Source organism: Loigolactobacillus bifermentans DSM 20003 (assembly GCF_001434575.1).
GTDB classification, from domain to species: Bacteria; Bacillota; Bacilli; order Lactobacillales; family Lactobacillaceae; genus Loigolactobacillus; species Loigolactobacillus bifermentans.
Window position 1 is genome coordinate 1 of sequence record NZ_AZDA01000001.1, and the last position, 57,671, is coordinate 57,671.

Annotated in this window: 50 protein-coding genes, 1 tRNA gene, 1 pseudogene and 1 riboswitch (1 of these 53 running past the window's edge); of the genes and pseudogenes, 43 read left to right on the plus strand and 9 right to left on the minus strand. The window is 43.6% G+C overall.

Translation table 11 applies throughout. The features are described 5' to 3' along the window. Nucleotides 1-88: 88 nt before the first annotated feature. Nucleotides 89-1,273: an NAD(P)/FAD-dependent oxidoreductase gene (locus FC07_RS00005; RefSeq protein WP_057903079.1), complete on the minus strand. Its 1,185-nt coding sequence runs from the start codon at nt 1,271-1,273 to the stop codon at nt 89-91. A 205-nt stretch (nt 1,274-1,478) separates the two neighbouring features. On the opposite strand from FC07_RS00005, the gene FC07_RS00010 reads away from it, so the two are divergent. The 17 genes and pseudogenes from FC07_RS00010 (at nt 1,479) to xdhC (ending at nt 24,844) form a co-directional block, all read left to right on the plus strand. Then, entirely contained in the window at nt 1,479-2,336 is an 858-nt protein-coding gene (locus FC07_RS00010) for a helix-turn-helix domain-containing protein (RefSeq protein WP_057903080.1), read from the plus strand. 202 nt (nt 2,337-2,538) lie between these two features. Next, nucleotides 2,539-4,299 carry a pyruvate oxidase gene (gene spxB, locus FC07_RS00015; RefSeq protein ID WP_057903081.1) on the plus strand — a complete coding sequence of 587 codons (1,761 nt, stop codon included), beginning with the start codon at nt 2,539-2,541 and terminating at the stop codon, nt 4,297-4,299. 304 nt (nt 4,300-4,603) lie between these two features. After that, the gene (locus FC07_RS00020; RefSeq protein ID WP_057903082.1) at nt 4,604-5,977 is read left to right on the plus strand and encodes an RNA-guided endonuclease InsQ/TnpB family protein; all 1,374 of its coding nucleotides are present in this window, start codon (nt 4,604-4,606) and stop codon (nt 5,975-5,977) included. A gap of 266 nt (nt 5,978-6,243) precedes the next feature. Then, nucleotides 6,244-6,770, plus strand: a pseudogene (locus tag FC07_RS00025) (YfbR-like 5'-deoxynucleotidase); the annotation flags it as partial. 127 nt (nt 6,771-6,897) lie between these two features. Continuing rightward, nucleotides 6,898-8,904, plus strand: coding sequence for an excinuclease ABC subunit UvrB (gene uvrB / locus FC07_RS00030; protein ID WP_057903084.1), 2,007 nt, complete (start codon nt 6,898-6,900; stop codon nt 8,902-8,904). Nucleotides 8,905-8,920: 16 nt separating this feature from the next. After that, nucleotides 8,921-11,785 carry an excinuclease ABC subunit UvrA gene (gene uvrA / locus FC07_RS00035; RefSeq protein ID WP_057903085.1) on the plus strand — a complete coding sequence of 955 codons (2,865 nt, stop codon included), beginning with the start codon at nt 8,921-8,923 and terminating at the stop codon, nt 11,783-11,785. Nucleotides 11,786-12,042: 257 nt separating this feature from the next. Then, complete coding sequence (locus FC07_RS00040) at nt 12,043-13,281, plus strand: argininosuccinate synthase (RefSeq protein ID WP_275453065.1); 1,239 nt, start codon at nt 12,043-12,045, stop codon at nt 13,279-13,281. Further along, the gene (gene argH / locus FC07_RS00045; RefSeq protein ID WP_057903087.1) at nt 13,274-14,659 is read left to right on the plus strand and encodes an argininosuccinate lyase; all 1,386 of its coding nucleotides are present in this window, start codon (nt 13,274-13,276) and stop codon (nt 14,657-14,659) included. The genes FC07_RS00040 and argH overlap by 8 nt, the downstream gene beginning before the upstream one ends. A gap of 313 nt (nt 14,660-14,972) precedes the next feature. Then, nucleotides 14,973-15,449, plus strand: a complete 477-nt coding sequence (locus FC07_RS00050) for a FeoA family protein (RefSeq protein ID WP_057903088.1) — start codon at nt 14,973-14,975, stop codon at nt 15,447-15,449. Nucleotides 15,450-15,451: 2 nt separating this feature from the next. Continuing rightward, the gene (gene feoB / locus FC07_RS00055) at nt 15,452-17,572 is read left to right on the plus strand and encodes a ferrous iron transport protein B (protein WP_057903089.1); all 2,121 of its coding nucleotides are present in this window, start codon (nt 15,452-15,454) and stop codon (nt 17,570-17,572) included. Between the two features lie 16 nt (nt 17,573-17,588). Next, entirely contained in the window at nt 17,589-17,756 is a 168-nt protein-coding gene (locus FC07_RS15745) for a FeoB-associated Cys-rich membrane protein (RefSeq protein ID WP_155797763.1), read from the plus strand. 228 nt (nt 17,757-17,984) lie between these two features. Next, nucleotides 17,985-18,869: an RNase adapter RapZ gene (gene rapZ, locus FC07_RS00060; protein WP_057903090.1), complete on the plus strand. Its 885-nt coding sequence runs from the start codon at nt 17,985-17,987 to the stop codon at nt 18,867-18,869. Further along, nucleotides 18,866-19,870 carry a gluconeogenesis factor YvcK family protein gene (locus tag FC07_RS00065; protein WP_057903091.1) on the plus strand — a complete coding sequence of 335 codons (1,005 nt, stop codon included), beginning with the start codon at nt 18,866-18,868 and terminating at the stop codon, nt 19,868-19,870. The genes rapZ and FC07_RS00065 overlap by 4 nt, the downstream gene beginning before the upstream one ends. 9 nt (nt 19,871-19,879) lie before the next feature. After that, on the plus strand, nt 19,880-20,827 hold the full coding sequence (gene whiA / locus FC07_RS00070) for a DNA-binding protein WhiA (RefSeq protein ID WP_057903092.1): 948 nt from the start codon (nt 19,880-19,882) through the stop codon (nt 20,825-20,827). Between the two features lie 320 nt (nt 20,828-21,147). Next, complete coding sequence (gene xdhA / locus FC07_RS00075) at nt 21,148-23,454, plus strand: xanthine dehydrogenase subunit XdhA (protein WP_057903093.1); 2,307 nt, start codon at nt 21,148-21,150, stop codon at nt 23,452-23,454. A gap of 1 nt (nt 23,455) precedes the next feature. Next, a complete protein-coding gene (xdhB, locus tag FC07_RS00080; protein ID WP_057903094.1) occupies nt 23,456-24,328 on the plus strand; it encodes a xanthine dehydrogenase subunit XdhB in 873 nt (290 codons plus the stop codon). After that, nucleotides 24,329-24,844 (plus strand): xanthine dehydrogenase subunit XdhC, encoded by a 516-nt coding sequence (gene xdhC / locus FC07_RS00085; protein WP_057903095.1) that lies wholly within the window; start codon nt 24,329-24,331, stop codon nt 24,842-24,844. It abuts the gene before it with no gap. A gap of 68 nt (nt 24,845-24,912) precedes the next feature. On the opposite strand, the gene clpP is transcribed toward xdhC, so the two are convergent. Continuing rightward, nucleotides 24,913-25,494 carry an ATP-dependent Clp endopeptidase proteolytic subunit ClpP gene (gene clpP, locus FC07_RS00090; protein WP_057903096.1) on the minus strand — a complete coding sequence of 194 codons (582 nt, stop codon included), beginning with the start codon at nt 25,492-25,494 and terminating at the stop codon, nt 24,913-24,915. A 202-nt stretch (nt 25,495-25,696) separates the two neighbouring features. After that, nucleotides 25,697-25,799, plus strand: a riboswitch (TPP riboswitch). Between the two features lie 93 nt (nt 25,800-25,892). On the opposite strand from clpP, the gene thiM reads away from it, so the two are divergent. The 4 genes from thiM to cytX are packed head-to-tail and all read left to right on the plus strand — an operon-like array spanning nt 25,893 to nt 29,322. Then, nucleotides 25,893-26,690: a hydroxyethylthiazole kinase gene (gene thiM, locus FC07_RS00095; RefSeq protein WP_057903097.1), complete on the plus strand. Its 798-nt coding sequence runs from the start codon at nt 25,893-25,895 to the stop codon at nt 26,688-26,690. Beyond that, on the plus strand, nt 26,690-27,511 hold the full coding sequence (gene thiD, locus FC07_RS00100; protein ID WP_057903098.1) for a bifunctional hydroxymethylpyrimidine kinase/phosphomethylpyrimidine kinase: 822 nt from the start codon (nt 26,690-26,692) through the stop codon (nt 27,509-27,511). Before thiM ends, thiD begins: the two co-directional genes overlap by 1 nt. After that, entirely contained in the window at nt 27,501-28,163 is a 663-nt protein-coding gene (thiE, locus tag FC07_RS00105) for a thiamine phosphate synthase (RefSeq protein WP_057903099.1), read from the plus strand. Before thiD ends, thiE begins: the two co-directional genes overlap by 11 nt. Beyond that, nucleotides 28,156-29,322: a putative hydroxymethylpyrimidine transporter CytX gene (gene cytX / locus FC07_RS00110; protein ID WP_057903100.1), complete on the plus strand. Its 1,167-nt coding sequence runs from the start codon at nt 28,156-28,158 to the stop codon at nt 29,320-29,322. Before thiE ends, cytX begins: the two co-directional genes overlap by 8 nt. A 57-nt stretch (nt 29,323-29,379) precedes the next feature. Here cytX and FC07_RS00115 read toward each other — a convergent pair whose 3' ends face one another. Further along, nucleotides 29,380-30,228, minus strand: a complete 849-nt coding sequence (locus FC07_RS00115; protein ID WP_057903101.1) for an oxidoreductase — start codon at nt 30,226-30,228, stop codon at nt 29,380-29,382. Between the two features lie 107 nt (nt 30,229-30,335). After that, a tRNA-Arg gene (locus FC07_RS00120) sits at nt 30,336-30,407 on the minus strand. Between the two features lie 229 nt (nt 30,408-30,636). Here FC07_RS00120 and rpoN point away from each other — a divergent pair. From rpoN to FC07_RS00165, 9 genes are all read left to right on the plus strand, one after another. Continuing rightward, entirely contained in the window at nt 30,637-31,938 is a 1,302-nt protein-coding gene (gene rpoN, locus FC07_RS00125; protein WP_057903157.1) for an RNA polymerase factor sigma-54, read from the plus strand. Nucleotides 31,939-32,112: 174 nt separating this feature from the next. Beyond that, a complete protein-coding gene (locus tag FC07_RS00130) occupies nt 32,113-33,150 on the plus strand; it encodes a sugar-binding transcriptional regulator (protein WP_057903102.1) in 1,038 nt (345 codons plus the stop codon). Between the two features lie 37 nt (nt 33,151-33,187). Further along, on the plus strand, nt 33,188-34,204 hold the full coding sequence (gap, locus tag FC07_RS00135; RefSeq protein ID WP_057903103.1) for a type I glyceraldehyde-3-phosphate dehydrogenase: 1,017 nt from the start codon (nt 33,188-33,190) through the stop codon (nt 34,202-34,204). 162 nt (nt 34,205-34,366) lie between these two features. Continuing rightward, the gene (locus tag FC07_RS00140) at nt 34,367-35,578 is read left to right on the plus strand and encodes a phosphoglycerate kinase (RefSeq protein ID WP_057903104.1); all 1,212 of its coding nucleotides are present in this window, start codon (nt 34,367-34,369) and stop codon (nt 35,576-35,578) included. 61 nt (nt 35,579-35,639) lie between these two features. Next, nucleotides 35,640-36,395: a triose-phosphate isomerase gene (tpiA, locus tag FC07_RS00145; protein WP_057903105.1), complete on the plus strand. Its 756-nt coding sequence runs from the start codon at nt 35,640-35,642 to the stop codon at nt 36,393-36,395. Nucleotides 36,396-36,716: 321 nt separating this feature from the next. Next, nucleotides 36,717-36,953, plus strand: a complete 237-nt coding sequence (gene secG / locus FC07_RS00150) for a preprotein translocase subunit SecG (RefSeq protein ID WP_057903106.1) — start codon at nt 36,717-36,719, stop codon at nt 36,951-36,953. A gap of 99 nt (nt 36,954-37,052) precedes the next feature. Further along, the gene (gene rnr, locus FC07_RS00155) at nt 37,053-39,488 is read left to right on the plus strand and encodes a ribonuclease R (protein ID WP_155797761.1); all 2,436 of its coding nucleotides are present in this window, start codon (nt 37,053-37,055) and stop codon (nt 39,486-39,488) included. A 23-nt stretch (nt 39,489-39,511) separates the two neighbouring features. Next, complete coding sequence (gene smpB / locus FC07_RS00160; protein WP_057903107.1) at nt 39,512-39,979, plus strand: SsrA-binding protein SmpB; 468 nt, start codon at nt 39,512-39,514, stop codon at nt 39,977-39,979. 520 nt (nt 39,980-40,499) lie between these two features. After that, nucleotides 40,500-41,066 (plus strand): GNAT family N-acetyltransferase, encoded by a 567-nt coding sequence (locus tag FC07_RS00165; RefSeq protein WP_057903108.1) that lies wholly within the window; start codon nt 40,500-40,502, stop codon nt 41,064-41,066. A 44-nt stretch (nt 41,067-41,110) separates the two neighbouring features. Here the strand turns inward: FC07_RS00165 and FC07_RS00170 are convergent, their stop codons facing one another. Beyond that, a complete protein-coding gene (locus FC07_RS00170) occupies nt 41,111-41,629 on the minus strand; it encodes an LURP-one-related/scramblase family protein (RefSeq protein ID WP_057903109.1) in 519 nt (172 codons plus the stop codon). A gap of 29 nt (nt 41,630-41,658) precedes the next feature. Beyond that, nucleotides 41,659-42,531, minus strand: a complete 873-nt coding sequence (locus tag FC07_RS00175) for a Cof-type HAD-IIB family hydrolase (RefSeq protein WP_057903110.1) — start codon at nt 42,529-42,531, stop codon at nt 41,659-41,661. Between the two features lie 157 nt (nt 42,532-42,688). Here FC07_RS00175 and FC07_RS00180 point away from each other — a divergent pair, with 157 nt between their 5' ends. The 4 genes from FC07_RS00180 to FC07_RS00195 all read left to right on the plus strand — a co-directional run bounded on the left by FC07_RS00180 (nt 42,689) and on the right by FC07_RS00195 (nt 45,548). Continuing rightward, entirely contained in the window at nt 42,689-43,390 is a 702-nt protein-coding gene (locus FC07_RS00180; RefSeq protein ID WP_057903159.1) for a uracil-DNA glycosylase, read from the plus strand. Nucleotides 43,391-43,458: 68 nt separating this feature from the next. Continuing rightward, nucleotides 43,459-44,433 carry a phosphate acetyltransferase gene (pta, locus tag FC07_RS00185; RefSeq protein WP_057903111.1) on the plus strand — a complete coding sequence of 325 codons (975 nt, stop codon included), beginning with the start codon at nt 43,459-43,461 and terminating at the stop codon, nt 44,431-44,433. 124 nt (nt 44,434-44,557) lie between these two features. Next, nucleotides 44,558-45,025: a tRNA (adenosine(37)-N6)-threonylcarbamoyltransferase complex ATPase subunit type 1 TsaE gene (tsaE, locus tag FC07_RS00190; RefSeq protein ID WP_057903112.1), complete on the plus strand. Its 468-nt coding sequence runs from the start codon at nt 44,558-44,560 to the stop codon at nt 45,023-45,025. Continuing rightward, nucleotides 45,015-45,548: a GNAT family N-acetyltransferase gene (locus tag FC07_RS00195; protein ID WP_057903113.1), complete on the plus strand. Its 534-nt coding sequence runs from the start codon at nt 45,015-45,017 to the stop codon at nt 45,546-45,548. Before tsaE ends, FC07_RS00195 begins: the two co-directional genes overlap by 11 nt. 21 nt (nt 45,549-45,569) lie before the next feature. Here FC07_RS00195 and FC07_RS00200 read toward each other — a convergent pair whose 3' ends face one another. Both FC07_RS00200 and FC07_RS00205 read right to left on the minus strand, forming a co-directional pair. Then, nucleotides 45,570-46,106, minus strand: coding sequence for a 3'-5' exonuclease (locus FC07_RS00200; RefSeq protein ID WP_057903114.1), 537 nt, complete (start codon nt 46,104-46,106; stop codon nt 45,570-45,572). A gap of 24 nt (nt 46,107-46,130) precedes the next feature. After that, entirely contained in the window at nt 46,131-46,895 is a 765-nt protein-coding gene (locus FC07_RS00205; protein ID WP_057903115.1) for an exodeoxyribonuclease III, read from the minus strand. A 158-nt stretch (nt 46,896-47,053) separates the two neighbouring features. Between FC07_RS00205 and murB the strand changes: the two genes are divergently transcribed. Both murB and FC07_RS00215 read left to right on the plus strand, forming a co-directional pair. Continuing rightward, on the plus strand, nt 47,054-47,959 hold the full coding sequence (gene murB, locus FC07_RS00210; protein WP_057903116.1) for a UDP-N-acetylmuramate dehydrogenase: 906 nt from the start codon (nt 47,054-47,056) through the stop codon (nt 47,957-47,959). A gap of 54 nt (nt 47,960-48,013) precedes the next feature. Further along, nucleotides 48,014-50,143, plus strand: a complete 2,130-nt coding sequence (locus FC07_RS00215) for a cation:proton antiporter (RefSeq protein ID WP_057903117.1) — start codon at nt 48,014-48,016, stop codon at nt 50,141-50,143. A gap of 47 nt (nt 50,144-50,190) precedes the next feature. Here the strand turns inward: FC07_RS00215 and FC07_RS00220 are convergent, their stop codons facing one another. After that, the gene (locus FC07_RS00220; protein WP_057903118.1) at nt 50,191-51,198 is read right to left on the minus strand and encodes an acrylyl-CoA reductase family protein; all 1,008 of its coding nucleotides are present in this window, start codon (nt 51,196-51,198) and stop codon (nt 50,191-50,193) included. Between the two features lie 165 nt (nt 51,199-51,363). On the opposite strand from FC07_RS00220, the gene FC07_RS00225 reads away from it, so the two are divergent. From FC07_RS00225 to glmM, 7 genes are all read left to right on the plus strand, one after another. Next, nucleotides 51,364-52,455 carry an ABC transporter ATP-binding protein gene (locus tag FC07_RS00225; protein ID WP_057903119.1) on the plus strand — a complete coding sequence of 364 codons (1,092 nt, stop codon included), beginning with the start codon at nt 51,364-51,366 and terminating at the stop codon, nt 52,453-52,455. Continuing rightward, nucleotides 52,455-53,258, plus strand: coding sequence for an ABC transporter permease (locus tag FC07_RS00230; protein ID WP_057903120.1), 804 nt, complete (start codon nt 52,455-52,457; stop codon nt 53,256-53,258). The genes FC07_RS00225 and FC07_RS00230 overlap by 1 nt, the downstream gene beginning before the upstream one ends. Next, nucleotides 53,259-54,080, plus strand: coding sequence for an ABC transporter permease (locus tag FC07_RS00235; protein WP_155797759.1), 822 nt, complete (start codon nt 53,259-53,261; stop codon nt 54,078-54,080). Then, nucleotides 54,077-55,153: an ABC transporter substrate-binding protein gene (locus FC07_RS00240; protein WP_057903122.1), complete on the plus strand. Its 1,077-nt coding sequence runs from the start codon at nt 54,077-54,079 to the stop codon at nt 55,151-55,153. The genes FC07_RS00235 and FC07_RS00240 overlap by 4 nt, the downstream gene beginning before the upstream one ends. A gap of 101 nt (nt 55,154-55,254) precedes the next feature. After that, a complete protein-coding gene (cdaA, locus tag FC07_RS00245) occupies nt 55,255-56,094 on the plus strand; it encodes a diadenylate cyclase CdaA (RefSeq protein WP_057903123.1) in 840 nt (279 codons plus the stop codon). Further along, complete coding sequence (locus FC07_RS00250) at nt 56,091-57,197, plus strand: CdaR family protein (RefSeq protein WP_057903124.1); 1,107 nt, start codon at nt 56,091-56,093, stop codon at nt 57,195-57,197. The genes cdaA and FC07_RS00250 overlap by 4 nt, the downstream gene beginning before the upstream one ends. A gap of 23 nt (nt 57,198-57,220) precedes the next feature. Then, nucleotides 57,221-57,671 carry the start of a phosphoglucosamine mutase gene (gene glmM / locus FC07_RS00255; protein WP_057903125.1) on the plus strand. Its footprint extends 908 nt past the window's final position, so 451 of the gene's 1,359 nt are visible here — the first part of the coding sequence; the start codon lies at nt 57,221-57,223; the stop codon falls past the right edge of the window.

Consider the following 57,671-nt stretch of genomic DNA (forward strand, 5'->3'; position numbering starts at 1 on the left):
GCCATGATTGCTTAATTCAAAATCTAAATTGTCTAACTTTTCTATTGCACTTCACAAATCCGGTGTGGCACTTTTTGTTTAGGTTAGGTTAAAGAAAATCAAAACGACCGTGAGCAAACATGGCTTTTAAGCCAGATTGTTCAATTAAGGAACGGTCATCGATCACACGCTTTAAAGCTGATGCAAGATAGCCGTGCAGTTTATGTTCACCAAAGACTTTAGCGACCCCATCACGATCACCTAAAGCGAGCACAGTGCCTAAATCGTTAAACTCAAAATCTTTACGTGGTTCATGGTTGAGATCTGCAGCAATGTTGTTGGCTGCACAAACGCCCATTTGAAATGCGATTTGACCAGTGGCCGGGTAAGGGAAAGGTTTGCCTGGCATGCGCACAGCGGCAACGTCGCCAATCAAGAAAACTGATTTGTCGTCTTCTAAGCATAATTCATCGGTTACCATCACCCGGTTACGCCGATTTTCGAGACCAGAGGCACTGATCACAGGACTACCACTGACACCAGTGGTCCAAATAATGGTGTTAGCGGTGTAGGTTTGCTCATCCGTGATAACGGCATTGGCCTGAACTTCTTTAATGGGTGTACCAGTGCGCAAGACAATGTGATGCTTAGCTAACCAGTCTTTAACGTAGTTTGTGAGCTGATCGTCAAACATCGGCAAAATATTATCTTTTGCTTCAATACATTGGACTGAGATTTGGTCCAATGGAATGTTGTAGTGAGCGGCTAGCTTTGGCAACCGTGCTGCTAAGGCCCCTAAATATTCCAAAGCGGAGAACCAAGCACCACAGACAATAATTTTCAAATCGTCTGGATCCTGGGACTTCTGGTAGTTTTGAAATTGTTTTTCGACATGTTGTTTCACAGCTAAAGCAGTGTCTAAACTGACGATTGGCATGGCGTATTCTTTTGCACCTGGTACGCCGTAATCTTCAGAGACTAGGCCCAGCGCAACGATCAAGTAATCGTAGTGTAAAGGCGCTTCGTCTGCTAATAAAACTTGCTGATTGGGACGGTCGATTTTGGTAACGGTTGCTTGTTTAAAGTGAATGCCAGCCGGTAAGTTCGCCGGTAATGGCAAAACGACTTTGTTGGTTTTTAGCGTACCGGCAGCAATACTCGCCAGTGCTGTTGTTTCATAGTGATAATCGTTACGGTTGATCAGGGTAATATTGGCGTTTAGTTTTTTCTTTGCAAGGATCTTCGCTGCACGCAAGCCAGCGTATCCAGCGCCTAAGATGAGAATATCAGTCATCTTTGTCCACCTCCAAGTATTGTGAGCGCTTTTTTCATGATTTACATTATACCTAATGGGTTGAAATGTAAACCAATTAAATGTATATTTTTTATATATTAATGTTATAATTATCACAAAAGCAGTTCGCACATTATTGACAATTGAAGCATGAAAAAAACGGTTGAAAACCATAATTCTAATAGGAAGTAGGTTAAGGAGTAATATGAATATTGCATATTTTGTTGCCACACGTAAAAAGCTTGGCTTTTCACAAAAAGAGCTGTCAGATGGCATCTGTACCCAAGCAACATTAAGCCGTTTCGAGAAAAATGGCCAAATTCCAGCGGTTAAAACCTTGATTCAGCTGTGTAATCGATTGAATATCAGCTTAGGCGAGTTATTTCCCAAAGTTGAACCGGTTCAAAATGAGTTGAAACGCAAAATGGAAGCGATTGAATTTAACTTGATCACGGCCGAGTATCAAACGGCGTGGGAATCACTGGCGACGATCAACGAAACTGAGATCAAAGATACAACGCAACGGTTGGACTATCTATACTTAAAAGGCTTTTTGTTGATTTACACCAAGCAAGAATTAGCCGATGCCTTATTTAGTTTCAGTCAGATCATTGCTGAGGCTAACCCGCAACAGCGCTTATACCAGCTATTAGCGTTAACCGGTTCCGGGATGATCTATACCCGCCGGCAAGAATTAGAAAAAGCGGACTTTTACTTTAATCGGGTGCTGCATCAGATCTACGAGTACCCAGTGCAAACGACCACAGATGTTTGGCGGGTTCTGAATATTGTTTATCATTGTGGGGCCTTTTATGCCAGCACTGGGGATTATGAAACCAGCAATGCGCTATTAAATTACGCACTTGAAATCTGTTCCAGCAACCATGTGACGTATTATGTCGCACGAATTGCCTTTTGCTTGGCGAAAAATGCTCAGCAGCAAAAAGCTGGGAAAAAGCAGGTGTTGGAATATTTAAATGACGCCCGCGCTTTTGCGAGAATCAACCATAATCACAATAAACTTGCGGAAATTCAGGCTTTTCAAGCCGAACTTGAAGCTTAAATCCGAAAGCTCATGCATGATTCAATGATGCATGAGCTTTTTTCTTGCCGTTTTTTTGAAAAGGGTTTATAAATAAGACGTGTTGAAGCGCGAAATAAAAAAATTTGATTTTTTTGTTCAAAAACGTTTACATTTTTAAAATTAGCATTATACTGTATTTGTATATTTGATTTAACAAAAATGAATCGGAGGTATTTACGATATGACTGATACAAAGACAATCAAAGCTGCTGACGCTGCTTTTAAAGTAATTGAAGAGTGGGGTGTTGACCACGTTTATGGTTACCCTGGTGGTTCTTTTGACGATGGGATGAATGCGCTTTATAACCGTCGCGATACCATGAAATTCATTCAAGTACGCCACGAAGAAGCAGGGGCTTTGTCTGCTGCTGCGGAAGCCAAGTTAACTGGTAAATTAGGTGTTACCATTGGGTCTGCTGGCCCTGGTGCCGTTCATTTGTTAAACGGTCTTTACGATGCCAAGCACGATCATGCCCCTGTTTTGGCAATCGTTGCCCAAGTCCCACAAGGCCGGATGAACATGGACTTCTTCCAAGCCATTGATGAAGGCCCAATTTTTGATGATGTTGCTGTTTTCAACCGGACTGCAACAACTGCTAAAGGCTTACCAGCTTTGATCGATACCGCCATTCGTCAAGCTTATAAATATAACGGTGTTTCAGTTGTCATTATTCCTAAGGACTTAGGCTGGACTGATATTCCTGATACTTATATTTCAAACGCTAAAAACCACGTGGCACCAATTTGGCCACAACCAGATCCAGTGGCAATTGACAAAGCCGTTGAATTGATTGAAGCTGCTGAAGCACCTATGGTTTACTTTGGGATTGGGGCCAAACATTCTGGTCCAGAATTAAAGGCTGTCTCAGAGAAATTCAAGATGCCATTGGTTTCATCAGTCCTTGCAAAGGGGATTGTTGAAGATACTTATCCTGCTTACATCGGGTCAACAGGCCGTCCTGCCGGTAAAGCTGGGGTTGAATTAGGCTTTAACACTGATTTGATCCTTTGGGTTGGGAATGACGTACCATTCAGTATTTTCTTATTCAATCCAAAAGCAAAAGTCATTCAAATTGACATTGATAATGAAAAATTGGGCAAACGTCATGCCATCGATGTCCCAATTTTGGCAGACGCTAAGACCGCTTTGGCTGCATTAGCTGCAAAAGGCACTGAATTACAACCAACACCATTCTTTAAGGCTGCATTAGCTGATCATAAAGACTGGCGCAAATGGCAAGATTCCTTCAAGGATGACAAGTCAACACCTGTTCGCCCTGAACCAGTCTTTGATGCCATTAACAAAGCTGCCAAAGATGACGCTGTCTTCGGTGTCGATGTTGGTAACATTAACATTAACTTCATGCGTTTGATCGACTTGAAGACTACCCAAAAGTGGACGACTTCTGGTCAATACGCATCAATGGGTTATGGCTTACCAGCTGCTGTTGCAGCCCAAGTCGCTTACCCTGATCGTCAAGTCTTCAGTTTAAGTGGTGATGGTGGTTTTGCCATGATGTCACAAGAATTGTTAACTGCTGTTAAATACAACTTGCCAATCATTAACATTGTCTTCAGTAACCAAACATTAGGTTATATTGAAGCTGAACAACGCGATGATACGCATCAACCACTTTCTGGTGTTGATTTGATTGACACAGATTGGGCAACTGTTGCAGATGGGATGGGCGTTAAAGGCTTTACCATCAAGACTTATGATGACATCAAGCCTGTTTTTGAAGCTGCTTTAGCTGAAAAAGGCCCTGTTTTGATCGACGTGAAGTTAACCACAGAAATGCCATTAACAACACAACATATGTTCATCGATCCAGCATTCCAAGATGCTGACAAAGTTGCTGAATTTAAGAAGCAATACCAAGCAGAAGACTTGAAACCATTTAGCACTTACTTAAAGGCTGCTAAAGAAGGCAAGTTAGACTAGTTTTATACTTTAAAAAGGCGCAGGCTGAGGCTTGCGCCTTTTTTGCGTCAATATGGAGCGCTAATTCGTTGCAATGGCCAAGGGAAATCGTTAAAATAACGCTAATCGATTTTAACGTGAAAGGAATGATCAATATGGGAATGCATCAATATTGCGAGTAAAAATCTATTAGATACCGTCATTTATAGTCATATGACCACAAATTTAAGCGACATTCAGTTTTTTAATAACATTTGCCAAAAAAGAACATTTGTTCCTTGACGGAAAACGTGTTATAGTCGATGTAATGAAAGGAGCTGACAAAATGACCCTGAGTTCTAAGGAACAAAAGGCATTAAAGTTTTTTTGGCAGAAACGTCTTAAATTATCAACGCCTAATATTGATGCCAGAACAGGTATTGATAAAAATCAAATCGACTATTTGACAGAACAACATATTGTGCGTGAATCTCATCCGCACTATCCACGCTTATTAGTGGCGGCGCACGAAGCGAATAATGTCTATAATCAAGGCCTTTATCGTGTACGCCAAGCGTTATTTAAGCATCAATGGTTAAGTTGCCAAGACCTTTGGAAAAGTTTTAAGGCCAGTGCTGATCAGCGTGATTCGATGATTAAAAATAAGATTGGTAATGCCAATGTGACCCAACAGATTCTTAAAGTGGTTGCGCATAATATGACAGCTTGGAACCAAGCTCGCAAGGCTTATCAACGCAATTCACACCGATTCACTGGGTATCCACGTTTACCCAAATACCGGACTAAAGGCGGCTTATTCACGCTTTATATTAGTAACCAAACGGCGAAATTGCGCGCCAATGGCGTGGTGGAGATTCCATTTTTAGATCACTTTAAAATCAAGTTACAACATACTGAAACATCAAAGCTTCAAATCGTACGGATTGTTCCCAAACATCATCACTTCTTAGTAGAAGTTGTTTATCAAACATCACACAAAATCAGTTATAAACCAGACAATCACCGCTATTTAGGGATTGATCCCGGTGTTAACAATGCTTTTTCACTTATTTCAAACGTTAAAGATTTTCAACCCTTGATCATTAATGGACGGCCTTTAAAATCTGTTAATCATTTCTATAACAAACGTCGCAGTCAACTGTATTCAATTCAAGCCCAATTACATCAACCACATCAAAGTCGTCAACTCTCTCGTTTAGAATTTTACCGCTATTTAAAGATCACGCGTTTTGCCCATGAAGCCAGTAAACGTATCGTCGATATTGCGTTAAGCCATGCGCTCAATACGATCGTGATCGGTAAAAATAAGCAATGGAAAACCAATCTTAATTTAGACAAGAAAACCAATCAAAATTTTGTCGGTATCCCGCACCAAAGTATGATCAATATGATCAAATACAAGGCTAATTTAGCAGGGATCGTTGTGATCGAACAAAATGAGAGTTATACCAGTCAAACCAGCTTTTTAGATCACGAACGACCAGTCAATGCCAATGGCAATCAGGCGCGTAAACGTAAAGGCTTAAGTCCTCATAACCGGCGTCTAAAACGGGGCTTGTTTAAGTCTAACCATGATATTTTGATCAATGCAGATATCAACGGTGCCTATCAAATTTTAAGAAAAGCAGTCCCTAATGCATATGTAGAGGGGATACAGGGATCCGGATTGACCCCAGTCAAAGTCAACTTGAACTTTTAGTTTAGGTGTGGCATCAGAACATGATGTCAGAATTGACAAAACATTTCGAACAGAAAACTCGGATGCCGAGAAACGCGTAGCTTTTTGAGTGAAATCCTGTTAGTGTGAAGCATTCAATTGTGGATCATGCTTTGATTTACAGTGCGTAAATTGATGAAGTAGGTGCGTTTTAACGTTAAGAGTAGTCGTTTAATTGTGATTGATGGCCGTTTGAAAGTTGTTCAAATGACTAAAAAAGATATAATTGAGCTAGAAATGTATTATCTGAGGAGCATTCTGTGGCGGCGCATTCCTTTAAAGTCAAGCGGGAACCCAGGTCGATTGGCGGGCGCTGTACGAAAAAGCGTTGAACCATGATTATACGGAGCGCTTTATTGGCGACATTAAAACGCCGGTGAAGTATGCTACCCCAGAACTGCGGCAGATGTTAGCGGCAGTTGAAAAAAATTTAACAGAGAATTTTATTCAAAATGAGATTCCAACGGCCTTTCAAAGTGATTATCGCCGGCGCTTTGGTGAAAGGAAAGACGCCACCCTGGAAGGGCGTTTATTAGCAGTGGCGGATAAAATTGATTTACTTTATGAATCATTTGGTGAGATTCAAAAAGGAAATCCAGAGGCTGTTTATACGGATATTTACCGGGAAAGTGTGGCAACACTTTTAAACTATCGTGATCTTGCCAGCGTGCAGTATTTCCTCGCTGAAGTCTTACCAGATTTGTTAGCGGAGGATTTTACCAATCAGATTCAACTGCGTCAAATTACGCACTATCTTATGGAAGAAAAAAATTAGAATTAAAGCAATGGCGAAACTATGTTCGGTGTGTTAAACTAGTAACACCCATAAGTCAAAGGTTGGGATCAAGGTTCCAACCTTTTTCGTTGCGTCATGATTGAAATGAAAGTGAGGTTTTTTAACTGTGATTGAACGTGAAGCGCATCGTGATTTTGAATTGGTCTCACCTTATCAACCGGCTGGGGATCAGCCGCAGGCCATTCAGAAATTAACCGCAGGGATTGAGAATGGCACCAAAGCCCAGATTTTATTGGGGGCTACTGGGACCGGTAAGACGTTTACCATGAGTGAAGTCATTAAAAATGTGAATAAACCAACGTTGATCTTAGCGCATAACAAAACGTTAGCGGGCCAGTTATACGGTGAGTTTAAGCAGTTCTTTCCTCACAATGCGGTTGAATATTTTGTCAGTTATTATGATTATTATCAACCAGAAGCTTACGTCCCATCCAGTGACACTTACATTGAAAAAGATTCTAGTATTAATGATGAAATCGATAAATTACGGCATTCAGCGACCAGCTCATTGTTAGAACGCGATGATGTGATCGTGGTGGCCTCTGTTTCCAGTATTTTTGGGTTAGGCTCGCCTGACGAATATCGCGACCACGTGTTGTCTTTACGGGTTGGCCAGGAATTAGAACGTAACGAGCTGTTGCGTCAGTTGGTCAACATTCAGTTTGAACGCAATGATATTGATTTCCAACGGGGCCGCTTCCGAGTACGCGGTGATGTGGTGGAAATTTTTCCGGCATCACGGGATGAACGGGCGTTACGAATTGAATTTTTCGGTGATGAGATCGATCGGATTCGCGAGGTAGATGCCTTAACCGGTGAGATCATTGGTGATCGGGATCATGTGGCGATTTTCCCGGCAACCCACTTTATGACCAATGAAGATCAGTTGGATCAAGCCATTGATTCCATTGCGGCTGAATTGAAAGATCGGTTAAAAGTGTTGACTGATGATCATAAATTATTAGAAGCACAACGACTTGAGCAACGCACGAATTATGATATTGAAATGTTACGGGAAATGGGCTACACCTCAGGCATTGAAAACTATTCTCGTCATATGGATGGGCGGCAACCAGGCGAAGCGCCGTATACATTGTTGGATTTCTTTCCTAAAGACTTTCTGATTATGGTGGATGAATCTCACGTGACCATGCCGCAAGTGCGGGGGATGTATAATGGTGATCGGGCTCGGAAACAAATGTTAGTGGATTATGGTTTCCGGTTACCCAGTGCACTGGATAACCGGCCGCTAAAATTGTCGGAATTTGAACAGCACGTTAATCAAATCGTTTATGTGTCGGCCACGCCAGGTCCTTATGAATATGAACAAACGGATCAAGTGGCTGAGCAGATCATTCGGCCAACGGGGCTGTTGGATCCTAAAATTGAAGTGCGGCCGATCATGGGACAAATTGATGATTTGATTGGTGAGATCAATCAACGTATCGATCAACATGAACGGGTCTTTATTACCACGTTGACCAAGAAAATGGCTGAGGATCTAACGGATTATTTAAAGGAACTGGGCATTAAAGTTCGTTATTTACACAGTGATATTAAAACGTTAGAGCGAACGCGCATTATTCGTGATCTACGGTTAGGTAAGTTTGATGTCTTGATTGGGATCAATTTACTACGTGAAGGGATCGATGTTCCGGAAGTTTCGTTAATTGCGATTTTAGATGCCGATAAAGAAGGCTTCTTACGGAGCGAACGGTCCTTGATCCAGACGATTGGTCGTGCGTCACGAAATGTCAACGGGACCGTGATCATGTACGCAGATCATATCACGGATTCCATGCAAGGTGCCATGGATGAAACGCAACGTCGGCGGACGATTCAGGAACAATTTAATGAAGCGCATAACATTACGCCGCGTACGATCAAGAAAGAAATTCGTGAACTGATCTCACCGGTGAAGTCTGTGGCAGTGGACGATTCTGCCAAAAAGCCATTAAATGAACCCGATTTTGCAGATATGTCGAAGAAGGATCAAAAGGCGATGATCGGGCGTTTAGAAGAGCAAATGCGAGCTGCGGCTAAAAAACTAGATTTCGAACAAGCAGCGACCTTACGGGATACCGTTTTGGAATTAAAAGCAGCTGTTGAATAATGGGGGTTGAAACACTTTGGCAAATGATAAAATTGTGATTCATGGCGCACGGGCCCACAATCTAAAGGATATTGATGTGACCATTCCACGCGATAAGCTCGTGGTGGTCACGGGTTTATCCGGTTCCGGCAAAAGCTCGTTGGCGTTTGATACCTTGTACGCTGAGGGACAACGGCGGTATGTGGAAAGTTTATCGGCTTATGCTCGGCAATTTTTAGGCCAAATGGACAAGCCAGATGTGGATTCCATTGATGGGTTAAGTCCAGCGATTTCCATTGACCAAAAAACCACTTCTAAAAACCCGCGTTCAACGGTTGGAACGGTGACGGAAATCAATGATTATTTGCGGTTACTGTGGGCGCGGATCGGGACACCGATTTGTCCCAACGATGGGACGGAGATCAGCAGTCAAACAGTGGATCAAATGGTTAACCGCGTGTTGGCGTTACCTGAACGCACCAAGTTGCAAATTATGTCACCGATTATTCGTCAGAAAAAAGGCCAGCATAAGAAAGTATTAGCCCGGATTCAAAAAGAAGGCTATGTGCGGGTCCGAATTGATGGCGAGATTCGGGATGTTAGCGAAACCATTGAATTAGACAAAAATAAAAAACATGATATTGACATTGTCATTGATCGAATCGTGATCAAATCTGGGATTCGTTCTCGGCTGTTCGATTCATTTGAAGCCGCCTTGCGCTTGTCAGACGGTTATGCCACAGCGGATGTGATTGGTGGGGAACCAATTTTATTTTCCGAACACTATGCGTGCCCTTATTGTGGCTTTACCATTGGCGAATTGGAACCACGGCTATTTTCATTTAATGCGCCGTTTGGGGCTTGTCCTGAGTGTGATGGGTTAGGGATGAAGTTGGAAGTTGATGAGGATTTGGTGGTGCCAGACCCAAGTCTGACCTTAGCGGATGGTGCGTTAGCGCCTTGGAATCCAATTTCATCACAGTATTATCCTGAATTATTAGCCCAAGCTGCCAAGCATTTTAAAATTGATCTGGATACGCCATTTAAGGATTTGCCGACTGAACAGCAACAGTTGATTTTGCACGGTGCAGGTACCGAAACGTTCCACTTCCACTATGAAAATGATTTTGGTGGGGTACGTGATGTTGACGCAACCTTTGAAGGGGTCATGAACAACGTGGCCCGGCGTTATCGGGAAACCAACAGTGACTTTACCCGCACCCAAATGCGGCAATATATGACCGAATTAACCTGTCCCGTTTGTCATGGTTATCGGTTAAATGAACAGGCACTGGCAGTTAAAATTAAAGGCCAACACATTAGTGCGGTTTCTGAACTGCCCATTTCAGAATGCTTACACTTTTTTGATGCGTTAACATTAACTGAAAAGCAAACCACTATTGCCAAACCGATTTTAAAGGAAGTCCATGATCGGTTGAGTTTCTTGCAAAATGTTGGCTTAGATTATTTAAACCTAAGCCGTTCAGCAGGCACCTTGTCTGGGGGGGAAGCCCAGCGGATTCGGTTAGCGACGCAAATCGGTTCGAATTTGTCAGGGGTTTTGTACATTTTAGATGAACCTTCAATTGGCTTGCATCAGCGGGATAACAATCGTTTGATCAAGTCGTTAAAGGCCATGCGCGATTTAGGTAACACGTTAATCGTGGTGGAACACGATGAAGATACCATGCGGGCTGCCGATTACTTGTTGGATATTGGCCCAGGTGCTGGGGAAAACGGCGGGCAAGTGATGGCCGCTGGGACGCCAGCAGAAGTTGAAAAAAATCCCAATTCGTTAACTGGACAGTATTTGTCTGGTAAAAAATATATTCCGCTCCCGGCAAAGCGGCGTCAAGGCAATGGTAAAAAGTTGCGTATCACCGGGGCTGCGGAACATAACCTTAAGAAAATCACCGTTGATTTTCCATTAGGGGAATTTATTGTGGTGACAGGGGTTTCTGGGTCAGGAAAGTCGACCTTAGTCAACAGTATTTTAAAACGGGCGTTAGCGCAAAAGTTGAACCGGAACAAACAAAAGCCAGGGAAGTACACGAGCATTGCCGGCGTGAAAAATGTTGATAAACTGGTGGACATTGACCAAAGCCCGATTGGCCGCACCCCACGCAGTAACCCGGCCACGTATACCAGTGTGTTTGATGATATTCGGGACTTATTTGCCCAAACTAATGAAGCCAAAATTCACGGTTATAAGAAAAATCGCTTTAGTTTTAACGTGAAAGGCGGGCGCTGTGAGGCTTGTAAAGGTGATGGGATCATTAAAATTGAAATGAACTTTTTACCGGATGTTTATGTGCCGTGTGAAGTTTGTCATGGGACGCGTTATAACTCCGAAACCTTACAAGTCTTATACAAAGACAAGACGATTTCGGATGTTTTGAACATGACGGTTAATGAAGCCCTGAAATTCTTTGAAAACATTCCTAAGATTCGGCGCAAGTTACAGACAATTGTCGATGTTGGTTTAGGGTACATTACCTTAGGCCAACCAGCCACGACCTTGTCTGGGGGGGAAGCACAACGGATGAAGCTGGCTTCTGAACTGCACCGTCGGCAAACTGGGAAAACATTTTATATTTTGGATGAACCGACCACTGGCTTGCACGCTGACGATATTAATCGTCTGTTAGCAGTGCTCCATCGACTGGTGGATGCTGGCAATACCGTTTTGATCATTGAACATAATTTAGATGTCATTAAAACAGCCGATTATCTGATTGATCTTGGCCCAGAAGGCGGGGCTGGCGGTGGCGAAGTGGTGGCCACCGGAACGCCAGAGGTCATTGCAGAAACCCCTGGTAGTTATACTGGGCAATATTTAAAGCCGATTTTAGAGCGCGCTGGTAAACGGCCACGCTTTGAAGGCCCTAAAACTGAAAAGTAACGGCAAAACACAACTTTCGGGTTGTGTTTTTTTGGTTCAAAAAGCTAAATTAAACGTCTTTTATGCAATTTTAGCCGTATATCAAAGAAATTTATGAATAAATATATAAAATCGTTGCATTTTTTTTGAACGTGATGTATGCTGTTATCAACGTCAAAGATAAAGATTTGATGAACGGTTACCACAACAGATTTCAAGTTGGTTAAAGGGGTAGCCTGCTGATACTTAAATAAAAACACACACATGATGAGAGGTTGATTTATATGGCTAACGAAAAAATTGTTTTAGCATACTCAGGCGGTTTAGATACATCTGTTGCAATTAAATGGTTGATGGACAAAGGTTACGATGTCATTGCAGCTTGCATGAATGTTGGTGAAGTTGGGAAAGACATGGATTTCATCAAAGCAAAAGCTTTAAAGATGGGTGCGATTAAAGCCTTCAACTTAGATTGCCAAGCAGAATTTGCCACAAACTATGCATTGGTTGCGTTGCAAGCACACACCTTATATGAAGGGGAATACCCATTGGTTTCTGCTTTATCACGGCCTTTGATTTCTAAGAAATTAGTTGAAATTGCCCATCAAGAAGGCGCGACTGCCATTGCCCATGGTTGCACAGGGAAAGGGAACGACCAAGTACGGTTTGAAGTTGCCATTCGGGCGTTAGCACCTGAAATGAAAATTGAAGATCCAATTCGGGATTGGAAATGGTCACGGGAAGAAGAAATCGAATACGCTAAAAAGAATGGCATTCCAGTGCCAATCGACGTTGACAGTCCTTATTCAATTGACCAAAACCTTTGGGGCCGGGCCAACGAATGTGGCGTTTTAGAAGATCCTTGGGTCACACCACCTGCAGATGCTTATGATTTGACCAATGCGGTTGAAGATACACCAGATACACCAGCCATTGTTGAAATTGGTTTCGAAGCCGGCGTACCAGTGAGCTTAAATGGTGAAGCATTAGACTTAGTTGCCTTAATCGGTAAATTAGACAAAATTGCTGGCGAACACGGCGTTGGCCGGATCGACCATATTGAAAACCGGTTAGTCGGGATCAAGTCGCGGGAAGTTTACGAAGCACCAGCTGCCATGACGTTGATCAAAGCCCATAAAGCTTTGGAAGACTTAACCTTCGAACGGGATTTAGCACACTTTACCCCAATCGTTGAACAACAAATTACTAACACGATTTATAATGGCTTGTGGTTCTCACCATTATTTGATAGTTTATTAGCCTTCATTAAGAGTACACAAAGTGTCGTGACCGGTACGATTCGGATGAAGTTATTTAAGGGGAATGCAGTGGTTGAAGGTCGGAAGTCACCATACTCCTTGTATGATACAGAATTGGCCACTTACACATCAGCTGATAAGTTCGACCATGATTCAGCTGTTGGTTTCATTAAGCTTTGGGGCCTACCAACTCAAGTGAACGCGCAGGTACAAGCAAAAGTAAAACAAGATGCGAAAAAGGAAGTTGCTCATGACTGAAAATCACCAATTATGGGGCGGTCGTTTCACCGCTGAACCAAGTGAATATGTTCAACGTTTTGGCGCCTCGATTGGGTTCGACCAAGCAATGGCAGCCGAAGATCTAACTGGATCATTGGCCCATGTGGCGATGTTGAAAAAAACGGCGATTTTAAAAGCTGAAGAAGCAGATCAAATCACAGCGGGTTTACACACGTTGCAGCAAAAGCTCGCCAATGGCGAATTAGAATTTTCAATTGCCAATGAGGATATTCATTTAAACCTTGAAAAAATGTTAACTGATTTAATCGGGCCAGTCGCCGGTAAATTGCATACCGCTCGAAGTCGGAATGATCAAGTGGCCACTGATATGCATTTGTATTTGAAGAATCATTTAAATACAATTTTGCCATTGATCAAGCAGTTGCAGGCAACGATTGTGGCGAAGGCTGAAAAGCACATTACCACGTTAATGCCAGGCTATACGCATATGCAGCACGCGCAACCCATTTCTTACGGGCAATATTTAATGGCATATTTCCAAATGTTCCAACGGGATGCAGAACGCTTTGACTTTAACCTAAAACATACCGACTTATCACCATTGGGTGCAGCGGCGCTGGCTGGGACGACTTTTCCAACGGATCGGGCGTACACAGCAGCACAATTAGGCTTTGCGGCGCCTTATGCCAATAGTTTAGATGCGGTTAGTGATCGGGACTTTATTTTAGAGTTTCTGAGTAACTCGGCACAATTAATGATGCATTTGTCACGGTTCTGTGAAGAAATCATTGTGTGGGATAGTCAAGAATTCCATTATGTTGAATTAGATGATACTTATTCAACTGGGAGTTCGATCATGCCACAAAAGAAAAACCCAGATATGGCTGAACTGATTCGCGGTAAAACCGGTCGGGTTTATGGTGACTTAATGGGCTTGTTAACCGTGATGAAGGGGCTACCTTTAGCGTATAACAAGGATTTCCAAGAAGATAAAGAGGGAATGTTTGATGCGGTTAAAACCATTGAACAATCCTTAACGGTCTTTAATGGGATGCTGGCCACGTTGAAAGTGAATACTGCTCAAATGGCCCATGCGACCACCCATGATTTTTCAAATGCCACTGAATTAGCAGACTACTTAGCGGCAAAAGGCATGCCATTCCGGCAAGCACATGAACTAGTGGGCGAATTGGTTTTGACTTGCATTAAAAAGCAAGCCTACTTGAAGGACGTCACCTTAGCTGAATTTAAGGCGTTATCACCGTTGATCGAGGAAGATGTTTATACAGCATTGGATCCTGAAACAGCTGTTGAACGCCGGAACTCATTAGGTGGCACAGGCTTTAAACAAATTAAACAACAAATTGCCGCTGCCAAAACGTTGCTCGGCGAATAACTTAAAAAAGCTACTCTAAACGCGCTGTTTAGAATAGCTTTTTTTGGTGCGTCAAAATCAATTGATTCTCAATTGGAATATTACAATAATATTACAAATGAACTTTGTTTTCATTTACACTTGTTTCTTAAAACGCTTCCTTGCTATAATCAAAAGTGTTGGAAGGGCTTTTTTATGAAATTTGCAAGATTTGCTAGATAGATTAAAATTAATTTAATCGTAATCTAATGATTTTGATGATGAGGGTGCCTTTCTCATTCAATCACCGTCTGGGGACACAGGTGATGAAAATTTAGGATCGGAGGCTGACAGTTTGAAAGCTTTAGCTGAATTGAGACGTCAAGGTAAATATGTGATCGTACAGGTCCTAGGCGAATCTCGCTTAGTCAAGCATTTAGCAGAAATCGGCATGATTCCTGGCCGCAGCATTACGGTGATTTCACTGGCATCAGATACATCAGGCATGATGATCTATTTTCAAGGCCAGCGTTTAGCCATTAGTAGTGATATTGCCCAGCGGATCGTGGTACGCGGTGAAAATGACAGTGCAGATGTGAAGCTGATTTCCTTAGCGACTTTAACGGTGGGAAAATCAGGGATTATTCGCAAAATGTTAGGCGATCGTGCGTTACGGCGGCGTTTAATGGACATGGGTCTGACCAGCAATACCATGATCAAAGTCAATCAAGTGGCGCCTTTAGGCGATCCCATTGAGTTGATCGTGCGCGGCTATAAATTAAGTCTGCGGAAGCAAGATGCAACGTGTATTCTGTTAGAGGAGGCTGATTAGGCATGGAGATGTCAACAACGGCTTGGTCCCTAGCGGGGAATCCCAATAGTGGGAAAACAACGCTATTTAATATTTTAACTGGGTCAAATCAACATATTGGGAATTGGCCTGGCGTCACGATTGAACGTAAAAGTGGTAAGTTAAAGCATAATAATCAAGTTGAGATTCAAGATCTACCTGGTATTTATTCGATGTCGCCTTATAGTTCTGAAGAAATTATTACCCGCAATTATATTTTAAATGGGCAGACAGATCGGGTATTGGATGTGGTCGATGCCACCAACTTGGAACGGAATTTATATTTGACGCTTCAACTGATGGAAACAGGGGTCCCGATTATTATCGGTTTAAATATGATGGACCGTTTAAAAAAAGAGGGCAATCGGAAGATCAATTTAAAGAAGTTGTCCTATGTTCTAGGCTTACCGGTGGTCAGCATTAGTGCCCTTAAAAACCAGCATGTGGATCAGCTGGTGGACAAAATGCAGGATCCTAATGTTCAAACTTATGCTTATCCGAAGTATGATGATCGGTTAGAATCAGCGATCAACTTGATTGGGGACACGATTCAAGCTTTAGTGCCAAAGCAGCAATTACGCTGGTATGCCATTAAATTGTTTGAACGTGATGAAGATGTGACCAATGAATTAAAACTTTCAGCTGAACAAACCCAAGCCATCGACACGACGATCACCACGACGGAAAAGGTGTTTGATGATGTCAGTGATAGTATTGTGGTGAATGCACGTTATGATTTTATTGCCCGGGTGATGGAAATGGCCGTTATCGATACGGAAGATTTTTCCATGTCTTGGAGTGATCGGGTCGATCGTATCGTCACCAACCGGTTCTTAGCATTGCCAATTTTCGTGTTTGTAATGTGGGTGGTTTACTACTTGTCGATTCAAACCATTGGGACCATTGGTAGTGACTGGATGAATGATGTGCTATTTGGTAAGATCGTGCCTAATTTTGCTACACAAGTGTTACAAAATTGGCACGTGCAAACTTGGCTACAAAGCTTGGTGGTCGACGGGATCATCAACGGGATCGGCTCCGTGTTAGGTTTCTTGCCGCAGATCATGATGCTCTTCTTATGTTTAGGGATTTTAGAGGATTGCGGTTATATGGCGCGGATCGCGTTTGTCATGGATCGGATTTTCCATCGGTTTAATTTATCCGGAAAATCTTTCATTCCCATGTTGATCTCCACTGGTTGTGGGGTACCTGGTATTATGGCCACGCGGACCATTGAAAATGAAAAGGATCGCCGCATGACGATTATGCTCACCACGTTCATGCCTTGTTCCGCTAAGTTAACGGTGATTGCCTTGATCAGTGGAACCTTTTTCCCAGGTAATTCGTGGGTGGCGCCTTCTGCTTATTTCTTAGGCATTATCGCTGTGATCGGTTCAGGGATTTTCTTGAAGAAAACCAAGGTCTTTAGTGGTGCACCAGCACCTTTTGTCATGGAATTACCAGCGTATCACTTACCACGGATCAGTAATTTGGTGCAAAGTGTTTGGTTACGTGCTAAATCATTTATCATTAAAGCAGGCACGATTATCTTCTTATCTTGCGTGGTAATTTGGTTCTTATCCAGCTTTAACTTCCGGCTGCAAATGGTGGACCAAAACCACAGTATTCTCCGTTTCTTAGGCGGTTTGTTAGCCCCGATTTTTGCACCATTAGGCTTTGGGGATTGGCACGCAACGGTTGCTGTCATTGCGGGTTTAATTGCCAAAGAAAATTGCGTTGGGACGTTGCACATTACGTTTGGCGCAGGTACCAGTCATGCAGCCTTTGTTTCAGCGCTCCAGTCTGTTTATACCCCAATGGCAGGGTACGCTTTCTTAGTCTTTAACTTATTGTGCGCCCCTTGCTTTGCTTCAATTGGGACCATGTATAAGGAATTTGGAGATACCGGTTGGACGCTACGTGCGGTTGGGTATCAAACAGCCGTTGCCTACATGGTGGCCGTTGTGATCTATCAAGCATCGCGTATCGCAACCATGCAGTTCTCACCAATCAGTTTGACGGTGGCCGCAATTGCGTTAGCGTTAATGGTTTATGGGATTTTCGTGAAACGTGAAAAAACAGATTTAGGCTTTAGCCTCAGCTAGGAAAGGGGGTGTCTCGATGTCAACCATCATTTTAGCAGTTGTTTTATTTGCAGCCGTTGCCTATGTGACATATTTACGCTTTTTCAAAAAGACAGGGAGTAATTGTCATGATTGTTCAGATGTCGGTTGTCCATTAAGTGACCAAATGCACATGATCAATCAAAACAATCATAAGCAAGCCTAAGGGCCTGTGCGAGATTTGTCATACATGAATATTTTACATAAAATCGACTGGCCTTCAGGGTGAGTCGATTTTTTTCAGTGCGCAACATGTGAAGCATTATGAAAGTTTAAAATAAAGGGATGGTTGCTAGAAATGATACGCCCGGTATGTTAAACTGTTTGAAGCACAATTCGAACGTTAAAGCCGTCATACTTTAAAATTAAGCAGAGAGAATTGAGGGAGTCTATCATGGCCGATACATTAAACTTAGTGGTGATTACTGGGATGAGTGGCGCTGGTAAAACAGTGGCCATGCAAAGCTTTGAAGATCTAGGCTATTTTTGTGTGGATAATATGCCACCGAGTTTGTTGCCTAAATTTTGGGAATTGGTAAAAGAATCTGGTAAGGTGACTAAAATTGCCTTGGTGATTGATTTACGGTCACGGGCTTTTTATGATGAAATTGATGAAATGCTGGCAAATCTGGATAATACGAATTTTGTAACCACTAAGATTCTATTTTTAGATGCTTCAGATGAAGAATTAGTGTCACGCTATAAAGAAACGCGGCGGACGCATCCGTTGGCTATGGAAGGTCGGTTGATGGATGGGATTACCCGTGAACGGGCCTTATTAGCCGAAATTAAACAACGGTCGCAGTTAGTGGTGGATACGTCAGAGTTAACACCACGACAGTTACGCGAAAAGATTTTTGAGAATTTCCGCTTGGATGATGTGGCGACTTTTCATATTGAAGTGATGTCGTTTGGTTTTAAATACGGGGTGCCAATTGATGCCGATATTGTCATGGATGTCCGCTTTTTACCGAACCCTTATTATGTGCCGGAATTTCGCGCTTTAACCGGAAAGAATCAAGCCGTTTATGATTATGTCATGCAACAGCCGGCCACAGAAAACTTTTACGAGCGGTTTAGCGGGATGCTGTTACACATTATGCCAGGTTATCAAAAAGAAGGTAAAACCAGCCTGACGATCGCAATTGGTTGTACAGGCGGGCAACACCGGTCAGTGGCAATTGCTGAACGGCTGGCAGCCGATTTAAAGCCGCAGTATTTAGTTGAAACCATTCACCGAGATATGGCGAAACGAAAGGAGACGATCAATCGCTCATGATCAAGCAGGTACGTAGTTACCGACGACCGAAAATCGTCGTGATCGGTGGTGGAACCGGACTGCCAGTGATCTTAAAAAGTTTACATCAAGAGAATGCGGACATCACCGCCGTTGTCACAGTTGCAGATGATGGGGGCTCTTCCGGTGTGATTCGCAATTATATGAACGTTGTGCCGCCTGGTGATATTCGAAATGTGCTGGTGGCTTTGTCTAATTTACCACAACTTTATTTAGATATTTTTCAGTATCGGTTTAATAGTAAAGATTCATTTTTAGCAGGGCATGCCATTGGTAATCTGATCATTGCGGCGTTATCTGAAATGAAATCAGGCATTTTCGATGCGGTGCAAGAACTATCCGATATGATGGAAATCGATGGTCATGTTTACCCTGCCAGCAACGAGCCATTGGTGCTCAATGCCCATTTTTCGGACGGAACAGAATTGGCCGGGGAAGCAGGGATTACGGCTGCCGACAAGAAAATCAATGATGTTTGGGTAACTGGCGCACAACCTGGGTTTAAACCGCATGCGGTTCATGAAGTAATCAACGCGATTATGAGTGCTGATGCCGTCGTACTAGGGCCAGGAAGCTTATTTACCAGTATTTTACCTAATTTAATGATCGAGAATGTTGGCCAAGCTGTTTTGAATACCAAGGCCGAAGTGATCTATGTGTGCAATATTATGACGCAAAAAGGTGAAACAGAACATTTTACAGATGCAGATCACGTGCGTGTTTTACATCGCCATTTGCACGCCCCATTTGTGAATACCGTGTTGGTGAATACTGCACCAGTACCAGATGATTATATGGATCGTAAAAAGTATGATGAATATTTGTTACAAGTGCAGCATGATTTCAATGGGTTACGCGGACTTGGTTGTCGGGTGATTTCCAATAACTTTTTAAAGTTACGTGATCATGGGGTTTTTCATAATGGCGATCAAGTTGCGCATGAAGTGTTAAACCTGGCACTACAAGCACATCGACGAAATTGAGGTGATGAGATGAGTTCCTATGCAAGCAATGTGAAAAAAGAGCTGACCACTTTGGAAGTTCATCGCGAACATGCACGTGCTGAGTTAGAGGCGCTGATTCGGATGAACGGTTCTTTGAGTATTGCACAACATCAATTTATCTTAAACGTTCAAACCGAAAACCCAGCGATTGCGCGGCGGATCTACACGCTTTTAAAGCAAAACTATGCGGTTGAAAGTGAACTGATCGTGCGGCGTAAAATGAAGCTGAAAAAAAATAACTTATATGTGGTTCGGCTGCGCCAAGGCACCGATCGCGTTTTAAATGACCTGCATATTTTAAATGGGCCGTTAAGTTTAACCACCCTGCCTTCTGATGAAGTGCTGGCATCTGAGCAGAAAATGCGTTCTTATTTGCGCGGTGCCTTTTTAGCAGGTGGCTCTGTTAATAACCCAGAAACCAGCCGGTACCATTTAGAAATTTACTCACTTTACGAAGCCCATAATCAACAGATCGTCAAAATGATCAATCATTTTGGGATGAATGCTCGAGCGACGGAACGGCGTGGCGGTTACATTGTTTATCTGAAGGAAGCGGCTAAGATTGCCGACTTTTTACAGTTAATTGGCGCCACCAGTGCGATGCTGAAATTTGAAGATATTCGCATTGTGCGCGACATGCGAAATTCTGTTAATCGGTTAGTGAATTGTGAAACAGCTAATTTAAACAAAACGATTGATGCAGCCACACGCCAAATCGAAAATATTAAGTATATCCAAACCACGGTTGGCCTAGAAAGTTTACCAACAAAGTTACAGGAAATTGCACAATTACGGTTACGTTATCCCGATATTACCTTAAAAGAACTTGGCGAAAAAATACCAAGTGGGGCGATCTCAAAATCTGGGATCAATCATCGGTTGCGTAAATTAAATCAGTTAGCGGATGAGCTTCACGCAGGTAAATCTTGGGCGTAAAAAGTCGTTGTTAAATGAGTTCAATTCTCATTTAACAACGACTTTTTTGGTGTTAGTCTGAAAATAATTGAATATTTCCAATTTTTATTCATTTTGTAAAATACGAACGTTCGTATTTTTAGCAAACTTAATGGTTGTATTTTAAATGATTTAAAGCGAAAAATAGGTAAAAATCGGACATTTAATAATTAAAATCTTAAAATTAGGCCGATTTCTGATTGTTATGGTTTGCATTTTATGCTAAGCTTTGTGCGGATAAGAAATTGTGAGTCAATCCGATTTTTAAAAAAACAAAGTTGCTGTCTATCGGAGGAATATGAATGGATAAGAAAAAGATTGTTGGTCACTCAGAAGAGCGCTGGGATGCAATTGCGAAGGTGAAAGGTCAGGCTAATTATACCGGTGACTTTTCGTTTAAGCATTTACTGCATGCCAAGATTTTACGGTCGACCATTGCGCATGGTTACGTCAAGTCGTATGACATTGCGGAAGCGGCTCAGATGCCAGGTGTCATCAAAATCTTTTTACCAGAGGATCTCCCACATCATCTTTATTCCACCGCAGGTCATCCTTGGAACCTGGATCCAGCAAAGCGAGATATTGAAGATCGGACCATGCTGACACGTCACGTGCACGTTTATGGTGATGATATTGCACTGGTGGTTGCACGTACTGAATTACAGGCTAAAAAGGCCATGTTGAAAATTAAAGTTGAATACGATGAGTATCCGGTTTATTTAACCCCGGAAGCAGCGATGGCACCTGATGCCATGCGGATCCATCCAGAACGTGAAAATGCGTTTGCCAGTTCAGAAGTGGGCTTTGGCGATGTGAAGCAAAGCTTAAAAGACGCTGATTATGTGATTGCCAGGCATTTAACGACGCCAGTCCAACAACATTTGCATTTGGAAAACCAAATTGCAGTGGCTTATCAAAGTTCTGATCAACGCTGGACTTGCATTAGTTCCACTCAAATCCCACATATTTGTCGCCGCATTGTGGCACAGGCCAACGGAATCGATTGGTCCCAAGTTCGGGTGAAAAAGCCATTTATTGGCGGTGGTTTTGGAAATAAACAGGAAATCATTATTGAACCGTTAGTGGTTGCCTTAAGCCGCGCTTTAGGGGGGCGTCCGGTTCAGATTGCCTTGACGCGTGAGGAAACCATCGCTTATACGCGAACCAGACATGCGATTTCATATGATATGAAAATTGGTGTGAATCAGGATGGTCATCTGACAGCGATTGATTGTGATGTGCTCTCCAATCAAGGCGGTTACGCGTCACACGGCCACGCTGTTGGTGGTAAAGGGGGCACCTTTATTAATGCACTGTATCGCGCTGACAGTTTACGTTTTTCCGCAAAAACGGTGTATACCAACATTGCAACAGCCGGCGCCATGCGAGGGTATGGGATGCCACAAGTGATTTTTGCATTGGAATCGATTATTGATGATGCAGCTGACAAAATTGGTATGGATCCGATTAAGTTTCGGCAAATAAACCACCAGCCAGATGGTTTTTACAATCAGTTAGGCCAAACAAAGCAGCGGGACTTTTTAATTGAACAATGTTTGGTAAAAGGTCGCGCAGCTTTTCATTGGGATGAAAAATTAGCTGCTAGTCAGGCTTACAAAACGGGTGTTAAGCGCCGTGGTGTGGGCATTGCCGCTTTTTCTTTTGGAACAGCGGTTTGGCCGTTCGGACTAGAAACATCCAGTGCCCGGTTGTTCGCCTTACCGGATGGTACGTTTAAATTACAAGTAGGGGCCACTGAAATTGGACAAGGTGCAGATACAGCATTAGCACAAATGGCAGCTGAAACCTTAGGGGTACCGTTTAAAAGTGTGATTCGTGATGTGATGACGGATACGGACTTGGATCCATATGATACCGGAGCTTACGCCTCTCGACAAACTTATATTGGTGGGGTAGCCGTTAAAAAAGCTGCCGAAGAAATGAAACAAAAAATCTTAAAACGTGCGGAAACTGAATTTAAGGTTCAGCTGGAACACATGGATATTGTCGACGGGAACATTGTTTATCGTGCTGATGGCGATCTGGTGACAACTGTGAAAGACATGGCCATGCAGTCCTATTATGATTGGGATACAGCTGGTTCAATGGAAACTTATTCATCGATTAATGTGCACCACAATTCTTATGGCTCTGGTTGTAGTTTGGCAGAAGTTGAAGTCGATATTGAAACTGGACAGGTAAAATTATTGAGTTTAATGAACGTCCATGATTCCGGAAAAATTATTAATCCGCTGTTGGCCAGTGGTCAGGTCGATGGTGGCATGGCCATGAGTGCGGCTTACGGTTTAAATGAAGAACTGCTCTATAACAAAGCAGGGAAGCCATTGAATAACAACATGCTAGATTATAAATTGCCAACCGCTATGGACTTACCAGACTTAGAAGGTGTGTTTGTCGAATCACAAGACCCATTAGGCCCTTATGGCAATAAAGCATTAGGGGAAAATCCAGACGTATCACCAGCACCAGCGATTCGCAACGCTGTTAAAAATGCGATTGGTGTTGGAATCGACAAGATTCCGTTGACACCGGAATTGGTTTATAACCAATATCAAGCCGCACAAAAAGCAGCGAAGGGGGACTTATAAAATGTACGATATTACAGGTTATCATGAGGCACATTCTTTAGCGGATGTTTTTGCTGTGATTCGCACAGATCCTCACGCACGGATTGTTGCCGGTGGCACGGATGTTCTCGTGAAAAATCGCGCAGAAGCAGCGACTTACGCTGAGGTTGCCTTGATTGGAATCCGAGAGATTCCTGAATTACAAGGGATTCGCTTAGAAGTCGATGGCACGATTAGCATTGGGGCACTGTGTTCCTTTGATGAAATTGAACACGATCCGATTATTCGCCAGCATATGGGGTTATTAGCCCAAGCGGTTTCATTGGTCGGTGGGCCACAAACGCGGCATATGGGCACCATTGGCGGTAACATTTGTAATGCCGGTCCTGGTGCGGATAGTTCACCATCATTGCTGGCCTATAATGCTGTTTTAGAGATTCAATCACCAACTGGAACGCGACACTTACCAATTCGCGATTTATTTACAGGCCCAAGCCAAACGGTGCTTAAACCGGGGGATGTGGTGGTGCGGATCAACGTTGCGCAAGCTGATTATCAAGGTTATGTGGGCTATTACACCAAGTTTGCCCGGCGTAATGCTTTGGACATTGCCAATCAAAGCTGTGCGGCATTGATCAAAGTGAATGACCAACAGGAAATTCAAGATTTGCGAATCGCCTTTGGGGCCTCTGCACCAACGCCAGTGCGTGCACCGCATGCGGAAGCCTATGCGCAAGGTAAAACGATTAGCGCTGATGTGCTGAAGGCCATTGGCACCGCATGCTTAAAAGATACAAAAACACATTCTGGCCGCAATAGTAAAGCGTTTCGCGATCATCTCGTGACCGTTTTACCAGGGCGCAATATTATGACAGCATTGAAAGGTGACGAATAAATGAAGCAAACAATTGCGTTTACATTAAATGGCGAAGCAGTTTCTTGTGATGTGGATGTCCGCCAAAGCTTGATCGAAGTCTTGCGCGATGAATTTGAAATGACAGGTGTTAAAGAAGGTTGTAGTGTTGGTGAATGTGGCGCCTGTACGGTGATCATTGACGGGCAGACCATGGAGTCTTGTCTCTATATGGCTGTTTGGGCCAATGGTAAAAACATCACAACCATTGAAGGGGTGGCCGCTGAAGATGGCCATTTGGACAATGTGCAACAGGCCTTTGTAGATGCTGGGGCCGTGCAATGCGGTTACTGCACGCCAGGGATGGTTTTGTCCAGCGAGCAGTTGCTGGCAGATAATCCTAACCCAACCCGGGACGAAATTCGCCGCGGCCTTTCTGGTAATATGTGTCGTTGTACCGGGTACCAAAAGATTGTGGATGCCGTTGAATTAGCGGCTAAAAATGGTGGCGTTAAAACGGATAATCGGAATAAAATTCCATTTCATGTGGCCAACTAAACTCAAAAAAAGAAGCTGATGCATGCCGCGCTAAGTAAGCGGGCTGCATCAGCTTCTTTAATTTGAAATTATTTTTGGTTAACCATAATCTCATCGATCAAACCATAATCTTTGGCTTCTTGAGCGGTTAAATAATGGTCACGATCAGTGTCTTTTTGGATCTGTTCTAAGGTTTGGCCAGAACTTTCAGCCAAAATCTTGTTCAAACGTTTCCGAGTCTTTAAGATCTCAGTTGCGGCGATTTCAATTTCAGTTTGTTGTCCTTGAGCGCCACCTAAAGGTTGGTGAATTAAAACAGTGGCATTTGGCAATGCGAAACGTTTGCCCTTTGTCCCAGCTGTTAATAAAACACTGGCCATTGAAGCAGCCATCCCCATTGCAATCGTTTGAACGTCAGCTTTAATGAAGTTCATCGTATCGTAAATGGCAAGACCGGCTGTCACAGAGCCGCCAGGTGAGTTGATATAAATCGAAATATCTTTATTAGAATCTTGAGCGTCTAAGAAAAGTAATTGGGCAATGACAGAGTTTGCCATTTGGTCATTAACTTCCCCGGATAACATGATGATACGATCTTTTAACAAACGTGAATAAATATCATAAGCACGTTCACCACGAGATGATTGTTCAATAACTGTAGGAACTAACATGTTGTAACCTCCTAGTGTGTTTCAAATTTAAATTTATTTTAGCACTCAACTAAGTGTAATGCTAGTTTAGAGCATTGGTCAGCAAAGGTCAAATGTTTTACCTTAATTTTTTGATCTTTTTGTCAAAAGTCAGGGAATGTGGTTTTGGATATAAGGTGGTATTTTTGATGAAAACGGTTATACTAAAAGTAATCATATCAGAAATCAACACTAGGGGTGTTCGAAAGAGCTGAGATGCATCAAGCAGTGCAATCCCTTTGAACCTGTAAGTTCAGACTTGCGCAGGAAAGTGTTAATGGTCGCAATAAACAGGGCGAAACCAATTAACACAATTGGTTTCGCCCTGTTTATTTTGCAGGTAAGGTTGAGGACTGAAAAAATAAAGGAGCTGGTTAATAATGAAACTAGCAGCACTTGAAACATTGCGGCAACAAAATCCAATCGTCTTTAATATTTCTAACTTTGTCACGGTTCAGGATGTGGCCAATGGCATTAACGCATTAGGCGCCTCCCCAATTATGTCTGAAGAGATTACAGAAGCTGAGGAAATGGTTCAAATGGCCAGTGCAGTTGTGCTTAATTTAGGGGCGTTTACAGAGCGGCAAGTGGCACAAATTCGGCGGGTCGGCCAACTGGCGAACCAGTACCATAAACCGTTGGTCATCGATCCAGTGGCGGTGGGGGCTGTCAAATATCGCAAACAAGTTGCCACCCAATTATTAGCCGACTTTCAGGTAGACATTATTCGCGGTAATGCTGGGGAAATTGCGGCATTGGCTGACGTCGATTGGCAAGCAAAAGGCATTGATGCCGGTGAGGGCAATCAGGATCTCGTTGCCGTTGCCAAAGCTTGTGCCACTAAACAACATGCAATTGTCATTTTAAGTGGGCCAACGGATGTGATTACCGATGGCAAACAAGTTTGCAAAGTTTTTAATGGGACACCATTATTCCAGTTACATGTCGGCTCTGGCGATATGCTATCCAGTGTGGTGGGGGCATTTGCCGGAGTACTACCAGATTATTTTGAAGCGGCTCAAACAGCTTGTGCCACTTTTGCCAGTGCGGGTGAACGGGTTGCAGCGACTTTGTCGGCCGAACAACCAGGAACATTTGCGGCCAAGCTATTTGATGAATTACATTTAATGACGTTACAAAATTTAACTGAAACTGCGAAATTCGAGGTGCAACCATAATGACTGATATCTTCCCACAAGCATTATCCATTGCCGGTTCTGATAGCGGTGGCGGTGCAGGCATGCAAGCTGATTTGAAAACCATTCAAGAACGCCACGTTTTTGCTACGACGGTGTTAGTGGCGATTACCGCCCAAAATACCTTAGGTGTCCAAGATGCTTTCCCACTGCCTGAAAAGATTATTGATGAACAATTTGCCTCTTTGGCGGCGGATTTACAGATCAAGGCTTGTAAAACCGGGATGCTTGCTGATCCTATTCGCGTGCGGGCAGTGGTTCGTAACTTGAAAAAATATGATTTTGGCCCACTGACTGTTGATCCAGTCATGATTGCCAAAGGCGGGGCACCGCTGTTAAGTAATGACGCCATCGATGTGGTGCGCGATGAACTCTTGCCGTTAGCAACAATCGTGACACCGAATTTACCAGAAGCTGAGCGGTTAACGGATATGACAATTGAAACGCCAGCAGCAGTTAAGCAAGCCGCCGTTAAATTACAACAACGCGGCGCTCAAAATATCATTATTAAAGGTGGCCATCAAGAAGGTGATACCAGTCGTGACTACGTCCTTTTAGCAGACGGTACTGATTTTTGGCTAAGTGCTAAGCGGGTGCCAACGCATAACACTCATGGCACCGGCGATACACTGTCGGCTTGTATTACGGCAGAATTAGCCAAAGGTCAATCACTTGAAGCGGCCATTCGGTTAGGCAAAGCCTATGTGGATGCAACCATTCGCGATGGCATTCAAGTGGGGCATGGACATGGCCCTTTGAATCATTGGGCATATCGTAAAGTGGAGGGTCAAAATGGACTTTAAACCAGAACAACTGCAGGCCTATTTCATCATGGGGACGCAAGATCTACAACCAGAACAAGACTTTTTGACAATTTTAAAAACGGCTTTGGCAGCAGGTATTACGGCCTTTCAATTTCGTGAAAAAGGGCCAACTGCTTTAACAGGGGCTGACAAACTGGCTTTGGCACAAACTTGCCGGCAGCTAACGCAGGCTTACCAGGTGCCTTTGATCATTGATGATGATATTGAATTGGCGCTAGCGGTTCACGCAGATGGGCTACACGTGGGCCAAAAGGATGAGGGCATTGAGGCGACGTTGGCCCAAGTGCAACAACGCTTGTTTGTAGGATATTCCTGTAGCACCGTGGCAGAGGTTGAACATGCCAATCAGTTGGATCAGATTGCGTATTTAGGCAGTGGCCCCATTTATCCAACTGGGTCAAAAGCGGATGCAGATCCAGTGATCGGTTTAGCGGGTCTTGAAAAACTCGTTGGCCTCAGTCGGTGCCCGATTGTAGCCATTGGTGGGATTACAGCTGCTCATTTAAACGATATTGCAGCAACTGGTGCTGCAGGAGTATCCGTGATCTCAATGATCACGCAAAGCAAGCATATCACCGATAGCGTACAGGCCATGCGTCAAGCATTTGGAGGTGAGGCCACTCATGGCTAATACCCAAACGCGGACGCAATTTCTATTGTGGCTTGGGGCGGCTATTTCCATTGCAGAAATCGTCACTGGGACGTTAATGGCACCATTAGGCTTAGGGAAAGGCTTTTTAGCCATTGTACTCGGCCATTTGATCGGTTGCTTAGGCTTTTTATTGCCAGCCGCTTATTTAGGTGCAAAGCGTCATCAAAGTGCCATTGAGTCGACCGAGTTTGTTTTCGGGCGTTGGGGCGTCCTACTTTTTTCGTGCTTAAACGGCCTGCAATTGTTGGGCTGGACAGCCGTGATGATCGTGAATGCCGCTCAAGCGATGAATGGGGTCAGTGGTCAGTTGTTTGGACACCGTAATTTTGTGGTGATGGCGGTGATCATTGCGCTATTGATCGGCCTGTGGCTATGGCTAGATGTTAAAATCCTATTTAAGTTAAATAATGTGATCGTGGTGATCTTGTTGCTTGGCTCACTGATCGTATTGGGCTTGGTGTTGCATACTGGTGTGACGGCAGGGGCAATTTCAGGACAAATGAGTTTTGGCGCTGCAGTTGAATTAAACGTAACCATGGGCTTATCCTGGTTGCCATTAATTGGGGATTACACCCAACAAACCAAACGCCCTTTTACGATCTCATTAGCAAGTGCCGGTGGGTATGGCCTCGGGAGCTTATTGATGTTTAGCATTGGCTTATTATTAGCAGCGCGGACAGGGTTAGATTTTGCTACTTTTTTGACCCATTCAGGGCTAGGGCTAATCGCCTTGCTGATCATTATCTTTTCAACGGTTACGACCACCTTTATGGACGCGCACTCAGCCGCAGTGAGTTTGCAAAATGTTTGGCCGAAAAGTAATGCGCGGGTGATTGCCTTGATCGTAACGGCAGTGGGCTTGGTCATTGCTTTAGTGGCTTCCATGCAAACTTATGAAAACTTCCTATACTTTATTGGCTCGATCTTTACACCACTTTATACCATTGTGTTTGTGAGTTATTTTGTTTTGAAACGACCATTGCCAGTTTGGGGCAATTTTATGTGGTGGTTGCTAGGAGTTGTAGGCTATTATGGCTTACAACATTATGATTTTGTTGGCGGTACCACATTGCTATTAGCCGTTCTGCTAGGATTACTCGTGTGGCTAAGTGCTAAAGTACAGCGGACCATCGTTTAAAGGAACATCGAAAAGAGGCATCAGACGTTTTTTGTCGGATGCCTCTTTTTAACAGGACTATTTTTGCCAGTAAGCTTCGTCGCCATAATTTAAATGGGTTGAGTCGGCTTGCCACTGGTCGAAATCCTGTTGTTCTTGGGTCAGTTCCACTTGCATGCGGTCAAAAGCGTTTTGGCCTGCAATAAAATGGAAAGGAGGTTTCGTGACTTGACTGAGTTTGATCATGGCCTGCGCCAGAAGTGCTGGGGAGCCAGCCTGTTGGCCAGAATGGGTTTCAGTTTGTTGGCGCCGGACATGTGCTGTTTGCGCATAATCAGCAATCAATGCGGTGGCACCAACATGTGACCGGCCTGCCCAGTCGGTGCGAAATGGCCCAGGCTCAATATTGGTAATGTGGAGCCCTAAAGGTGCCACTTCTTGACGTAAGGCCTTCATTAAGCCTTCCACTGCGTGTTTGGTTGCGTTATAGTAACCGAAGGCAGGGTTGCCTAAGAGACCGGCAATTGAGGTGATATTCATGATATAGCCGTGCTTTTGTTGGCGCATGATCGGAAGTACCGCACGGGTGACATTTGAGACGCCCCAGAAATTAGTTTCCATCATTCGGCGGACCTGTGTGTCATCTGATTCCTCAACAGCGCCAAAATAACCCCAGCCAGCGTTATTCACCAAGACATCGATCCGACCAAATTTCGCCACGGCAGCCGTCAGGGCGGTTTTGATCTGTTCAGGCTTGGTGACATCCACCGTGGCTAACAGGACGTTAGGCTGGTTTTGCCAGTCTGCAATTTTAGTGAGATTGCGGGCAGTGGCCACCACTTTTTCATGCCGGGCAATCAATGCTTCAACTAATTCACGTCCAAAACCGGTGGACGTGCCGGTGATAAACCAAACTTTTGCTGTCATAAGACAACCTCTTTTCAAAATGACTTAGTCTTAGTTTAATCAATTTTTGAAAATTGGACAACAAAAAACCTTCTATCAACTGATAGAAGGCTTAAACGTTCATCTGATGCGCTTGGAGGGAATCGAACCCCCATCTCAAGAACCGGAATCTCACGTGATATCCATTACACTACAAGCGCTAAACAACATAAACTATATTAAACAATATTCGGACAAAAGGCAAGGGCTAATTTAGAAATTTGTGGTTTTTGTTGAATCAACGCTGCTGTTGATCGAATCATGTTAAACTAGAAGCATCAATTTTGGTCTAAACCAAAGAATCGGTTAAAATGAAGTCGTACCACTTAGCAAATCGCTAACCCAACGTTATGAACAGTGAGGTGTTTGATTTTGGGACCTAAACAGGCCATGAGTCAGCAGCAAAAGCAATTACAAAAGCTTGTGATGACACAACAATTACAACAGTCGATTCAAATGTTGCAATTTAATGTGGATGGATTGCAGAAGTTTCTGCAACAAAAAAGTCTTGAGAATCCACTGATCGAAGTTCAAACGACCTTAGAACATGTTCCTGTGATCCGAAATACAAGCAGTCGCCAGGTGACAGATCCCATGCAATACATGGACGCCATTCCAGAACGGTCACAGTCGTTGTTTGAATATTTATTAGATCAGGTGCATCTGACCATGCGGGCAACACCGTTGCGGGACCTTGTTTTGTTTTTGTTAGAGTATTTAGATTTAAACGGCTATTTAAAATTAACTTTAGAAGAAGCAATGGCAAAAACAGGTGCCAGTCAGGTACAAGTTTTGGATGCCTTAACCTTATTACAACAATTGGATCCACCAGGGGTTGGCGCCCGTGACCTGCAAGAATGCTTGCTGTTACAAATTGAAAACGACGATCGCGCGCCAGCACAAGCCTATTTAGTGCTTGAAGATAGCTTTTTGGACTTTGCACAACGTCATTGGGATAAAATCAGTCAGCGTTATCACATGTCGTTGGCACAGGTGCAGGCGATCTTCGACTACGTACAAGGTCTAACACCCCATCCAGGCGCTAGTTTTACCCAAAGTCAAAACGACTACATTATTCCCGATTTGATTTTAGAAATGGCTGGTTCAAGGCTTAAGCTCATGCCGACTAAGGCCGGGCGTCCTAAATTACGCTTTCAACAAAAGTATTTTGAGCGAATGGCCCAAAGTGATGATCAAGCCGTGGCAAAATATTTGCAGGAAAAAAAGCAAGAGTACGCTTGGCTTAAAAATAGTCTGCAGCAACGTGGCAGCACGATTTTACGTGTTGGTCAGTCGATTTTAAAGCACCAACATGACTTTTTTACCCAGGCGACGCATCCGCTGAAGCCGTTGCTGTTACGCGATGTCGCACAAGAGTTGAAATTGCATGAGTCAACGATCAGTCGTAGTGTCAATGGCAAGTATTTACAGACCCCATTTGGTGTTTATGAATTGCGCCAGTTCTTTACCAACGCCGTGAATCAAGAAAATGGGGATGCTTTTTCTGCCGAAAATGTGAAGCAGCAACTGGCACAGCTGATTGCTGCGGAAGATAAACAGCATCCGTTGTCTGATCAGAAAATTGTGACACAATTGGCGGCACAAGGCATCACGATCTCACGGCGAACGGCTGCCAAATATCGTGAGGCTTTAGGGATCCAATCGTCATCAAAAAGAAAGCGCTATGAATGAAAATCGTTTGAAAATAGTTCAAGCATAAGCCTTGCATAAAAAAATAGAACTTGCTATAATACAAATCGTGGTCAAGGGAAGTGGACAGAGATGGACACTTTAATTTTTGACCTTGATGGGTCGCAAAATGACAGAGCGGGACATTTCTTGACCCGTGAAGGAAGAGGAAACACAATGCAGCAAGAATTAACCTGGTTGGCAGCTTTAGCACCTGATCTAATTGATTCAGCTAAATTGCGATTTCAAATTTTGCAACAGATTCATTGGCTCGCACCGATTGGTCGTCGGGTGTTAGCACAACGTCTCAGTTTGACTGAGCGTAGCTTACGCACCGAAACGACTTTTCTGCGGGAAAACGATTTGATCACCATGACGAAATCAGGCATGATGCTCACAGCTAAGGGTAGTGACGTGCTACAACATTTAGCGGGGACCATGGCCGAGTTATCCGGCATCAAAATCAAAGAAAAACAATTGGCAGATCTGCTTCATTTAGATCATTGTTCAATTGTTGCAGCTGATTTGGACCAACAGCCCAAAGTGCTGGAGACCATGGGTCGTCTGTTAAACGAAATTCTGCAACAAAACTTACCGCAAGGTGAGGCTGTGATTGCAGCAATGGGTGGGACGACGATGGCAGCCGTTGCGAATCAGTTGACGCCGGCTTTGTCAGAAAAGCGTCAGTTAACCTTTGTTCCTGCACGTGGTGGTTTAGGCGAAGCGGTTGATATTCAAGCCAATTCGGTTTGTGCGCAAATGGCACTTAACACGAATGGTACACATCGGGTGCTCTATATTCCAGAGCATGTTAGCGCGCGTGTTTATCAACCATTGCTTGAAGAACCAGTGGTAAAAGAAGTGTTAACATTAGTTGACAAAAGTGTCGGGGTAGTTCATAGTATCGGTGTGGCATTGCAGATGGCGGAACGCCGGGACATGCCAGCAGATACAATTCAAATGTTAAAACGCAAGCATGCAGTTGGTGAAGCATTTGGTTACTTTTTTGATAAGCAAGGCCGGATCGTTTATAAAATTCCTCAAATTGGTCTACAACTTGAGAAGCTCAAAAAAACGCCTTGTATCGTCGCTATTGCTGGTGGCGCAAAAAAAGCCGATGCGATTAAGGCTTACGCGCAGCTTGCACCGCACCAGACTTGGTTAATTACTGACGAAGGTGCTGCAAACTTGATTTTAAAAGGGGTAACCCTTTAAAATAAATTTTTATTTCCTGAAGGAGGAAATCTTTATTATGACTACAAAAGTAGGTATTAATGGTTTCGGACGTATTGGTCGTTTAGCTTTACGTCGTATTTATAGCTTGAGCAACACTGACTTGGAAGTTGCTGCTATCAATGATTTAACATCACCAGACATGTTAGCTCATTTATTGAAGTATGATACAGCTCATGGTAACTTCAACCATGAAGTATCAGCTACAGAAAACAGCTTGGTAATTGATGGTAAGAACATCCCAGTTTACGCTGAATCAGATGCTCACAATATTCCTTGGGTTAAAAACGACGATGTTGAATTAGTACTTGAAAGTACTGGTTTCTACACTTCAAAAGAAAAATCACAAGCACATATCGATGCTGGTGCTAAGAAAGTTCTTATCTCAGCTCCTGCTGGTGCACTTAAGACTGTCGTTTACGGTGTTAACGATGATACAATCACACCTGACGACCAAATCATCTCAGCTGCTTCATGCACAACTAACTGCTTGGCTCCTTTAGCTAAGGCTGTTAACGATGCATTCGGCATCAAAGCTGGTACGATGACAACTATCCATGCTTACACTGCTACTCAAAAATTACAAGATGGTCCAGATCGTGGCGGTAACGTTCGTGCTGCTCGTGCAGCTGCTGCTAACATTATCCCTCATTCAACTGGTGCTGCTAAGGCCTTGGGCTTAGTTGTTCCTGCATTGAAGGGTAAATTAGATGGCCATGCACAACGTGTACCAGTTATCACTGGTTCATTAACTGAATTAGTTGCAACACTCGACAAGACTGTTACAGCTGACGAAGTTAACGCTGCTGTTAAGGCAGTTACTGAAGGCAACGCTTCATTTGGTTACAACGATGACCAAATCGTTTCTTCAGACATCATTGGCACTGAATTTGGTTCAGTATTCGATCCTACACAAACACAAATCGTTGGCGGCGGCGAAGGCCAAGTTGTCAAAGTTGTTGCTTGGTACGATAACGAATCTGGCTTTACTGCACAAATGATTCGTACATTAGAAAAATTTGCTAGCCAAATGTAATCTCGGCCTTCTAGCCAATTTTACAAACCGCAAATAGATTTTCTACTAAAGGCGGAGGGAGGTTCACTCCCTCTGCCTTTTTTGATAGCCGCGCTCAGGGCCCGAGTGGCGGTAGATGTTATGAATAAATGAATGAATTAATTATCAGGAGGCTATCCAAACATGGCAAAATTAATTGTTTCTGATTTAGATGTTAAATCAAAAAAAGTATTAATTCGTGTGGACTTTAACGTCCCAATTAAAGGCGGCGTGATCGGTGACGATAACCGGATCGTAGCTGCATTACCAACCATCAAATACGTGATTGAAAACGGCGGTAAAGCCATTCTGTTATCTCATTTAGGCCGGATCAAGTCCGATGACGATAAGAAAGAATTAAGCCTTGAACCTGTTGCAACACGTTTAAGCGAATTGTTAAACAAGCCGGTTACTTTTGTACCAACTAACGAAGGCAAACAACTTGAAGACGCAATTGCGACTTTAAGCGATGGCGACGTATTGGTAATGGAAAACACTCGTTTCCAGGATATTGACAATGACTTTGGCAAGCGTGAAAGCAAGAACGATCCTAAATTAGGTGAATACTGGGCTGGTTTAGGCGACATCTTCATCAATGATGCTTTTGGGACAGCACACCGTGAACATGCTTCTAACGTTGGGATCGCCACAGCAATGAAGGCAAAAGGCCAAAAAGTTGCTGCTGGTTTCTTAATGGAAAAAGAAATCAAGTTCTTAGGCAATGCCGTTGACAACCCTAAGCACCCATTTGTTGCCATCTTAGGTGGTGCCAAAGTTTCTGATAAGATCGGTGTCATCGATCATTTATTAGCTAAAGCTGACAAAGTAATTGTTGGTGGTGGGATGACTTATACATTCTACGCTGCTAAAGGCCTTAAAATTGGGAACTCTTTAGTTGAAAAAGATAAAATTGAATTAGCTAAGTCAATCATTGAAAAAGCTGGCGACAAGTTAGTCTTGCCAGTTGATAACGTGGTTGCTAAAGAATTCAAGAATGATGCTGACAGCCAAGTTGCTGAAGGCGACATTCCTGATGGCTACATGGCTTTAGATATCGGTCCTAAATCAATCGAAGATTTCAAAGCTGTGTTAGCTGATGCTAAGACCGTTGTTTGGAACGGCCCAATGGGTGTCTTTGAAATGAGCAACTATGCTAAGGGTACCCTTGAAGTTGGGAAATTCTTAGGCACATTGTCTGACGCAACAACCATTGTTGGTGGTGGTGATTCAACAGCCGCTGTTAAGCAATTAGGTGTTGGCGACCAATTGACTCATATTTCAACTGGTGGCGGTGCTTCATTAGAATACCTTGAAGGTAAGACTTTACCTGGTATTGCTGCCATTTCTGAAAAATAAGTTTTTTACAAGTAACGGTGCGTGAGCACCGACTTGTTACATAAGAAAGGACGATTTGAATATGCGTACACCAATTATCGCTGGTAACTGGAAAATGAACAAAAACCCTAAGGAAACTGCTGAATTTGTTGCAGGCCTTAAAGGTAAATTACCTGATCCTAGCAAAGTAGAAGCTGTCATCGGCGCACCTGCTGTTGATTTACAAACCTTGTTAGACGGTGCTGCTGGCACTGACTTGCATATTGCTTCTGAAAATAACTATTTCGAAGATGCTGGTGCTTTCACTGGCGAAACATCACCAAAAGTTTTAGCTGAAATGGGTGTGAACTACGGTATTATCGGCCATAGTGAACGTCGCGGTTACTTCCACGAAACAGATGAAGATATTAACAAAAAAGCAAAAGCTTTGATTGCCAATGGTTTAACACCAATCATCTGCTGTGGCGAAACTTTAGAAACACGTAAAGCAAACAAGTTTGGCGAATGGGTTTCTGGCCAAATTAAAGCTGCTTTGAAAGATTTAACAGCAGACCAAGTTGCTTCATTGGTCATTGCTTACGAACCAATCTGGGCAATCGGTACTGGTGAAACAGCCACACCTGAACAAGCACAAGAAGTTTGTCATTTGATCCGCGAAACAGTCGCTGATTTATATGACCAAACAACTGCTGAAAACGTTCGGATCCAATATGGTGGTTCAATGAAACCAGCTAACGTTAAAGAATTAATGGCACAACCTGATATTGATGGTGGCTTAATCGGTGGCGCTAGCTTGCAACCAGATTCATTCATCGAATTATTACACTACCAAGGTTAATCACCTTCCACAGAAAGCAGCGTACGCCTGATCAGCGTGGGCTGCTTTTTTGGTACGCCCGTTTAAGTGCCGTTAGCGTCCTGATCATCAGAATATCAAAAATAATTTAAGTTGTTCACTGAAAAGGAACTGAATTCATAGGATTGGGTGTTTTGATTAAACGAAATCAATGGTATAATAGAGAGCTGTAATGGCTGACCTGTGGATCAGTCATAAAAGCGAAAGTCATTAAAAAATCGAAGTTATAGCTTAATCTGATAAATTAATGCACTGTCAGAGATGCGTTGCCATTTTGCTATATTTTGGAAAGTTGGTACCTAAGTGTACAATACGATTCTAACCTTATTGTTAATTGTATCCGTGCTGATTATCATTGCAGTTTTAATGCAACCAAGTAAACAGCAAGATGCCTTAAGCGCACTTTCAGGCGGTGCGGCCGACTTATTTGGTAAACAAAAGGCCCGTGGTTTTGAAGCCTTTATGCAAAAGGTGACAGTGGTTCTAGGCATCCTTTTCTTTGTCCTTTCATTGGCACTTGCCTACGTTTCATCACATTAATGAAAGTGAAGGCCTCCTGCTATTGGATAGCAGGAGGCTTTTCCTTGATAAGCTAACCATGAAGATAAAATGTCAAAACATTTGGAAATGAGGTTTCCTTTGAGTAAAAACGACTTATTTGAAAATGAATTATTAGAGCGTTTAGCAGCGCAACCCAATCGTTATTTTACGGTTGAAGCATTAAGTGACCAGTTAGGATTAAAAGGGGCAGTTGCCTTTAAGATTTTAGTCCAAACCTTGACAAAATTAACCCAAGAAAAGAAAGTACAACAAGACAGTAAAAATCGTTACGGTGTGGTAGTTGCTGCGCAAACCGTTAGTGGGATCTTTCACGCTAACGATCGTGGCTTTGGTTTTATTGCTTGGGACGAAGTTGAACCTGACGTATATGTGTCTGCGGATAATACCAACTTTGCCTTAAATGGCGATGAAGTTGAAGCTGAAGTGATTCGTCCTGCTGTTCCTGGTAGTGGTAAAGGACCAGAAGGAAAAATCACCAATGTTGTGAAGCGTAACTTTAGTCGGGTCGTTGGTGAGTTCACTGGTTTTTCACCGAGTGAAATTGCTGAAAAGCATTATTATGGCTTTTTACACCTGACTCAAAAAAGTTTACAAGATGTTCCCGTTTATTTAGGTGATACGGGGTTACAACCGCAAGACGGTGATATGGTGGTTGCTGAAATTACCAACTACCCGAGTGCTGATTTTCCTAAGACAATGCGCGGTTTGGCAGTTGAGGATCTAGGAAATAAAAATGCACCTGGTGTCGATATTATGGCGATTGTTTTCCGTCATGGAATCCCCACTGAATTTCCTGACGACGTGATGGCAGAGGCCAACCAGATTCCATCTGAAGTGCAAGCAGATGAAAAAACCGGGCGGCGTGATTTAACAGATCAAGACTTTGTCACCATTGATGGCGAAACATCAAAGGACTTTGATGATGCCGTTGTAGCTTGGAAGTTACCTAACGGCAACTTCCATTTAGGGGTTAGTATTGCGGATGTTGCCCATTATGTCACACCAGGAACCGCTTTAGATCATGAAGCCTTTGAACGAGGGACATCGACTTATTTAACAGATCGTGTGTTGCCGATGTTACCAGAACGACTTTCAAATGGCATCTGTTCCTTGAACCCAGGTGTCGAACGCTTAACCATGACTTGTGAAATGGAAGTTTCACCCCAAGGTCAAATCGTGAAGCATGAGATTTTTCCAGCTGTCATTAAAAGTGCAGCCCGCATGACGTATACGGCTGTGAACCAGATTTTAGACGAACAAGATGCAACTGTGCGTGCCACTTATGACCATTTTGTACCAATGTTTGAAGTGATGGGTGAGTTGCATGAGATCTTGAAAGACATGCGGCATCGGCGTGGCGCCATTGATTTTGAAGAGCCTGAAGCTAAGATCATTGTTGACGAAGACGGTCATCCAACGGACATTGAATTACGTGAACGTGGGACCAGTGAACGCATGATCGAGTCCTTTATGTTAGCGGCTAACGAAACGGTGGCTGAGCATTATAACAAGTTACACGTGCCATTCTTATACCGGGTGCATGAAACACCAGATACGGATAAAATCAAAGCATTTTACGAGTTTATCAATAACATCGGTGTGGTTGCCAAAGGAGATACTGAAAACATCAAGCCGAAGATGTTGCAGGCAATTTTAACGAAGATCCACGGCACGCCAGTTGAACCTGTCATTCAGATTATGATGTTACGGAGTATGAAACAAGCCAAGTATGCTGATCAGTTATTAGGCCATTTCGGGATCGCTGCAGAATACTATACGCACTTTACGTCACCTATTCGCCGTTATCCTGATTTAATGGTTCATCGGTTGATTCACTGGTACGCTGAAAATGGCACCAATGAAGAAGCACAAGCGAAGTATCGCGATCAATTGGACGAAGTTGCGACGCATAGCTCGCAAATGGAACGTCGCTCAATCGATGCAGAACGTGACACAGATGCCTTGAAGAAGGCTGAATACATGTTGCCACAAGTTGGCGAAGAATTTGATGCTGTGGTGAGCTCAGTGACGAAGTTTGGATTGTTTATTGAATTGCCAAACACCGTTGAAGGCTTGGTTCATATTTCAACGATGGACGATGACTACTACAACTTTATTGAGCAGTATTTGGCCATGGTAGGTGAGCATTCAAAGCGGACTTATCGGATCGGCCAACCTGTACGCGTGAAGTTAATGAATGTGGATGTTGATCAACACCAAATTGACTTTAAATTATTGCCAGATGATAACACCCCTACCAGTGATCTTGGCGATTTGGTTGAACGCAAACCACGGCGAAATTTCCGAAATAACCGGAATCAACAACATGGTGGTCGTCGGCCAAATGGGAATCGTAATGGTGGTGGTGATCATCGCAATCAACATAGTCGCGGTGGGCAACAGCGCAATGGCGGTCATGGCAATAGTAGTCAGCATTCAAATTATCGTGGCAATCATCAACGCCGCAATAGCAATGGCAATACGAGCAATACCAATCATCAACAACGACATTAATTTCAGTTGGAGGTGAAACTGCCTTGAAGAAAAAACATGTTTCGGATAATGTTTTAGCACAAAATAAAAAAGCACGTCATGATTATCTTATTTTGGAGACTTATGAAGCAGGGATGGTGTTAACCGGAACTGAGATCAAGTCTGTTCGTGCTGGTCGGATGAACTTAAAGGATGGCTTTGCACGGATTCGTAATGGCGAATTATTCTTGGAGAATGTGCATATCAGTCCTTATGCGCAGGGGAATCAGTTTAACGTAGACCCATTACGCAACCGGAAGTTATTGGTGCATAAACAGGAGTTACGCAAACTGGGGAATGCTGTACAAGACAAAGGGATTACGCTGGTACCGTTACGGGTTTATTTAAAACATGGTTTTGCCAAACTCTTATTAGGCGTTGCCAAAGGGAAACATGAATACGATAAACGCGAAACGATTAAACGTCGGGAACAAGATCGTGAAATGCAACGTGTGCTGAAAAATCGGTACTGATCATTAAAAAGAGCGGAAAATTTTAGATTTTCCGCTCTTTTTGTATGAAAAAACACTCAGCTATTTCTAATGACCATTAGAAGAAAATTAAAAATAAAAATGTTTCACAAATACTTATATGTGAATCCTTACACGATTCGTTTGCAAGACAATCTCGTTTTGCACAAGCAACGACAAAAGATTAATGAGATTCTTTTAAAGATATTCAACATCTTCAATGCGCATGCTATGCTAAGAGTGACTTAAAAGGAGGTGTAGGCAATGACACAGGATGATTTCAGACGCAACCTATACGCTGTATTCTGGCGGCAGAAAATTATTTGAGTGCTGGCTGGATATTCTTAACTCAAATAACTTAAATTGGAGGCTACAGAAATCCAGCAAAAGCGTCTGAAATCGGAGGCCTTTTGCATTTTACATAGGGCATCGTATTATTTTTCACAACATATTAGTTGGTGGATTTTGACATCACTTTAAAAATTGCCTAAACTGAGGCTATAGAGAAAGTGAGGCTCATTCAATGAAAATTCGTCCAGCTGAACCGCGGGATGCACAAGGCGCGGTTCCAATTATTAACATCGTTTTAGAAGAAATGGAACTCCCATTTATGCAAAACGTTGATCAACAAGCCTTTTTTAAAATTTTAGCCAAGGCGTTTCAAACAGAAGACTACCGTTATAGTTATCGTCATGGGATTGTGGCGGAGCAGAATGGGGCCATCATGGGGGTTGCTTTTGGCTATCCGGCTGCAGCAGAGGACCATATCGATGATGCGCTAAAAGCGTATTTGCCAGAAATTGGCGCTGATCCTAACGATAAGGTATTTACGGATAAGGAAACTTTTCCAGGTGAATGGTATTTAGATACACTGTCAGTTGCAGAAAATCACCAGCATCAAGGGGTGGGGACTGCGCTTTTAAAAGCGGTGATTCCGGTTGCCAAAGCACTTGGTTATACCACGTTGGGGTTAAACGTTGATGTGGCGAATCCTAATGCTAAAAAATTATATACGAAGATGGGGTATCAAAAAGTTGGGATGACGCGTTTAAGTGGACATGACTACGAACATTTACAACTTAACATCTAAAAAAGAGTGCCTGCAGGGGTCTGATTGATCCTGCAGGCACTCTTTTAGTTATAAGCAGCTTTAAAGCTACCACCTTTTTGGGGCTTTTTATCGCGGCGAACCACCCAGTGGTCGAAAATTAAACTGAGTAAAATACAAACAGGAACATCTGATTCGTGGGTGATTTGTAATTGGTAATAATCACCATCGCTGAGAATGGCTTTATCCATGGTCAAAATTGTTTCAGTGCGGTGGTAGACTTTATAATGGTGATTGATCAGGTCCCCCATGACGATCCAATTCAAGTCGCTAACGAACTGGAATTGATGCCACACCCCATACATTTTTTTAACAGCGCCGACTTTTTGTTTACCTACAAAAATATCAAAACGCGGGAAAATACCCAAGGTTGTCTGGCGAATCTCCGCAATGTATTGTCCGGCAACGGTATACAGTGTAAAGGAATCTTGGCGTAGTCCTCGGCGACCGGTGACAAGGTATTGTGGTTGTTTCGTGGCATTGCAAACAATGATGGGTACCCCGCGCGAGGCCATCAGTTGTTCCTTAATGTAAAGCTGTACCACACTTGTCACCTCTTTTCATAAATACCGGGTTAACTGAGATTTTCGCGAATGGCACGTTCAATGGCTTGGCCAACGCCGTGGTTGATGTTGGTATCCGTTAAATAACGGGCCACTTTTTTGATCTCAGGTGTTGCATTGCCCATTGCAAAGCTAACACTAGCCGCTTCTAGCATAGAACGGTCATTTAAATTATCACCAATGGCCATGACTTGGCTCATCGGGATCCCTAATTTGTCCGCATAGGTCGCTAAGGCGGCTCCTTTTTGGGCATCAATGTGATTGATCTCCAAGTTACTTGCAGAACTTGCAGTAATGGCCAGATTGCCCAATGCATTTAGTTTTTCAGCAACAGGTGCTAGTAAGGCCTGGTTCTCAGGGCTAAATGCGATGATTTTTAAAATAAATTCATTTGGATCATCCAAAATTACATCGTAACTGGAAACGTAATTAATGGCCATTAATTCTAGGCGCGCAGAGGCTAAGGAAACCGCAATTTTAAAGCTGTCGGTGGTTTTTAAATCGACTAACAAAGAAGCGACGTTTTGGATCCGCTTCATTTTACTGTCGGAACAAGTGCCATTCATCGTCATGATTTCAAAATAAATGCCTTGTTCACGTAAAATATGAAAAATTTTACGGGCAACTTGTTTACGAATGGTAACGGTGCTAATAATCTCACCATTTTCATCGAAAACTTCTGCGCCATTCATCGTGATCATTGGGGTTTTGATTCCAACTTGTTCCATCAGGGGTTTTGCTTCTGTATAACTTCGTCCAGTTGCAACGATAAATTGAATGCCTTTTTCGGCAGCTGCTTGAATAGCAGCTGCATTTTCAGGTGGTACTGTCATGCGTTCATTCAACAGGGTGCCATCCATATCGGATGCAATGAGTCGAATCACAGTCATCCCTCCGTTTCCTAATTCAGTCTCTAGTTTAGCAGATTTGAAAGCGAGACGAAACTGTTCTGGAAGGGCTTTTAAGCCTTGGCATTTTTTTAGAGACAGGTTAAACTTAGCAGTAATGAAGCTTAAAAAACAAATTTTGGAAGTGAATCAGTTGAAAACATTGATCCATAACGATTGGCAGGAGATTTTGGCACCAGAATTTGCCAAAGCCTATTACGGTCAATTGCATGAATTTTTAAAGCAAGAATATCAAACACAAACCATTTATCCAGATATGTATCATATTTTTACGGCTTTTGAGTGGACCCCCTTTAGTCAGGTGCGCGTAGTCATTTTAGGACAAGATCCGTATCATAACCCAAACCAAGGGATGGGCGTTAGTTTTTCAGTACGTCCAGGTGTGCGGTTACCACCATCTTTGCAAAATATTTATAAAGAGTTACAAGCGGATCTCGGCATTGCCCCGGTGCAACATGGTTATTTGAAAAAGTGGGCGGATCAAGGGGTATTGTTGCTCAACTCAGTGTTAACGGTTCGGCAAGGTGCTGCTTTTTCGCATAAAGGTAAAGGCTGGGAACAATTAACCGATAAGGCGATTGAAAAATTGTCTGAACGTGGGGGCGTTGTCTTTATTTTATGGGGCAATGCGGCAAAGTCCAAACGGCCACTCATTGATGAATCTAAGAATACCGTGATTACCGGGGCGCATCCTAGTCCATTTTCGGCCAACTATGGTTTCTTCGGTTCAAAACCGTTTTCAAAAACGAATGCAGCATTGGCAGCTTTTGGTGAACAGCCAATTGATTGGCAATTACCAGCGTCTGTCGATAATGTGGAATTTCCTGGTGCCTAATCCAGGAAATTGTGCTATGCTAGTTTGTGAAAGCGTTTGAAAAATTGACTGTTGGAGGTCTTTTAAACATGGAATTATTTGCAAGTTTAACTGAAAAAATCAAAGGTAAAGCCATTAAAATTGTGTTCCCAGAAGGAACTGAACCACGGATCTTAGGGGCTGTTGCCCGGTTACAAGCAGACGGTTTGGTCACCCCAATCGTATTAGGCAACGAAGCAGAAGTTACTAAAGTGGCAGCTGACAACAACTTTGATTTAAGCGGTGTTACCGTTATCGATCCAGCCACAAGTGCTGATTTTGATGAATTGGTTGCTGCTTTTGTTGAACGTCGTAAAGGCAAAAATACTGAAGAACAAGCTCGTAAAATGTTATTAGATCCAAACTACTTCGGCACAATGTTAGTTTATGCTGACAAGGCTGATGGGATGGTTTCTGGTGCCGTTCATCCAACTGGTGATACAGTTCGTCCTGCATTGCAAATTATTAAAACCAAGCCTGGTGTTAGCCGGACCAGTGGGGCCTTCATTATGTCAAAGGGTGACGAACGTTACTTGTTCTCTGACTGTGCCATTAACATCAACCCAAATGCACAAGAATTAGCTGAAATCGCAGTTGCCTCTGCTGAAACAGCAGAATTGTTCGACATCGAACCACGGGTTGCCATGTTGAGCTTCTCAACGAAGGGCTCTGCTAAGGGTGACGAAGTTGCAAAAGTTCAAGAAGCAACGAAGTTAGCTCAAGCCGCTGCACCACAATATAAGATCGACGGCGAATTACAATTTGACGCTTCTTACGTACCAGTTGTTGCCAACCAAAAGGCACCTGGTTCTGAAGTTGCTGGGAAAGCCACTGTCTTTGTTTTCCCAGAATTACAATCTGGTAACATTGGCTACAAGATTGCCCAGCGTTTTGGTGGTTTCGAAGCCGTTGGCCCAATTTTGCAAGGCTTGAACAAGCCAGTTTCTGACTTGTCACGCGGTGCGAATGAAGAAGATGTTTATAAATTAGCCATTATTACAGCTGCTCAAACATTGATGAAATAAGCGGTTGTTTAAAAAGGTGCTACAGGCTGAGCTTGTAGCGCTTTTTTTGATGCATCGGCATCTGTTCGGCTAGGCCCACATGTTATAATTGGGAAAACCAACAGGAAAGTAGTGAGCGGATTTGATGAAACAAACGTTAGAGAGTGTGACCGCAACGCAGCAGCTTGCGGCCCAATTGGCGCCTTTACTACAACCAGGTGATGTTTTGCTGTTAACAGGGGAGCTAGGTGCTGGTAAAACCACGTTTACCCAGGGCCTTGCACATGCGTTAGGGATCAAACGCTATGTGAAAAGCCCAACCTTCACCCTGATCCGTGAGTACCAAGAAGGGCGGTTGCCACTTTATCACATGGATGTTTATCGGTTGGAAAATGGTGGCGGTGATGATTTAGGGCTTGAAGAATATTTTGATGGGGACGGTGTTAGCGTGGTGGAATGGCCACAATTTGTCGCCGACTTATGGCCAGCCAATTATTTAAGCTTTGATTTCAGCCGAACAGGGGACCAACAACGGCAGGTACAAATCACAGCCCAAGGACAACGCGGAACAGCTTTATTACAGGCGCTTGCGGAGGTCATGAATGGCAAATGATGAAGCAGTGACGTTACGTCAGGCGATTCCCCAGGATGCACAAGCGCTGCAACGCCTGTTACAACAATTAGGGCAAGAAACGCCTTATTTAGAATTAGATGTTGCTGAATTGGCGGCGCCGGTGGCAACGTTGGCAACTGAAATTGCGCGGGTTTATGACGCAGCTAACAATTTATTATTATTAGCGCTAAGTGGTGAGACGCCGATCGGACTGGTGCGCGTTCAAACAGCTGATACGGTGCAACAACAGTATAGCGGTGAAGTTGGCATTGCTATTTTAAAGGATTACTGGGGATTAGGACTGGGGCAGATCTTATTATCGGAGATGTTAGCGTGGGCGCAGGATACGGCATTAGTGCGGTTAGCGTTAACCGTCCAAACGCGCAATCAACGAGCACGCCATTTATATGAAAAATTAGGGTTTAAAACCGAAGGCATTTTAGAACAGGCGATTTATGATCCACAAGCCGGGTTACAAGATGTGGCGGCAATGGCCTATCTCTTAAAAAGAGAGCACGCTTAGTTGGCGTCCTCTCTTTTTTGATCAACCGATCAACTTCACATATTGTTTTAAGGCCGTTGGGCCAAATTGTTGTAATTGATACAGTAAAATATTGGCGCAGGCCAAACTATCATCTAGCGCATTATGATGGTGCTCCAGGTCGATCTGCAGCGCCTCACAAACTGTATTGAGTTTGTGGTTTGGTAGGTCAGGCAGTAATTGGCGACTGGTGCGTAAGGTGTCTAACGTTAAATAGGTCGGTTGCTGGATTTGATAATGTGCCAAGGTATTTTTAAGGACACTGTTGTCAAAAGTCGCATTGTGGGCAATGACCAACCGATCACGTTGAAAAAATGATGCGATGTGTGGCCAAACGGTGGGAAAATCCGGTGCAGTTGCCACGTCTTGCGTGTGGATGCCATGAATTTGTTCGTTACGCCAACTAAACGGTGTATCTGGTTTGATCAGTGTGTAAAATTCATCGACCACTTGGCTATTTCGAATGACGGTAAGGGCCAGTGAACAGGCGCTATACCGTTTGGCATTAGCGGTTTCAAAATCAAGTGCAATAAAGTTCAACGACAAGCTCCTTTCATAAAGTCATTATTCGGCAGTTAAATCGGTTTGTAATTCAACGGGACAATGATCAGAGCCTAAAATCTCACTGTGGATCAAAGCATCCTTTAATCGGGGCTGGAGGTCATTTGAGGTCACAAAGTAGTCAATTCGCCAACCTGCGTTATTCGCCCGAGCATTAAAGCGGTAGCTCCACCAGGAGTAGGTATCGGCTTGGTCTGGATAGAAGTAGCGGAAGGTGTCGGTAAAACCGGCGCCTAATAGTTCGGTAAACTTGCCGCGCTCTTCATCAGAAAAACCAGCATTATGATGGTTGGTTTTATCGTTTTTTAAGTCGATTGGTTCATGGGCGACATTTAAATCACCGCAGAAAATCACGCCTTTTTTCTCAGCTAATTGGCTGATGTAGGTACGAAAGGCATCTTCCCATTGCATCCGAAAGTCCAGGCGTTTTAATTTGGTTTGCGAATTAGGCGTATAGCAAGTCAGCAGATAAAAATCAGGGTATTCCAAAGTGATCAATCGGCCTTCTTGGTCAAGCTCAGGGACGCCAACACCGTAAGTAACGCTTTGGGGTTCATGCTTGGTAAAGATGGCCGTACCAGAGTAACCTTTGCGTTCAGCGTAGTTCCAATATTGATGGTAGCCAGGCAGCTCAAGGTCAACTTGGCCAGCCTGTAATTTGGTTTCCTGTAAGCAGAAAAAGTCTGCGTCAGCGGCTTCGAAAACTTCCATAAAGTTCTTTTTTAAAATTGCACGTAAGCCATTGACGTTCCAAGACATAAATTTCATTTCATCGCACCTCATCTTATTTACTTGATCCCTTCCATTTTACCGAGATACCCCTTTAAAAACAATCAACTTGTGCTAAGGTTTGGATTCATCACTATTCAATCTTAAATGCTTTATGCTAAACTAGAAGTACTTGTGAGTGAAAGGAAGGCAGGATCATGCCAGCAGATATCACAGCATTACAGCAAAAGTTCCCGAATATTAATTTAAAAGCACATGAATCTTTAGCAAAATATACGTATACAGAAACTGGTGGGCCAGCAGATATGTTGGCGTTTCCTAAAAATATCACGGAAGTTCAAACGTTGGTCGATGCCGCCCGAACAGCAGGTTGGCCGTTAACAGTTCTTGGCAATGCCAGTAATTTGATCGTTCGTGATGGCGGTATTCGCGGTTTGGTGTTGATTTTAACGGAGATGCACCACTTGACTTTTTCTGGCAATACGTTGGTGGCAGAGGCCGGCGCCAAAATTGTCGATACGTCTGCGGCTGCTTGTGCCGCTGGTTTAAGTGGTTTAGAGTTTGCGGCCGGGATTCCAGGTAGTATTGGTGGGGCCATGTTTATGAACGCTGGGGCCTATGATGGTGAAATGAGCAACGTGGTGCAGTCGATGACGTTGCTCATGCCAGATGGCACCTTGCAAACTTTATCAGGTGAGGCGTTACATTTTAGTTACCGGCACAGTGTGGTGCAAGAAAACCAAGGCATTGTTTTAACGGCCACCTTTAACTTAACACCGGGTGATCAGGCTCAAATTCGAGCTCGGATGGATGAATTAAATGCGTTGCGTGCCTCGAAACAGCCACTAGAGTATCCTTCCTGTGGCAGCGTGTTTAAACGTCCAGCAGGTCATTTTACAGGCAAGCTGATCCATGATGCTGGCTTACAAGGTTATACGGTTGGCGGCGTACAGGTCTCAAAGAAGCATGCTGGGTTTATGGTGAATATTGATCACGGCACGGCAACCGATTATGTGAACTTGATTCAACATGTGCAACAAGTTGTTAAAGCAAAGTTTGGTGTTGCCTTGGAAACAGAAGTCCGGATTATTGGTGAAAAGTAAGCAATCAGGCTGTCTTAATCGGCAGTCTTTTTTAGAAAAAGGGAGGAAATCGAGGTGACCGTTTCATTATTAGAAGGCATTGTGGTTTTAGTCAGTTTGGTGTTACTGTCCAACGTACTCAGTCATTTTTTAACGTTTATTCCGATTAGCTTGTTGCAAATTGCAATCGGTTTATTTTTAGCCCTGGTTTTTAAAGTGGAAATCCCGCTTAAAACTGACTGGTTTATGTTACTGTTTATTGCGCCGTTGCTCTTTAATGACGGACGTAAGTTTCCCCAGCGCGAATTGTGGGCGTTACGAGGACCGATTATTGCCAACGCGATTTTTTTAGTGTTAGTCACCAGTTTATTAGGTGGCTTGATCATTCATCAGTTGATTCCTGCGCTGCCCTTGGCAGGGGCCATTGCATTAGCTGCCATTTTGTCACCAACGGATCCAGTGGCAGTGCAATCCATTTCGAGTCAGGCAAAATTACCTGAAAAAGTGCTGCATTTGGTCAGCGGTGAAAGTCTGGTAAACGATGCCAGTGGCCTGATTGCATTTAAGTATGGCGTTGCAGCAACGGTGACTGGCACTTTTATTTGGCAACATGCGCTAATGGATTTTGGGTATATCGCCATTGTCGGGGCGTTGATCGGAATCGTCGGTGGTGTTTTCTTTCATCTTTTACAACGTTGGTTGTTAGATCAAGGCATCACGGATGTAGTATTGCACACGATCTTACAGCTGGTCATCCCATTTTTGATCTACCTGATTGCTGAAGAAGGCGGCCATGCTTCAGGCGTAATTGCCGTGGTGGCAGCAGGTATTTTGTTGAATTTATTGACACCAGATTCAGTGAATTATTTACCTGAATTGCGCATTGTCAGTGAGCGAACTTGGGATCTGTTTGTGTACGTGTTAAATGGAATCGTCTTTTTGATTTTAGGGATTGAATTGCCCATTGCCATGACACAAACCATTCAAAACCCGCAAGATCCAACTTTGATTGCAATCATGGATGTGTTTTTGGTTTGGTTGACGATGTTTGGATTGCGGGTATTATGGACGTTAGGCAATATGTTCATTACGTATTGGCGGGATAAAAAAGTGCGGCCTAACTTAATGACCGCCGTTTTATCAGGCTTATCTGGGGTGCGTGGTGCGATCACTATGGCTGGTGTTCTGTCAGTGCCGTATACCTTAGCGAATGGCATGGCCTTTCCTGAGCGCGCACTAATGCTGTTTGTGGCGGCCGGTGTGATTATCTTGAGTTTACTCATGGCAGTGGTGTTCTTACCACTGCTGACCCGGCGTCAAGTCGCCATTAGTACGCGGGGAAGTGAGGCGAGCCAGGATCTAACTGGCCAGTCCACCACGACGCAGCCGACAGAACACAATCATGTTTCTGAGTCCCAGGCACGGATCTATACCATGCAAATGGCGGTTCAGCGGTTGGAAAGTGCGCGGCGTCCTGAAAATCAGCGGGCAGCTTATGATTTGATTTCTGAATATCAACATTTGATTCGACAGTTGCAAGTATCCTCCCGACCATCTGAGAAGTTAGTCCCATTTTTAGCGGATGAATTGGCCTTGCGCCAAATTGGGTTAAACGGTGAGCGGGCTGTGATCGATGCGGCCTGGGCAGCACAGGAAATCTCAGCAAGCACGTATCAGTTGTTTAATCGCCATTTAGCTGCTCGCGGGCATTTATTGGCCGTGTTGGACCAGCAAGTAGAAGGATTACACCCGTTTCAACGGTTTCAGCGGATCACTGGTGATTTTGCCAAGTGGTATGATAAATGGTTATTACGGCGGTTACGACGGCCGGAATACGGTGAAGCCTTGGCTCTTCAAAAGGAAGCGGCTAAAGGGGGTATCAAAGCACTTTCTGCCTATTTAAAGCGCGATGAGGCGCGGAAACACCATTACAATCGGCAACTGATTTATCAAATTATTGTCAGTTACCGCAATCAAATTGAAAAATTGAAGCAGCTTGGTCGTGAGAAAGTTAAAAAGGCATCACCACGACAACAATACGATCAACAAATGCGCCGTTTGCGGCTACAGGCTTTAGCTGGTGAACGCCAAGGAATTCAACAATTGTTGGAACAAAAGGCAATTCCATGGCAAATGGCGGCCAAATTACGCCAATACGTCAATTATTCAGAAAACGCCTTGTTTATTGGCGAAGATCTTGATTAGTAAGCATAAAATAACACCCTTAAGCAACAACGCTTAAGGGTGTTATTTTATGCTTGTTGTAGATCGACTAAAATGCGGCCTGTTTTAGGTTGGTGTAAGTAATCAGCTAAGGTCGTTGCCAGCTGTTGCGGTGTAATGGTGCTGTGGACAAATTGTTCGAGTTGAGCTGGCCGCCAGTCTGTGGCCAAGTGTTGCCAAATTGCCGTACGACGTTGCGCTGGATAGTAAACAGAATCGATGCCCACTAACTGAATGCCGCGTAAGATAAACGGTAAGGTGGTGGTACTCAATTTGATGCCAGCGGCGTTACCTGAAAGGGCCACCACGCCACCATAATTCATTTGAGGTAAAACCGCACTTAAGGTGCTGCCGCCTAAGGCATCCACATAACCGGAAAATTGTTGTTTCATTAACGGTTTAAGGGGTGGTGTCGTCAGGTCCGCTAAACTGATGACGGCGGTGGCCCCTAACGCTTTTAAGTAGTCGTGTGCCCGTTCCGGGTGACGGGTACTGGCAATGAGCTGTTGATAGCCTAGTTTTTTTAAAATAGCAATGGCAAAGCCCCCTACACCGCCGGTGCCACCACTGATCAAAATTGGCTGGGCCTTATCTTGAAGGAGTGGATTTTGGAGCAAGGCTTGCACAGAAAGGGCAGCGGTAAAGCCAGCGGTACCAAAAATCATGGCTTCTCGCAGGGTTAATCCTGTGGGTAAGCGTTGGAGCCAAGCTTCAGGAACTAACAAACATTCGGCGTAACCGCCAGCTTGTTTCACACCAACATCAAAGCCGGTAAGAACCACCGCAGTGCCAGGCTCAAAGTTGCCAGAGGGGCAAGCTAAAATTGTGCCAGCGGCGTCGATGCCCGGCGTCTGCGGGTAATGATGAATGACGCCGCTTTTAGGATCGGTGGTTAAGGCATCTTTATAATTCATGTCACTATAGGCAACTTGGACCAACGCCCAACCAGGTTGCGGTTCGGGTTGCGCTTGTGTGATCCAAGTCGCGGTGGTGGCGTTGTCCGTTGCTGCTAACTGAAATGCTTGATAATTTGGCATCTGATGACTTCCTTTCATGTACAATTAAAGCGCTTTAAGCTATTGTTATTGTAGGCTATTTGGCTGAGTTGACGCAACTCAAAAAAGTGATTTAACTTTTAAGCTTTCTTAGCTATAATGGGGGTTGCTGTGAATTCAGTAACAATCAGGAAAGGGCGTGTTGGTATGGCAGAGCCAATCATTACATTTCAACATGTATATAAGCGTTATGATGACACCGTTGCTTTAGGTGACATTGATTTTGAATTAGAACAAGGAAAGTTCTATACCCTTTTAGGACCTTCTGGCTGTGGGAAAACAACAATTTTACGTATTTTAGCTGGTTTTACAGAAGCCAGCGAAGGGAAGGTAACGTTTAAAGGGCAACAGATCAATCGCGTACCAGCGAATCAACGCCAGATCAACACGGTTTTTCAAGATTATGCGTTGTTTCCCCATTTAAACGTTTTTGACAATGTGGCCTTTGGGCTAACGCTGAAACGAACGCCTAAAAAAGACATTAAACGCCGGGTATTAGAGGCACTAAAATCAGTTCGGTTAGCGGGTTATGAAGACCGTGAGATCTCTGAATTGTCAGGCGGCCAACAGCAGCGAGTGGCAATTGCCCGAGCAATCGTCAACGAACCACAGGTTTTGTTACTGGATGAACCGTTGTCAGCACTGGATGCAAAATTACGCACGGCAATGCAAGTGGAATTACGCCAGTTGCAACGTCGATTAGGCATTACCTTTTTATTTGTGACCCATGATCAAGGCGAAGCCTTGGCAATGAGTGATGAGATTTTTGTCATGAGTGACGGCAAAATTTTACAGCAAGGGAGTCCAGTTGATATTTATGATGAACCGATCAACCACTTTGTGGCCGATTTTATTGGTGAAAGTAATATTGTAAAAGGCCGGATGGTTGCCGATTATCAAGTTCAGTTTGTTGGCAAGCAATTTGAGTGTTCTGACGCCGGTATTCCAGCGCATGAACCCATTGAAGTGGTTTTGCGACCAGAAGACTTGGTCTTAACGGATGTTGCCAAAGGCAAATTGACGGTGGTGGTCGATACGCAAGTTTTTCGAGGCAATCTATATGAAATTCTGAGCCACGACGCGGATGGCAATCAATGGCTGATCCACGCGGTGCATAAGGCCAAAGTCGGACAAGAAGTTGGCATTTATTTTGAACCAGAAGACATTCACGTCATGCGTTTTGGGGAATCTGAAGAAGAGTTTGACGCACGGCTTGAGCAATATGAGGGGGACGACTGATGAAACGCGCACACGGGTTTTATAGTGTCCCGTATGTGCTATGGCTAGCGCTATTTGTCATTGCACCGCTGGTATTGATCGTTTATCAATCTTTCTTCAATATTTCGGGACAGTTTACGTTTGATAATTATAAATTATATTTAAGTTCGGGCACGTATTTGCGGATGACCCTGAATTCGGTTTGGTATGCGCTATTGATCACGGCGTTAACGCTATTGATCAGTTATCCAACGGCGTATTGGTTGAGTCAAACCAAGCACAAACAGTTATGGTTGTTGCTGATTATTTTGCCTACTTGGATCAATTTATTGCTAAAAGCTTACGCCTTTATTGGCATTTTTAGTCAAGGTGGTAGTGTGAACCGTTTTTTGCAGTTTTTTGGTTTTGGCGCCCATCAGCTGTTATTCACCAATACGAGTTTTATTCTAGTGGCGGCATATATTGAAATTCCATTTATGATCTTACCTATTTTTAATGCGATCGATGAATTAAAACCGTCCTTATTAAATGCCAGTAAGGATCTCGGGGCTACCAATTGGCAAACGTTTAGTAAAGTGGTTTTTCCATTGACCCTTGATGGGGTAAAGGCAGGGGTGCAGGCTGTTTTCATTCCGTCGCTATCTCTATTTATGTTAACCCGTTTGATTGGCGGTAATAAAGTGATTACGCTAGGGACGGCTATTGAAGAGCATTTCTTAGTGACGCAAAATTGGGGGATGGGTTCGACCATTGGGGTGGTTTTGATCATTGCCATGATCGCAATCATGTTCCTCACTGGAGAGCGCAAGAAAAGGGGGCGTTAAATAGTGAAACGATTCAGATGGCAAAATATTTATTTAGCGCTGGTTTTTCTGGTGCTCTACATTCCAATTTTTTATTTGATTTTTTATTCGTTTAGTCAAGGTCATAATATGAATCATTTCAGTGGCTTTACCTGGGCGCATTATCAGGAACTATTTCAAGATCAGCGCATGATCGAAATTGTGCTGGATACGTTGCTCGTTGCGCTATTATCGTCGTTGTTAGCGACTATCATCGGGCTGTTAGGCGCGTTGGTGATCCACCGTGTGAAAAAGCCGATGTGGAAAAATACGCTGCTGTCATTAAATAATATTTTAATGGTGTCACCCGACGTCATTATTGGGGCTAGTTTTTTGATTTTTTTCACATTTCTTGGTTTTAAACTCGGTTTTGGCTCGGTGTTACTCAGTCACATTGCGTTTTCGATTCCAATTGTGGTGTTAATGGTGTTGCCCAAACTCAATGAAATGAATACGTCGTTGGTAGATGCTGCTCGGGATTTAGGGGCGACGCAGCCACAGGTCTTTAGTCGTGTGGTGTTGCCTTACATTGCACCAGGCATCTTTGCAGGTTTTTTTATGGCGTTTACGTATTCGTTGGATGATTTTGCAGTGACGTTCTTCGTCACCGGGAATGGGTTTGAAACACTAGCAGTTGAGATCTATGCCCGCGCCCGCCAAGGCATTAGTTTGGAGATCAATGCGTTATCGGCGCTGATGTTCCTGTTTTCTTTGGTATTGGTGGCAGGGTACTATGTTCTGAACCAATATAATTCGTCTAAAAAAGGTCGTAAACGGCGAATGGAGGCGAACCATAACCGATGAAACGTTTAATGAGTTTTTTAGTGGCCATTGGTGCATTGTGTCTCTTATTATTTGCAGGAAGCCGCCATTTACAGCAAAGTCAAGGTCTAACCAGTGGCAACAAAGTACTGACCTTGTATAACTGGGGCGATTATATTGACCCTAAACTGATTACCAAGTTTCAAAAAGAAACCGGGTATAAAGTTCAGGTGGAGACCTTTGATAGCAATGAAGCCATGTATACGAAGATTCAACAAGGTGGGACCAACTACGACTTAGCGGTACCGTCTGAATACATGGTCCAAAAAATGCGGAAGGCGCATTTGTTAAAGCCAATTGACAAAAGTCGGGTCCACGGTTTAACGAATATTGATAAGCGTTTTCGCAATTTAGCATTTGATCCTGAAAACCGTTATTCGATTCCTTATTTTTGGGGGACGCTAGGCATTATTTATAATGATCAGTATGTGAAGCCTGGGGCAGTGCAGCATTGGGATGATCTGTGGTCGCCGGCCTATCGGAATAAGATCATGTTAGTCGATTCATCCCGAGACATTATGGGGATGGCGTTACTGTCTCAAGGGCACTCCGTGAATACCACTGACATTGCCCAATTGGATGCTGCAAAGGCGAAGTTGGACCGCTTAAGTCCAAACGTGAAGGCCATTGTTGCAGATGAAATCAAAATGTACATGGCGCAAAACGAAGCCGCTTTGGCGGTCACCTGGTCCGGAGAAGCTTCTGAAATGATGGCGAACAATTCGCATTTACATTATGTGGTCCCTAGCGAAGGCAGTAATTTATGGTTTGATAATTTAGTGATTCCAAAAACGGCTAAGCATTACAAGGCAATCTATGCCTTTATCAACTTTATGTTGAAGCCAGAAAATGCGGCGCAAAATGCGGCTTACATTGGCTATGCCACGCCGAATGATCCCGCTAAAAAACTGTTGCCACGTTCAGTCGTGAACGACAAAGCCTTTTACCCAGACCAAACCACACTGGCGCATTTACAAGTGTATCAAGATCTCGGTAACCGCATGGTCGGCATCTACAACGATAAATTTTTAGAGTTTAAAATGTTCAAACATTAAGGGGCAAGGTCAGTGGCTTTAAGCTGCTGACCTTGCATTTTTGGTGCAATCAGTTGGCGTGCTATAATGGAACAATAAATGAAAAAGAATGGAGTGAGTTTATGCCAATAAGTTGGGGTGAATTACTGACTTGGCGCAATGCGGTTAATTTGCTCGACATTTTTGTGGTGTGGTATTTCATCTACAAATTGATCATGCTGATTCGTGGTACCAAAGCCGTGCAATTATTCAAAGGTATCGTGATCATCATTATTATTAAATTGGTCAGTTGGGGAATCGGGTTACGAACGGTTTCTTTTATCATGGACCAAGTGATCAATTGGGGTGTGATCGCTGCCGTGATTATTTTCCAGCCGGAGATTCGGCGTGGTTTGGAACATCTGGGAAGAGGCTCACTGTTTGTTAAAAATCGGAGTCAAAATGTTCAAGAGAACCAGATGATTGCCGGACTTGATAAGGCGATTCAATACATGTCCAAGCGCCGAATTGGTGCGTTGATGACGATTCAGTTAAACACCGGTTTGGAGGATTATATTGAAACGGGAATTGAATTAAATGCTGAGATCACAGGCGAACTATTGATCAACATTTTCATTCCGAATACGCCGTTACATGACGGCGCGGTGATTATTCAAAATGATAAAATTGCTGTTGCAGCGGCCTATTTGCCGTTGTCGGATAGTAATTTGATTCCAAAAGAATTAGGCACACGTCATCGGGCGGCTGTGGGGATCAGTGAAGTGACAGACGCATTGACCATTGTGGTTTCTGAAGAAACTGGTGGCGTGATGATCACGCAAAATAGTGAAATGATGCGGGACCTGTCGCAAGAAGACTATTTAAAAATTTTGAAACGTGAATTATTGAAGCCAGAACAACCGAACCGGAATTTATTTCAAGAATTTATTGAGGTCGTCACCAAAGGGGGAACGAAGAAATGAATCGTTTTTTCCGCAGTCCTTGGATGTATCGCATTTTAGCCTTATTGTTTGCGGCCTTATTGTTCATGTATGTTAATATTGATCAAATTAATTCGACGCGACAGGCGACTAATACGTCAACCAGCATGATGGCGAACAAAACCAAAACGTTAACAGTGCCACTACAGCTAAACGCCAATACCGATAAGTATTTTATTACAGGGTATCCGAGCAAGGTGAAAGTGAACTTGGAGGGGCCTAGCGCTTTGGTAACGGCAACGTCAAATACGCAAAACTTTAAAGTGATCGCAAACCTGGAAAAGCTGGGTGTTGGCAAGCATCAGGTGACCTTAAAAATGCAAGGCTTGAATAAAGAAATTGGTTATCGCATCAAACCCAGTACCATTTCGGTTAATATTCAATCCAAAGAGACCAAGCGCTTTCCGATCCAAGTGAAATTTAACAAATCAAACTTGAAGAATGGTTATACCACAGGTGAGCCTAGTTTAAGCCAAAGTTCAGTGGTGGTTACCGGTGCTCGTTCACAGGTCTCGTCAATTGCAGAAGTGGTTGCAAATGTTAAAACCACAAACAATATTTCCAGCAGCATTTCGCAAGAAGTCACGTTACAGGCGCTGGATCAACAAGGCAATACGGTCAATGTATTACTGGACCCAGCGACTGTTCATGTTACGATTCCGGTGATGTATCCGTCTAAAAAGGTCACGTTAAACCTAAAACCAACTGGGGATAATGCGTCTGATTTTTCAGTTTCCAGTGAGACCAACACGGTGACGGTGACCGGGGCACAAACCGAATTAGACAAGTTAGATACGTTAACGGTTAGCGTGCCAGTATCGGATGTCACGTCATCGACGACCAAAACGGTAAGTGTCGGGGCGGACCAACCTAATTTACAAGTGAGTCCACAAACGATTCGGGTCTCGATCACACCAAAATCGTCAAAAAGCGCTAGCACGAGTCATGCCAGTGACAGTGATACACAAACAACTCAAAAACAGGATGAAAGTAGTGACACAGCAACGTCTGACACAAGCAGCGCACAAAGCAGCAGTCAAAGTAGCGATACAACGAGTAGCACTGAAAGTCAGTCAGAAAGTTAGCATTTAGAAAGAGGCAGAAGAAAATGGGAAAATATTTTGGAACAGATGGTGTACGAGGTGTTGCGAACCAAGAATTAACGCCAGAACTTGCATTTCGCGTTGGACGGACCGGCGGTTATGTATTAGCACAGTATCAGGAAGATAAATCTAAGAAACCGTTGGTATTGGTTGCGCGAGATACGCGGATCTCAGGCCAGTTACTCCAACATGCACTGATCTCAGGGTTACTTTCTGTGGGGATCGAAGTCATGTCATTAGGTGTGATCTCAACACCAGCAGTGGCTTATTTGACCCGGATCCAAGGCGCAGCAGCAGGGGTTCAAATCACAGCGTCGCATAATCCTGCCGAATATAACGGCATTAAGTTCTTTGGCCCAGATGGTTTTAAATTGTTAGATGAACAAGAAGCTGACATTGAAAAACTATTGGATGCCCCAGAAGACACGTTGCCCCGCCCTTCGACCACGTCTTTAG

Bases quoted from the DNA above. Each gene is read 5' to 3' on its own strand.
- FC07_RS00005 (WP_057903079.1), bottom strand. From the start codon at position 1,273: ATGACTGATATTCTCATCTTAGGCGCTGGATACGCTGGCTTGCGTGCA.
- FC07_RS00010 (WP_057903080.1), top strand. From the start codon at position 1,479: ATGAATATTGCATATTTTGTTGCCACACGTAAAAAGCTTGGCTTTTCA.
- spxB (WP_057903081.1), top strand. From the start codon at position 2,539: ATGACTGATACAAAGACAATCAAAGCTGCTGACGCTGCTTTTAAAGTA.
- FC07_RS00020 (WP_057903082.1), top strand. From the start codon at position 4,604: ATGACCCTGAGTTCTAAGGAACAAAAGGCATTAAAGTTTTTTTGGCAG.
- argH (WP_057903087.1), top strand. From the start codon at position 13,274: ATGACTGAAAATCACCAATTATGGGGCGGTCGTTTCACCGCTGAACCA.
- feoB (WP_057903089.1), top strand. From the start codon at position 15,452: ATGGAGATGTCAACAACGGCTTGGTCCCTAGCGGGGAATCCCAATAGT.
- FC07_RS15745 (WP_155797763.1), top strand. From the start codon at position 17,589: ATGTCAACCATCATTTTAGCAGTTGTTTTATTTGCAGCCGTTGCCTAT.
- rapZ (WP_057903090.1), top strand. From the start codon at position 17,985: ATGGCCGATACATTAAACTTAGTGGTGATTACTGGGATGAGTGGCGCT.
- FC07_RS00065 (WP_057903091.1), top strand. From the start codon at position 18,866: ATGATCAAGCAGGTACGTAGTTACCGACGACCGAAAATCGTCGTGATC.
- whiA (WP_057903092.1), top strand. From the start codon at position 19,880: ATGAGTTCCTATGCAAGCAATGTGAAAAAAGAGCTGACCACTTTGGAA.
- xdhA (WP_057903093.1), top strand. From the start codon at position 21,148: ATGGATAAGAAAAAGATTGTTGGTCACTCAGAAGAGCGCTGGGATGCA.
- xdhB (WP_057903094.1), top strand. From the start codon at position 23,456: ATGTACGATATTACAGGTTATCATGAGGCACATTCTTTAGCGGATGTT.
- xdhC (WP_057903095.1), top strand. From the start codon at position 24,329: ATGAAGCAAACAATTGCGTTTACATTAAATGGCGAAGCAGTTTCTTGT.
- clpP (WP_057903096.1), bottom strand. From the start codon at position 25,494: ATGTTAGTTCCTACAGTTATTGAACAATCATCTCGTGGTGAACGTGCT.
- thiM (WP_057903097.1), top strand. From the start codon at position 25,893: ATGAAACTAGCAGCACTTGAAACATTGCGGCAACAAAATCCAATCGTC.
- thiD (WP_057903098.1), top strand. From the start codon at position 26,690: ATGACTGATATCTTCCCACAAGCATTATCCATTGCCGGTTCTGATAGC.
- thiE (WP_057903099.1), top strand. From the start codon at position 27,501: ATGGACTTTAAACCAGAACAACTGCAGGCCTATTTCATCATGGGGACG.
- cytX (WP_057903100.1), top strand. From the start codon at position 28,156: ATGGCTAATACCCAAACGCGGACGCAATTTCTATTGTGGCTTGGGGCG.
- FC07_RS00115 (WP_057903101.1), bottom strand. From the start codon at position 30,228: ATGACAGCAAAAGTTTGGTTTATCACCGGCACGTCCACCGGTTTTGGA.
- rpoN (WP_057903157.1), top strand. From the start codon at position 30,637: ATGAGTCAGCAGCAAAAGCAATTACAAAAGCTTGTGATGACACAACAA.
- FC07_RS00130 (WP_057903102.1), top strand. From the start codon at position 32,113: ATGCAGCAAGAATTAACCTGGTTGGCAGCTTTAGCACCTGATCTAATT.
- gap (WP_057903103.1), top strand. From the start codon at position 33,188: ATGACTACAAAAGTAGGTATTAATGGTTTCGGACGTATTGGTCGTTTA.
- FC07_RS00140 (WP_057903104.1), top strand. From the start codon at position 34,367: ATGGCAAAATTAATTGTTTCTGATTTAGATGTTAAATCAAAAAAAGTA.
- tpiA (WP_057903105.1), top strand. From the start codon at position 35,640: ATGCGTACACCAATTATCGCTGGTAACTGGAAAATGAACAAAAACCCT.
- FC07_RS00165 (WP_057903108.1), top strand. From the start codon at position 40,500: ATGAAAATTCGTCCAGCTGAACCGCGGGATGCACAAGGCGCGGTTCCA.
- pta (WP_057903111.1), top strand. From the start codon at position 43,459: ATGGAATTATTTGCAAGTTTAACTGAAAAAATCAAAGGTAAAGCCATT.
- tsaE (WP_057903112.1), top strand. From the start codon at position 44,558: ATGAAACAAACGTTAGAGAGTGTGACCGCAACGCAGCAGCTTGCGGCC.
- FC07_RS00195 (WP_057903113.1), top strand. From the start codon at position 45,015: ATGGCAAATGATGAAGCAGTGACGTTACGTCAGGCGATTCCCCAGGAT.
- FC07_RS00205 (WP_057903115.1), bottom strand. From the start codon at position 46,895: ATGAAATTTATGTCTTGGAACGTCAATGGCTTACGTGCAATTTTAAAA.
- murB (WP_057903116.1), top strand. From the start codon at position 47,054: ATGCCAGCAGATATCACAGCATTACAGCAAAAGTTCCCGAATATTAAT.
- FC07_RS00220 (WP_057903118.1), bottom strand. From the start codon at position 51,198: ATGCCAAATTATCAAGCATTTCAGTTAGCAGCAACGGACAACGCCACC.
- FC07_RS00225 (WP_057903119.1), top strand. From the start codon at position 51,364: ATGGCAGAGCCAATCATTACATTTCAACATGTATATAAGCGTTATGAT.
- FC07_RS00230 (WP_057903120.1), top strand. From the start codon at position 52,455: ATGAAACGCGCACACGGGTTTTATAGTGTCCCGTATGTGCTATGGCTA.
- FC07_RS00240 (WP_057903122.1), top strand. From the start codon at position 54,077: ATGAAACGTTTAATGAGTTTTTTAGTGGCCATTGGTGCATTGTGTCTC.
- cdaA (WP_057903123.1), top strand. From the start codon at position 55,255: ATGCCAATAAGTTGGGGTGAATTACTGACTTGGCGCAATGCGGTTAAT.
- FC07_RS00250 (WP_057903124.1), top strand. From the start codon at position 56,091: ATGAATCGTTTTTTCCGCAGTCCTTGGATGTATCGCATTTTAGCCTTA.